General features: G+C 42.1%; 56 protein-coding genes and 2 pseudogenes (1 of these 58 running past the window's edge). 33 read left to right on the top strand and 25 right to left on the bottom strand.

All coding sequences use genetic code 11. The features are described from left to right. From ICL16_RS35355 to ICL16_RS35325, 7 genes are all read right to left on the bottom strand, one after another. Positions 1–112 carry the beginning of a HEAT repeat domain-containing protein gene (locus ICL16_RS35355; protein ID WP_190836252.1) on the bottom strand. Its footprint begins 500 nt before the window's first position, so only the first 112 of its 612 coding nucleotides appear in the window; its start codon is at positions 110–112; the stop codon falls past the left edge of the window. A gap of 4 nt (positions 113–116) precedes the next feature. Next, positions 117–947: a HEAT repeat domain-containing protein gene (locus tag ICL16_RS35350; protein WP_190836251.1), complete on the bottom strand. Its 831-nt coding sequence runs from the start codon at positions 945–947 to the stop codon at positions 117–119. A 12-nt stretch (positions 948–959) separates the two neighbouring features. Beyond that, complete coding sequence (locus ICL16_RS35345; protein WP_190836250.1) at positions 960–1,235, bottom strand: phycobilisome linker polypeptide; 276 nt, start codon at positions 1,233–1,235, stop codon at positions 960–962. A 94-nt stretch (positions 1,236–1,329) separates the two neighbouring features. Then, positions 1,330–2,190 carry a phycobilisome linker polypeptide gene (locus ICL16_RS35340; RefSeq protein ID WP_190836249.1) on the bottom strand — a complete coding sequence of 287 codons (861 nt, stop codon included), beginning with the start codon at positions 2,188–2,190 and terminating at the stop codon, positions 1,330–1,332. A 162-nt stretch (positions 2,191–2,352) separates the two neighbouring features. Further along, positions 2,353–2,841 carry a phycocyanin subunit alpha gene (gene cpcA, locus ICL16_RS35335; RefSeq protein WP_190836248.1) on the bottom strand — a complete coding sequence of 163 codons (489 nt, stop codon included), beginning with the start codon at positions 2,839–2,841 and terminating at the stop codon, positions 2,353–2,355. Between the two features lie 70 nt (positions 2,842–2,911). After that, complete coding sequence (locus ICL16_RS35330; protein WP_190836247.1) at positions 2,912–3,430, bottom strand: phycocyanin subunit beta; 519 nt, start codon at positions 3,428–3,430, stop codon at positions 2,912–2,914. A gap of 598 nt (positions 3,431–4,028) precedes the next feature. Beyond that, a complete protein-coding gene (locus ICL16_RS35325; protein ID WP_190836246.1) occupies positions 4,029–4,970 on the bottom strand; it encodes an RluA family pseudouridine synthase in 942 nt (313 codons plus the stop codon). A 273-nt stretch (positions 4,971–5,243) separates the two neighbouring features. Here ICL16_RS35325 and ICL16_RS35320 point away from each other — a divergent pair, with 273 nt between their 5' ends. Further along, the gene (locus ICL16_RS35320) at positions 5,244–11,141 is read left to right on the top strand and encodes an AAA family ATPase (RefSeq protein WP_190836245.1); all 5,898 of its coding nucleotides are present in this window, start codon (positions 5,244–5,246) and stop codon (positions 11,139–11,141) included. 22 nt (positions 11,142–11,163) lie between these two features. Here the strand turns inward: ICL16_RS35320 and ICL16_RS35315 are convergent, their stop codons facing one another. Then, positions 11,164–11,901, bottom strand: a complete 738-nt coding sequence (locus tag ICL16_RS35315) for a Uma2 family endonuclease (protein WP_190836244.1) — start codon at positions 11,899–11,901, stop codon at positions 11,164–11,166. Between the two features lie 68 nt (positions 11,902–11,969). Continuing rightward, entirely contained in the window at positions 11,970–13,142 is a 1,173-nt protein-coding gene (locus ICL16_RS35310; protein ID WP_190836243.1) for an amidohydrolase family protein, read from the bottom strand. A gap of 146 nt (positions 13,143–13,288) precedes the next feature. On the opposite strand from ICL16_RS35310, the gene ICL16_RS35305 reads away from it, so the two are divergent. Next, positions 13,289–13,477 (top strand): hypothetical protein, encoded by a 189-nt coding sequence (locus ICL16_RS35305; protein ID WP_190836242.1) that lies wholly within the window; start codon positions 13,289–13,291, stop codon positions 13,475–13,477. Then, on the top strand, positions 13,478–13,714 hold the full coding sequence (locus tag ICL16_RS47895) for a GNAT family N-acetyltransferase (protein WP_190836241.1): 237 nt from the start codon (positions 13,478–13,480) through the stop codon (positions 13,712–13,714). It begins immediately after the preceding gene. On the opposite strand, the gene ICL16_RS35295 is transcribed toward ICL16_RS47895, so the two are convergent. Beyond that, on the bottom strand, positions 13,623–13,916 hold the full coding sequence (locus ICL16_RS35295) for a Type 1 glutamine amidotransferase-like domain-containing protein (RefSeq protein WP_190836240.1): 294 nt from the start codon (positions 13,914–13,916) through the stop codon (positions 13,623–13,625). The two genes, ICL16_RS47895 and ICL16_RS35295, sit on opposite strands and share 92 nt — an antisense overlap. A 10-nt stretch (positions 13,917–13,926) precedes the next feature. Next, a complete protein-coding gene (locus ICL16_RS35290) occupies positions 13,927–14,706 on the bottom strand; it encodes a hypothetical protein (RefSeq protein WP_190836239.1) in 780 nt (259 codons plus the stop codon). 1,242 nt (positions 14,707–15,948) lie between these two features. Here ICL16_RS35290 and ICL16_RS35285 point away from each other — a divergent pair. The 3 genes and pseudogenes from ICL16_RS35285 to ICL16_RS47890 form a co-directional block, all read left to right on the top strand. Further along, complete coding sequence (locus tag ICL16_RS35285; RefSeq protein ID WP_190836238.1) at positions 15,949–16,680, top strand: class I SAM-dependent methyltransferase; 732 nt, start codon at positions 15,949–15,951, stop codon at positions 16,678–16,680. Positions 16,681–17,096: 416 nt separating this feature from the next. Next, positions 17,097–18,017 carry a glycine betaine ABC transporter substrate-binding protein gene (locus ICL16_RS35280; protein WP_190836237.1) on the top strand — a complete coding sequence of 307 codons (921 nt, stop codon included), beginning with the start codon at positions 17,097–17,099 and terminating at the stop codon, positions 18,015–18,017. Positions 18,018–18,148: 131 nt separating this feature from the next. Further along, positions 18,149–18,538 (top strand): annotated as a pseudogene (locus ICL16_RS47890) (transposase); the annotation flags it as partial. A 32-nt stretch (positions 18,539–18,570) separates the two neighbouring features. Here ICL16_RS47890 and ICL16_RS35270 read toward each other — a convergent pair. Next, on the bottom strand, positions 18,571–18,678 hold the full coding sequence (locus ICL16_RS35270; protein WP_190836236.1) for an element excision factor XisI family protein: 108 nt from the start codon (positions 18,676–18,678) through the stop codon (positions 18,571–18,573). A 147-nt stretch (positions 18,679–18,825) separates the two neighbouring features. Between ICL16_RS35270 and ICL16_RS35265 the strand changes: the two genes are divergently transcribed. The 13 genes from ICL16_RS35265 (at position 18,826) to ICL16_RS35205 (ending at position 32,808) form a co-directional block, all read left to right on the top strand. Continuing rightward, positions 18,826–20,205: a hypothetical protein gene (locus tag ICL16_RS35265; protein ID WP_190836235.1), complete on the top strand. Its 1,380-nt coding sequence runs from the start codon at positions 18,826–18,828 to the stop codon at positions 20,203–20,205. 145 nt (positions 20,206–20,350) lie between these two features. Then, the gene (locus ICL16_RS35260) at positions 20,351–21,400 is read left to right on the top strand and encodes a glycosyltransferase family 9 protein (RefSeq protein WP_190836234.1); all 1,050 of its coding nucleotides are present in this window, start codon (positions 20,351–20,353) and stop codon (positions 21,398–21,400) included. Next, positions 21,390–21,890, top strand: coding sequence for a glycosyltransferase family 9 protein (locus ICL16_RS35255; RefSeq protein WP_238361097.1), 501 nt, complete (start codon positions 21,390–21,392; stop codon positions 21,888–21,890). Before ICL16_RS35260 ends, ICL16_RS35255 begins: the two co-directional genes overlap by 11 nt. A 198-nt stretch (positions 21,891–22,088) precedes the next feature. After that, a complete protein-coding gene (locus tag ICL16_RS35250; protein ID WP_190836233.1) occupies positions 22,089–23,102 on the top strand; it encodes a glycosyltransferase in 1,014 nt (337 codons plus the stop codon). Then, positions 23,099–25,072, top strand: coding sequence for a glycosyltransferase (locus ICL16_RS35245; protein ID WP_190836232.1), 1,974 nt, complete (start codon positions 23,099–23,101; stop codon positions 25,070–25,072). The genes ICL16_RS35250 and ICL16_RS35245 overlap by 4 nt, the downstream gene beginning before the upstream one ends. Positions 25,073–25,076: 4 nt before the next feature. After that, positions 25,077–25,802 (top strand): SDR family oxidoreductase, encoded by a 726-nt coding sequence (locus tag ICL16_RS35240; protein ID WP_190836231.1) that lies wholly within the window; start codon positions 25,077–25,079, stop codon positions 25,800–25,802. Then, positions 25,793–26,395: a D-glycero-alpha-D-manno-heptose-1,7-bisphosphate 7-phosphatase gene (locus tag ICL16_RS35235; protein ID WP_202895881.1), complete on the top strand. Its 603-nt coding sequence runs from the start codon at positions 25,793–25,795 to the stop codon at positions 26,393–26,395. The genes ICL16_RS35240 and ICL16_RS35235 overlap by 10 nt, the downstream gene beginning before the upstream one ends. 15 nt (positions 26,396–26,410) lie before the next feature. Beyond that, a complete protein-coding gene (rfaE2, locus tag ICL16_RS35230) occupies positions 26,411–27,949 on the top strand; it encodes a D-glycero-beta-D-manno-heptose 1-phosphate adenylyltransferase (RefSeq protein WP_190836230.1) in 1,539 nt (512 codons plus the stop codon). A 73-nt stretch (positions 27,950–28,022) separates the two neighbouring features. Next, on the top strand, positions 28,023–28,736 hold the full coding sequence (locus tag ICL16_RS35225) for an FkbM family methyltransferase (protein WP_190836229.1): 714 nt from the start codon (positions 28,023–28,025) through the stop codon (positions 28,734–28,736). After that, positions 28,733–29,887: a lipopolysaccharide heptosyltransferase II gene (gene waaF / locus ICL16_RS35220; protein ID WP_190836228.1), complete on the top strand. Its 1,155-nt coding sequence runs from the start codon at positions 28,733–28,735 to the stop codon at positions 29,885–29,887. Before ICL16_RS35225 ends, waaF begins: the two co-directional genes overlap by 4 nt. A gap of 2 nt (positions 29,888–29,889) precedes the next feature. After that, the gene (locus ICL16_RS35215) at positions 29,890–30,693 is read left to right on the top strand and encodes a glycosyltransferase family 2 protein (protein ID WP_190836227.1); all 804 of its coding nucleotides are present in this window, start codon (positions 29,890–29,892) and stop codon (positions 30,691–30,693) included. A gap of 50 nt (positions 30,694–30,743) precedes the next feature. Further along, positions 30,744–31,781, top strand: a complete 1,038-nt coding sequence (locus ICL16_RS35210) for a glycosyltransferase family 9 protein (protein WP_190836226.1) — start codon at positions 30,744–30,746, stop codon at positions 31,779–31,781. Next, the gene (locus ICL16_RS35205; RefSeq protein WP_190836225.1) at positions 31,750–32,808 is read left to right on the top strand and encodes a glycosyltransferase family 9 protein; all 1,059 of its coding nucleotides are present in this window, start codon (positions 31,750–31,752) and stop codon (positions 32,806–32,808) included. The genes ICL16_RS35210 and ICL16_RS35205 overlap by 32 nt, the downstream gene beginning before the upstream one ends. Before the next feature lie 4 nt (positions 32,809–32,812). Here ICL16_RS35205 and ICL16_RS35200 read toward each other — a convergent pair whose 3' ends face one another. From ICL16_RS35200 to ICL16_RS35185, 4 genes are all read right to left on the bottom strand, one after another. Further along, positions 32,813–33,106, bottom strand: coding sequence for a 4a-hydroxytetrahydrobiopterin dehydratase (locus tag ICL16_RS35200; protein ID WP_190836224.1), 294 nt, complete (start codon positions 33,104–33,106; stop codon positions 32,813–32,815). A 118-nt stretch (positions 33,107–33,224) separates the two neighbouring features. After that, positions 33,225–33,923, bottom strand: coding sequence for a 3-oxoacyl-ACP reductase FabG (gene fabG, locus ICL16_RS35195; RefSeq protein WP_190836264.1), 699 nt, complete (start codon positions 33,921–33,923; stop codon positions 33,225–33,227). Between the two features lie 125 nt (positions 33,924–34,048). Further along, positions 34,049–34,828: a Coq4 family protein gene (locus tag ICL16_RS35190; RefSeq protein WP_190836223.1), complete on the bottom strand. Its 780-nt coding sequence runs from the start codon at positions 34,826–34,828 to the stop codon at positions 34,049–34,051. A gap of 391 nt (positions 34,829–35,219) precedes the next feature. Next, the gene (locus ICL16_RS35185; RefSeq protein WP_190836222.1) at positions 35,220–35,810 is read right to left on the bottom strand and encodes a Crp/Fnr family transcriptional regulator; all 591 of its coding nucleotides are present in this window, start codon (positions 35,808–35,810) and stop codon (positions 35,220–35,222) included. A gap of 511 nt (positions 35,811–36,321) precedes the next feature. On the opposite strand from ICL16_RS35185, the pseudogene ICL16_RS46365 reads away from it, so the two are divergent. Further along, positions 36,322–36,932: pseudogene (locus tag ICL16_RS46365) on the top strand (IS4/Tn5 family transposase DNA-binding protein); the annotation flags it as partial. A 133-nt stretch (positions 36,933–37,065) separates the two neighbouring features. Beyond that, the gene (locus ICL16_RS35170; protein WP_190836219.1) at positions 37,066–38,280 is read left to right on the top strand and encodes a glycosyltransferase; all 1,215 of its coding nucleotides are present in this window, start codon (positions 37,066–37,068) and stop codon (positions 38,278–38,280) included. A 12-nt stretch (positions 38,281–38,292) separates the two neighbouring features. Here ICL16_RS35170 and ICL16_RS35165 read toward each other — a convergent pair whose 3' ends face one another. Continuing rightward, positions 38,293–39,081 carry an ABC transporter permease gene (locus ICL16_RS35165; RefSeq protein ID WP_190836263.1) on the bottom strand — a complete coding sequence of 263 codons (789 nt, stop codon included), beginning with the start codon at positions 39,079–39,081 and terminating at the stop codon, positions 38,293–38,295. A gap of 80 nt (positions 39,082–39,161) precedes the next feature. Then, a complete protein-coding gene (locus ICL16_RS35160; protein WP_190836218.1) occupies positions 39,162–40,145 on the bottom strand; it encodes an ABC transporter ATP-binding protein in 984 nt (327 codons plus the stop codon). A 490-nt stretch (positions 40,146–40,635) separates the two neighbouring features. On the opposite strand from ICL16_RS35160, the gene ICL16_RS35155 reads away from it, so the two are divergent. Further along, a complete protein-coding gene (locus ICL16_RS35155; protein ID WP_190836217.1) occupies positions 40,636–40,836 on the top strand; it encodes a hypothetical protein in 201 nt (66 codons plus the stop codon). 203 nt (positions 40,837–41,039) lie between these two features. Next, positions 41,040–41,312 (top strand): hypothetical protein, encoded by a 273-nt coding sequence (locus ICL16_RS35150; protein ID WP_190836216.1) that lies wholly within the window; start codon positions 41,040–41,042, stop codon positions 41,310–41,312. Between the two features lie 138 nt (positions 41,313–41,450). Here the strand turns inward: ICL16_RS35150 and ICL16_RS35145 are convergent, their stop codons facing one another. Further along, the gene (locus ICL16_RS35145; RefSeq protein ID WP_190836215.1) at positions 41,451–43,097 is read right to left on the bottom strand and encodes an ABC1 kinase family protein; all 1,647 of its coding nucleotides are present in this window, start codon (positions 43,095–43,097) and stop codon (positions 41,451–41,453) included. Between the two features lie 193 nt (positions 43,098–43,290). After that, the gene (locus tag ICL16_RS35140; protein ID WP_190836214.1) at positions 43,291–44,355 is read right to left on the bottom strand and encodes a mannose-1-phosphate guanylyltransferase; all 1,065 of its coding nucleotides are present in this window, start codon (positions 44,353–44,355) and stop codon (positions 43,291–43,293) included. A gap of 183 nt (positions 44,356–44,538) precedes the next feature. Between ICL16_RS35140 and ICL16_RS35135 the strand changes: the two genes are divergently transcribed. The 3 genes from ICL16_RS35135 to murJ all read left to right on the top strand — a co-directional run bounded on the left by ICL16_RS35135 (position 44,539) and on the right by murJ (position 48,186). Continuing rightward, positions 44,539–45,906: an LCP family protein gene (locus ICL16_RS35135; RefSeq protein WP_202895884.1), complete on the top strand. Its 1,368-nt coding sequence runs from the start codon at positions 44,539–44,541 to the stop codon at positions 45,904–45,906. A gap of 63 nt (positions 45,907–45,969) precedes the next feature. Next, the gene (locus tag ICL16_RS35130; RefSeq protein ID WP_190836212.1) at positions 45,970–46,476 is read left to right on the top strand and encodes a pentapeptide repeat-containing protein; all 507 of its coding nucleotides are present in this window, start codon (positions 45,970–45,972) and stop codon (positions 46,474–46,476) included. Between the two features lie 93 nt (positions 46,477–46,569). Next, on the top strand, positions 46,570–48,186 hold the full coding sequence (murJ, locus tag ICL16_RS35125; RefSeq protein WP_190836211.1) for a murein biosynthesis integral membrane protein MurJ: 1,617 nt from the start codon (positions 46,570–46,572) through the stop codon (positions 48,184–48,186). A 34-nt stretch (positions 48,187–48,220) separates the two neighbouring features. Here murJ and ICL16_RS35120 read toward each other — a convergent pair whose 3' ends face one another. Further along, a complete protein-coding gene (locus tag ICL16_RS35120; RefSeq protein ID WP_190836210.1) occupies positions 48,221–48,586 on the bottom strand; it encodes a substrate-binding domain-containing protein in 366 nt (121 codons plus the stop codon). Positions 48,587–49,037: 451 nt separating this feature from the next. On the opposite strand from ICL16_RS35120, the gene ICL16_RS35115 reads away from it, so the two are divergent. Next, a complete protein-coding gene (locus tag ICL16_RS35115; protein ID WP_190836209.1) occupies positions 49,038–49,346 on the top strand; it encodes a TRADD-N-associated membrane domain-containing protein in 309 nt (102 codons plus the stop codon). A gap of 183 nt (positions 49,347–49,529) precedes the next feature. Here ICL16_RS35115 and ICL16_RS35110 read toward each other — a convergent pair whose 3' ends face one another. From ICL16_RS35110 to ICL16_RS35100, 3 genes are read right to left on the bottom strand one after another with little or no spacing between them, the layout of a single operon-like run. Continuing rightward, positions 49,530–49,778 carry a hypothetical protein gene (locus ICL16_RS35110; RefSeq protein ID WP_190836208.1) on the bottom strand — a complete coding sequence of 83 codons (249 nt, stop codon included), beginning with the start codon at positions 49,776–49,778 and terminating at the stop codon, positions 49,530–49,532. Next, complete coding sequence (locus tag ICL16_RS35105) at positions 49,747–50,079, bottom strand: DUF6972 family protein (protein ID WP_190836207.1); 333 nt, start codon at positions 50,077–50,079, stop codon at positions 49,747–49,749. Before ICL16_RS35105 ends, ICL16_RS35110 begins: the two co-directional genes overlap by 32 nt. A 23-nt stretch (positions 50,080–50,102) precedes the next feature. Continuing rightward, the gene (locus ICL16_RS35100; RefSeq protein ID WP_238361096.1) at positions 50,103–51,458 is read right to left on the bottom strand and encodes a DUF2252 domain-containing protein; all 1,356 of its coding nucleotides are present in this window, start codon (positions 51,456–51,458) and stop codon (positions 50,103–50,105) included. 97 nt (positions 51,459–51,555) lie between these two features. On the opposite strand from ICL16_RS35100, the gene ICL16_RS35095 reads away from it, so the two are divergent. The 3 genes from ICL16_RS35095 to ICL16_RS35085 all read left to right on the top strand — a co-directional run bounded on the left by ICL16_RS35095 (position 51,556) and on the right by ICL16_RS35085 (position 53,370). Continuing rightward, the gene (locus tag ICL16_RS35095) at positions 51,556–51,705 is read left to right on the top strand and encodes a hypothetical protein (RefSeq protein ID WP_190836205.1); all 150 of its coding nucleotides are present in this window, start codon (positions 51,556–51,558) and stop codon (positions 51,703–51,705) included. Further along, positions 51,702–53,006 carry a threonine synthase gene (gene thrC / locus ICL16_RS35090; RefSeq protein ID WP_190836204.1) on the top strand — a complete coding sequence of 435 codons (1,305 nt, stop codon included), beginning with the start codon at positions 51,702–51,704 and terminating at the stop codon, positions 53,004–53,006. Before ICL16_RS35095 ends, thrC begins: the two co-directional genes overlap by 4 nt. A gap of 88 nt (positions 53,007–53,094) precedes the next feature. Further along, positions 53,095–53,370 carry a MoaD/ThiS family protein gene (locus ICL16_RS35085; protein ID WP_190836203.1) on the top strand — a complete coding sequence of 92 codons (276 nt, stop codon included), beginning with the start codon at positions 53,095–53,097 and terminating at the stop codon, positions 53,368–53,370. Positions 53,371–53,515: 145 nt separating this feature from the next. On the opposite strand, the gene ICL16_RS35080 is transcribed toward ICL16_RS35085, so the two are convergent. Beyond that, a complete protein-coding gene (locus ICL16_RS35080) occupies positions 53,516–54,835 on the bottom strand; it encodes an RNA-guided endonuclease InsQ/TnpB family protein (RefSeq protein ID WP_202895883.1) in 1,320 nt (439 codons plus the stop codon). Positions 54,836–55,015: 180 nt separating this feature from the next. Between ICL16_RS35080 and tnpA the strand changes: the two genes are divergently transcribed. The 3 genes from tnpA to ICL16_RS35065 form a co-directional block, all read left to right on the top strand. Continuing rightward, positions 55,016–55,348 (top strand): IS200/IS605 family transposase, encoded by a 333-nt coding sequence (gene tnpA / locus ICL16_RS35075; RefSeq protein ID WP_337907189.1) that lies wholly within the window; start codon positions 55,016–55,018, stop codon positions 55,346–55,348. Between the two features lie 132 nt (positions 55,349–55,480). Beyond that, positions 55,481–55,831, top strand: coding sequence for a hypothetical protein (locus ICL16_RS35070; protein ID WP_190836201.1), 351 nt, complete (start codon positions 55,481–55,483; stop codon positions 55,829–55,831). 302 nt (positions 55,832–56,133) lie between these two features. Then, positions 56,134–57,671 (top strand): two-partner secretion domain-containing protein (locus ICL16_RS35065; RefSeq protein ID WP_190836200.1); only part of this gene is annotated, 1,538 nt, incomplete at its 3' end.

The following is a 57,671-nucleotide window of genomic DNA, read 5'->3' as shown; positions in this document are numbered from 1 at the left end:
TAGGAATTGCCGCTTCATCTAGTGCTGCTGCCAATTTTTCCACCGCTGCTACCATTCGCGCTGGTGCATCTGCGCTATTTACGGCATGAATTAATTGTTGGATTTCAGTCATAGAACTACAACAGCGAATCCATAATTGTCATTACCCGAATGGCGTTATCAGTTAGGTTTGGCAGTGCTTGCTCTTGAAGTTGATCCAAGAGCAAGCCTTTGAGGGCGAATAACTTGAAGCTATTTTCCACTCTAGCATTAGCGATCGCCTCTGCTGCTCCTATATACCCTATTGCACCCAAATCCCCCAAGACAACACGGCGCAATTTCAAGTCGCTGCTGTTCAACATTTTCACTAGACGCTCTGCGTAGGCAGTATCTCGTGTCAGTTGATACATTGCTCTTGCTGCGGCGCACTGCACCCGTGGTAGTGGATGCTCTAAAAAAGGTTTAACTAGCCCAATAGCCTCAGTTGCATTAATTGCTCCTAAGGCTTCTAGTACCGCTTCATATGGTTGGATTAGGTGTGGGCGTCCGGGAACTTGTACCGCATTTGCTACACCTCCATCTAGTAATTGCATTAGTGCAGGTACAGCGGAGGAAGCGCGGAGCAATTCCAGAGACTGAGCTGCTGCCTCTCGTACATAGAAGTCGGAACATTCCAAGCACTTGATTAAGCCTGGTATGGCTTTAGCGTTGCCCAATTTTCCCAGTGCTCTTGCGGCATTACGGCGCAGGGGATAGCCGCCCATTTCTGTTCTGTCGGCTTCATCTTCTAACGCTGCAATTAGTGCATCTACAGCATCTGGGGAACTGACGCGGAACTTACCCAACCACCAAGCGGCATAATAGCGGAGACTTAAATCTGAGGAACGCAGGTTTTTGATCGCATCACTGGGTGTTAGTTGCGGCGCATCTGCTAATGCAGAATCTTCTTCTGCAATCGGTTCTGTCATTGCGCGGTAACGTTAGTTCTGCTGGTGAGATTCGCTATCTGGTTTAAGTGCTGATTCAGCTGTCAAAGGCTCAATTTTGACAATTCTACCACCCAGACGGGTAATCCGCTGCATTTCTTCGTTCATCCGGCTATATGGCACCGTAACATACACGCTACCACTGTTGCGAATTTCGTAGTTATTCTTGTCTGTTTCTTCGTTTTGCCGCAAGCCTACGACTTCGTAACGAAACATCCGGCTGCTTGCACTAGAAATGCCACCTGTTCCAACTGTGGTTTGACCGAACATCCTTTTCTCCTTTAATATTAGTTACTAAATTATTGTTAATGGTTAATTGTTAATTGCTATCAACCATTAACCATTAACAATTAACCATTCCCTATTATGCTGGTGTAATGCTGACGATCTTGCCGCCTTGGCGCTGAATTTGTTGTAGCTTGTCTGAAAGACGCTCATAGGGTACAAATACAGCAGTGCTGCTGCGACGGACTTTGGGGTAGCCAGGGCTGAGAAGTCCGGTTGCTTCAATGCGATAAACGCGATCGCCGATTCCCACTGCATTGCCCAGATTCTTCTGCGGTGCTACATCACTAGATGCACGGAAATTCCAGTTTTGGTTGCTACCAGAAGGTCCTACGATTGTGTTCGCTGTATTCGTTGCCAACTCGCGTGCCAAACGTGGATTTTTCCCTTCTACCTGAGCGCGATCGCTATTCGCGTAACCCCTGTATAAGCGGAACATTCGGTTAAAGCCTGCTGTTTTCTGTCCTGGTTGAGTTTCAAAACCGCGATAGTAGGGTACTATATTATCACCGAAGTTCTGTTGGTATTCTACAGAATCTATGTAAGAGTCAATTTCGGTATCATACCCTTGGTTATGATACAAGTCATTGTGGTAGCTTACCTCTGACTCATCGTAAGGAGCGCGACCTAACAAATGCTTGTAGTTGAGTTCAATAAACCGGGTTTGGAAATTGTTGTAGAAAAACTTGTTTTTGTAAAGTTCTGATTTAGCAACGCTGCGTACAAACTCCCGCACCGTTAGATTTCCATCCCGCAAAAGTGATTCTGCACTTGTGAGGCGTTCCGATGCCATCAAATAGTCATTACCTAAGAGTTGCCGATAAACAGCGCGAATTACCGCTTCTACTTCTTCTTTGCTGCCGTTAGTGCGCAGTTCCACTCTTGGTGACTCGCTAAAAGCCTCTGTTCCCAGCCTAGATGCTGCTGCTGTAATCGCCATGAATATTTCTCCCTATTTATTTGCACTACGTAGGCTGCTTTCCACAACGTGCTTTGATAAATATTTCTTATCTATTTCCGAGATAAAACGATGCCCGGAACGAGATTCAACTGCTAAATGATTTCATCCAGCACTTGCATCCCTCTCCGGGCAATACGCCATCTAGCTTAGAGCGTTGATTGCGTAATCAAGGTAGGTGTTGGCTTCGTTACCAGCTTGTCCTGTTACACCGTGGTTTTGTTTGATGTACTTTAAAGCTTCAACGTACCAGCTGTTAGACAATTCAAAGGAGCGGTTGATTTCATCCAAACCTGCAATCAGGTACTCGTCCATTGGACCTGTGCCACCAGCTACCAAGCAGTAGGTTACCATGCGCAGGTAGTGACCAATGTCACGAGCGCACTTGGACTTACCACGAGAATCAGCAGCGTACTGAGGTCCCTGCATTTGAGTGGTGTAGGGGAACTTTTGGTACACAGCTTGAGCAGCACCGTCAATCAAACGCTGAGCGTTTTGAGTCAAAGCACGAGCAGCTTCCATGCTAGCAGCAGCGCGCTCGAAGCGACCGTTAACTGCTTGTAGTTCGGTGTTGCTTAAAAAACGTCCTTGGGTATCAGCAGCTGCAATTGCTTCGGTAATTGGTGTTTTCATTTTTTACAATCTCCTTGTTTTTATTAACTTTTTACCGAGTTATCGGTTATGCGTGCTCTGTTTGTGTTAATTAAGCAACTGCTGCTGCTGCGCGATCAAAGTAGCTAGCAACTTCAGACATCAATTGGCTGCAATCGCCTTTGGTGATATTGTTAGGATCGTTAGCAAGTCTGATTGCAGCGTCCTTCATCTTCTGAACGCCTTTTGCTACTGAAGAACCAGGAGTACCCAAAGCTTGGTAGGTTTCACGCAAGCCGTTCAAGCAACGGTCATCAAGAACGCTAGCATCACCTGCCATAACAGCGTAGGTAACATAGCGCAGGATGATTTCCATGTCGCGGAGGCAAGCTGCCATGCGACGGTTGGTGTAAGCGTTACCACCAGGAGCAATTAGATTGGGTTCTTCTTCAAACAAAGAGCGAGCAGCGTCGGTAACGATGGAGGAAGCATTGCTGGTGATGCGGTTAACGGTATCCAGGCGCTTGTTGCCGTCCTGTACCATTCTGGTCAAAGCATCCAGTTGCTCGGTGGAAAGAAACTCACCTCTGGAGTCAGCTTGAGAAACCACCTTTGCAAATGCGTCTAACATGGACTCTATCTCCTAATTCCTTAGTTGAGTGCTGTCTTGATTAAAACTAGTTATGTTTTATCATTTTGGAACGGTCTAAAAACAGACTCCGTATAAAACTGTTTCTCAACTCGTTTCATATTTCCTTGTTAACACATGAACAAGAAATTATGAGAAGTTGGAGTGATTTTATGAGAAACTGGCAAACTTTACGAATTGATTGCCTTGTTTAACTTTTGTCTGTTAATTAACCCCTCCAGATTATGTTTATACAACGCTATTGGGGCATTATTTGTTACAAATTATGAAGAAATGAGAGCTACCAATAAGAAAAGCCCCAAATCCTTAACATATAAGGGGTTTACGTGAGAAAAGGCTGATTTTTCCTTAACACTACTTAACAAGTATGCCATCAATAACGCAATTTATGGAGTTTTAGATTGTCTTAAGATTTGTCCAAACTCAAAAACCACAACATATTTAGGTTACACCTTGCATCTACAACACAGGCAGATTTGTAAAGATTATTGAAGAAATAACGGAAAAATACTTCTGCCAGTTTTTGAAATTTGTTTTCGTATCCCCCCTGCCCCCATCATTGCGCCAAGGCGATGGCAATCTAAGGCACAACTGGGATGGCAGCTCGTTTGCGGAGAACTTCTAACAGAGTTGTGAATGTTTGGGGAGGCGGGGAAGTCACCTCAATCCACTGTTTTGAAACGGGATGTAGCAACTTGAGTACATGAGCGTGGAGTGCTTGCCCAGGTAAATTTACCCCTACTGAACGACCAGAACCATAAATAGGATCGCCGACAATGGGATGATTAATTTGGGTGCTGTGAACGCGAATTTGATGAGTACGTCCTGTTTCTAGCTGAAAGTGCATTAATGTGTAGTTACCCAAACGTTCTTTAACTTGCCAATGAGTAACAGCATCTCTTCCGCCTTTTTCCACAGGAACAATAGCCATTTTTTTACGGTCAACTGGATGACGACCAATGGGTAAGTTAATAGTACCGCTTTCTGTTTTGGGTGCGCCGTAGACAATTCCTAAGTATTCTCTTCTTGCAGTTTTAGCTTTAAGTTGAGCTTGCAAATGTTGATGAGCAAGTTCTGTTTTGGCGATCGCGATTGCTCCTGTTGTATCTTTATCTAATCTATGGACAATTCCCGGACGTTGTACTCCCCCAATTCCTGGTAAGTTAGGGCAATGAGCTAAGATAGCATTAACCAATGTACCATCGTGATGACCTGGTGCAGGATGAACGACTAACCCAGCAGGTTTGTTAAGAATTAGTAGGGAGTCGTCTTCGTAGAGGATGTCTAGGGGGATGTTTTCTGGTTGGAGTTTTAGAGGTTCGGCTTCTGGTATTTGTAGGGCGATGCGATCGCCTGCTTTAACGCTAATCTTCTTCGATGTACAAACTTTGCCGTTGAGTTGGAGGTTCCCCTGTTCGATTAACTGCTGAATACGTGATCGCGATAACTCTGGTAAATTTTCCGAAAGGTAGCGGTCTAACCGATTAGTATTATTTTCTATTTTTAGATTAATTTCTTTCACAGTTTACACAGATAAATTTCTCTTGATCGTTTTTGAGTAAGTAGTTTTATTAATTTTAACGAAGAGGCAAAGTCTCAGACCAATTCTCTAAAATCCAGCAACAGATTCAGATCCCATAACCCTGATCTAGACTGGGTTTCTCAGTTGAAATTACGAATTACGAATTACGAATTGGTATAAGACGGGCTACTCCCAAATCATAGCTGTAAATTTTCTTACGAAACTGGGTACTCTAAGAAAGAGATTTAAGGCAGTTTACTTTGAGGATTGGCAATGACGAGCGTCACTATTGATTTACCAGGTTATCGCACCACAAATCAGTTATATGCCGGGACGCGCACACTAGTGTATCAAGCCATTCGCCAAGCTGACCAGTATCCGGTCGTCCTCAAACTGCTGCGGGATGAATACCCAACTTTTGGAGAATTAGTCAGATTTCGCAACCAGTACGTAATTGCTCAAAATTTGGCAGTTAATGGTGTAGTCAAAATATTGGCACTGGAGCAGTATCGTCAGGGCTATGTTTTGGTGATGGAGGATGTGGGCGGCATTTCCTTGTCGAATTATATCAAACAACTAGCAGCAGAGACTGAGCGCCCAATCCCCCTGAGTATCTCAGACTTTGTGATCATCGCAGTGCAACTGGCACAGACACTTTCAGATCTGCATCGCCACCGGGTAATTCACAAAGATCTTAAACCTGCCAATATTTTGATTCAGCCGCAAACAAAACACGTAAAGCTAATTGACTTCAGCATTTCCTCATTGTTACCTAAAGAAACCCAAGAAATCCACAATCCTAATTTTCTTGAAGGCACTCTTGCCTATCTGTCGCCGGAACAAACCGGAAGGATGAACCGAGGGATTGACTACCGCAGCGATTTTTATTCCTTAGGTGTGACATTCTATGAACTGTTGACGGGGCAACTGCCGTTTGTAGCAGATGATCCGATGGAATTAATGCATTGTCACATTGCTAGGTTAGCATTGCCAGTAGCTCAAGTAAACCCATTAGTACCTCCCATACTCTCAGAGATCGTTGCCAAGCTCATGGCGAAGAACGCGGAGGATCGCTATCAGAATGCCTTGGGACTAAAATATGATTTGGAGTGTTGTCAGTCAGCATGGCAGGAAACAGGGACAATTGCCCAGTTTCCATTGGCACAGCAGGATGTGTGCGATCGCTTCAATATTCCCGAACAGCTTTACGGGCGTGAAGTAGAAGTACAAAAGTTGTTAGCAGCATTTGAGCGCGTCAGTGAAGGCACAACAGAACTGATGCTGGTGGGTGGTTTTTCTGGCATTGGTAAAACTGCGATAGTTAACGAAGTCCACAAGCCCATTGTGCGGCAGAGGGGCTACTTCATCAAAGGCAAGTTCGATCAGTTCAATCGCAACATGCCTCTATCTGCCTTTGTGCAAGCGTTGCGGGATTTGATGGCACAATTGCTCACTCAAGCTGATGCTCAATTGATGCAGTGGAAAACTGATATCATGGTAGCCTTGGGGGAAAATGCCCAGGTAATTATTGAAGTAATTCCTGAGTTGGAGCAGATTGTCGGAGAACAACCCCCAGTACCAGAACTTACAGGCTCTGCCGCTCAAAATCGTTTTAATCTACTGTTCCAAAAGTTCATTCAGGTGTTCACCACACCAATGCATCCGTTAGTGATATTCTTAGATGATTTACAGTGGGCGGATTCGGCTTCATTAAATCTGATGCAGGTGTTGATGAGCAATTTAGGAGTAGGGTATTTACTACTAATTGGCGCCTATCGTGATAACGAGGTTTCACCAGTTCATCCATTGATGTTGATGCTAGAAGAACTTAAGAAACTCTCTGCCACAGTGAACATCATAACTCTGACTTCCCTGAGTCCATCAAGTTTAAATGCCCTGATTGCTGATACGCTTAAATGTGCAAAACCAGTTGCAAAACCCCTCACCGACTTGATTCATCAAAAAACGAAAGGGAATCCCTTTTTTAGTACGCAGTTTCTTAAGGCGCTGCATGAAGATGGATGGATTGAGTTTGATGCTCAAGCTGGACATTGGCAGTGTGACATCACACAAGTGCGATCGCTTTCTTTAACCGATGATGTAGTGGAATTCATGGCACTTCAACTGCAGAAATTGCCAGTTGCTACTCAGAATGTCCTAAAGCTAGCGGCGTGCATTGGCAACCAGTTTGATTTAGCAACTCTAGCGATTGTTTCTGAACAAATGGAGATGAAAACAGCAGCAGTTTTGTGGAAAGCTTTGCAAGAAGGTATGGTGATTCCTCAAAGTCATGTGTATAAGTTTTATCAGCAACAAATCACTGAACAGCAAACTACACCCATTGCTTCCTACAAGTTTTTGCACGATCGCGTTCAACAAGCTGCTTACTCTTTAATTCCTGAAACTCAGAAAAAAGCCACTCACCTAAAAATTGGACAATTACTGCTACAAAATAAATCGCCCGAAGAGATTGAAACCAGTATTTTTGATATTGTGAATCAATTGAATGCGGGCATCAACCTTATTACTCAACCATTGGAAAAAAATAAACTAGCTCAACTCAATTTAATTGCCGGAAAGAAAGCAAAAGTTTCTACTGCTTATAAAGCAGCTGTTAAATACTTCACAATAGGTCTAGAATTACTATCTGATAATAATTTGCTTAACTATAATCTTACTTTGAAATTACATCGTGAATGTGCAGAGTGCGAATATTTAATTGGCAATTTTGAGCGGGCTGAGAAACTGTTTGAATTTGCCTTGAATAAGACCCAAGATAAGTTTGATCTGGCAGAAATTTATGGCATTCAAATGTACTTGAAAATGACTCAAGGTGAAAATATTGCAGCTGCCATTGAAGCTGGACTAAAAGGTTTGAGCATCATGGGGATGAACTTACCAGTCATTTCTCAAGCTCAGCAGGCTGCCATCGAAACTGAACTTCAAAAATTGCAGGTTAATCTTGAAGGGTTTCGTCCGGCAGATTTATTCAATCTACCTGAAATGACAGATCCAGTTAAAAAGGTCTGTATGAGTCTTTTAGCTGATCTTTGGGCATCAGCTTACATGGAAGGAAATTCTGATCTCAGTTACCTGGTTCCCCTATTGATGATCAATTTATCTTTAAAATATGGTAACGCAGAAAGTTCTGGTTTTGCTTACTGCCTTTATGGTATGAGTCTGGCAAATCAAGGTAATTACCAAACTGCTTACGAATTCGGTAAACTAGGGCTAAAACTTGATTTTCACTTTAATAGCACTCAATTCATACCTAAAACTAATAATATATTTGCACACACCATTAATCCCTATAATCAGCATTTAAAAACAAATTTACCTATTTCTTATAAATCATTTCAAATCTCACAAGAAACTGGAAATATAGTGTTTGGTGTTTGGGCAGTTTCATTTATTATTTGGGCAATGTTAATTCAAGGTAGGTACTTAGCCGATATATATGCAGAAACAGAAAAATATCTGACCTACGTACAGCAGTCTAACGATGTAAATATGATCTATGCATTTACTTTACAACAGCAGTTTTTATTACACCTACAAGGTATTAATAAAACCACAGATTTATTGTACGATAAAAACAATCAAAATGACCAGAATGTCCCCTATATAGAAATTTGGCGACAAAAGCATAACTTTGAGCATGGAATTAACTGGTACTTTTTTCTCAAACTACAGCTAGCTTATCTTTATGGTCGTTATTCAGATGCAGTTAAAGCCGCAGAAGATGCAGAGGAAACGCTAGCAGCAAACTCTGGATTTTTTCCAATTATTCAGTATTACTTCTATTATCCACTGAGTCTAGCAGCGCTCTATCCTTCTGCTACATTAGAACAGAAAAAACAGTATTGGGAAGTTCTACAACAGCATCAGCAAATGATGAAAAATTGGGCAGATAATTGCCCGGAAAATTTTTTACATCGATATCTGTTGCTATCTGCTGAAATGGCACAAATTTCTGGTAAGCGCATGGAGGCGATCGACCTCTACGATCGCGCCGTCGCCCTTGCCAAGGAACACGAATACGTTAACGAAGAAGCCCTTAGCAATGAACTGGCAGCTAAGTTCTATCTGAACTGGGGTAAACAAAAAGTTGCCGCTGGCTACTTGCAGGAAGCTTATTACGGCTATGCCCGATGGGGAGCATTAGCTAAAATTGCCGATTTGGAAACTCGCTACCCCCAGTTGCTCCAGCCGATCTTGAAACAACCCAAATCTAGCTTCAATCCCCTCGAAACCCTCGCTACCTTTACCCATCCTTCAAGCCTTAGCTTGTCTTCAATTTCTAGTACCAGCTTTACTGATGTATTCGATTTTACAAGCATACTAAAAGCTGCCCAAGCCATTTCCAGCACTATCCAGCTAGAAGAACTCATCCGCAACCTGACGCAGATTATTTTGGAAAATTCTGGAGCAGAAACCTGTGTACTATTGCTGCCGAGGTTTGATCAATGGGAAATCAGCGCTGTCACTAGGCTCGAATCGGTCAGTGAGTCGTTTATCACCCAAGAGTACACCATACCCCTCGACGGCGCAAGTTTGGTTCCAGTGCGGCTGATTCAGTACGTTAAAAGGACACAAAAAACAGTCATAATTGACGATGGCAAAATAGACATTCCTGAAGTGATAGGTGAATACATGCTATTGCACCAGCCCCAAAGCGTATTATGTATGCCCATACTCAATCAAAGCAGTTTGGTGGGAGTGTTGTATTTAGAACATCGCTTCACAAAGGGGGTTTTCAGTCGCGATCGCCTTTTAGTCACTAGCTTTCTGTGTACTCAAGCCGCCATTTCTCTTGAAAATGCTCGTCTTTATCAAGAGTCACAAATTTACGCTCAGCAGTTGAAACAATCCCTAACAGAACTGCAAGCATCCCAACAAAGACTACAGTTATTGATTCAACAAACTCCACTAGCAGTAATCGAGTGGGATATCAATTTCAATGTCGTTCACTGGAACCCTGCGGCAGAAAGAATCTTTGGCTACACGACAGAAGAAGCTTTGGGTCGTCACTTCCAGTTCCTAGTTCCTGAAAGTATTCAAGAACATATTGCTCAAGTCTCAATCAAAATTATATTGGAGCAAGGCGGCAACTACAATATCAACGAAAATGTGACGAAAGATGGCAAAACTATCATTTGCTTATGGTATAATAACGCGCTAGTGAATGCGGATGGCGAGTTAATTGGGGTTGCTTCACTGGCAGATGATATTACAGAACGCAAGCAGGCTGAAATTCAGTTGCATCAAAAAGCAGAGGAACTAGAAAATGCTTTGCAACAATTGCAACAAACTCAACTACAGCTGATTCAAAGTGAGAAGATGTCAGCCTTAGGAAATCTGGTCGCCGGGGTGGCACACGAGATTAATAATCCTGTGGGCTTCATTTCTGGTAACTTGAATGAAGCTCAGCAAACTGTTAGAGACTTAGTGGAACATCTAAACTTGTATCGCACTCAAGCATCACCAGCCGACATTGCTAACCATGCTGAAGAAATTGATGTAGACTATCTTATGTGTGACCTGCCAAAGATGATTGACTCTATGAAACTGGGGTGCGATCGGATCAACAGTATCAGTACCAGCCTCCGCACTTTTTCCCGAGCCGATCTCAATCATCAAGTCAGTGCAAATATTCATGAGGGTATCGATAGTACCATTTTGATTCTCAAACATCGCCTTAAAGCTTCGGAATCTCGACCTGCAATTGAAGTTGTCACTGATTACGGGAATATCCCTTCCATGGAATGCTTCCCCGGACAACTAAATCAGGTATTTATGAATATTCTTGCTAACGCTATTGATGCTTTGGAAGAATCAAATACTGGACGCAGCTTTAGAGAGATTCAAGCTCAGCCCAACCGGATTACAATTAAAACTGAACTTTCAAATGATTGTTCGCGAGATGGTACCGAATGCCAGTCCGTCCTTATCCGCATTCAAGACAATGGAATTGGCATGGCTGCTGAGGTGAAACAGAAAATTTTCGATCATCTGTTTACCACTAAAGGCGTAGGTAAAGGCACAGGATTGGGATTGGCGATCGCCCGTCAAATTGTGGTGGAACAACATGGAGGGACAATAGAGGTTAACTCCACCATAGGCGAGGGGACTGAGTTTGTGATTGCGCTCCCAGTTAAAGCTAACCTTTAAAGTTTTTACAGCAATTGTGGGTTCATAGTTCGTCCGGATTAATACCCCGCTGTCGAAGTAAGGCGCGCAGAGCTTGCAACTGCTCTTGGGCTTGTTGTACGCGAAGTCGTTCTTGCTCTACTTCTACTTGAGCTTGTTGTGCGCGAAGTCGTTCTTGCTCTGCTTCTGCTTGAGCTTGTTCTACTGCTTGAGCTAGTTCTTCATAAGTAACAAACGGCTGTCCATCGGGACGATAAATTTCTAGTTTACCATTGGAAACCTCAAAGCGTGTGACCAAGCGAGGACTTACCCAACCTTCTATTTGCTCTATTTCTACTAATTCGTCACCAGATTTTAACCAACCTGCCAATTCATTTGTATCTGGGTCGTACAAGTAATATTCTTCCACACCATGGCGCTCATAAAACTTATATTTAGCAATCATTTCTTTAGGTGTATTACCGGGAGAGAGAATTTCAAACACCACTTGTGGCGGAATGTTATCTTCTTTCCATTGTAGGTAAGAACCTCTGTCTCCTTTTGGTCTGCCAAATACTATCATAACATCAGGCGCTCGGCGCTTATTGTTATTGCCTTCAATGGGATACCACAATAAGTCTCCTGCAACGAACACGTTAGGGTTATTGGCATACAGTAGATCAAAATTCTTTTTGACAAAAACAATTAACTCAAATTGTATGGTGTTATCTGCCATTGGCTGTCCGTCGCTTTCGGGGTATATTATGTCTTTTTGGGTTGGTGATGGTACTTGAGTGACCATTTTTGTTAGTCCTTTTGTGTAAGTGGTGTTATTAATTTTAACGAACTGCCAAGACACAGGATATCGCTTTAAATATTCGCACGACGGCGCAGGGTGGCTAGTGAATCTCTGGCTTCTCGGATTAATTGCTCAACGTTTAACGCCGTAAGCTGACCGTTCCGTTTTAAAATGCCGACACTTTGAATCGCTTTCATAATGGCAAACATATCCGCCTTACCCGCCAATGCTGTCGTGTCTACCCCTAAGCTAACCAGTACGCCAGCCGCAAGAAGCTCCCCAATCGTAGGAAAGCCGAATCCACCACGCATCTCTGTAAAGGGTGTTAGGCTAACCGATGTACCACTGTTTACCAATTGCTCAACTTCAGCACGAGTCACCACTGTTGCATGGATGTTTTGCACGTCTTTTCCCAGCAATCCTTGTTTTGACATCAGTTGAATTTCCCCTGCTTCACTAGGCGAAGAATTGGCGTGAACCGTGATCGGAAGTTCCATTTTACGTGCCATTTCCCAATCGCGACGGTACGTCTTATAGACAGAAACCTCACGCGGGGCAAATCCAAGTGACAGTAAATTATTTTTAGAGTCTGTAATCCATTCGCGTTGTAAACTGGCAATACTGCCAAAGTGAGTGGCTTCTTCTGACGGCTGACCTTGATAGTAGCCATCAGAGAAACGGGCGCGAATGCCCGCGTTTGTTAGCGCACGCATAGCCGCTTGTGCGTAATCCAGGGTGCGAACATTGTGATTAAAGTCGTGTACTGTAGTGATTCCTGAAAATAGTGCTTCAGCCGTAGCAAACCGCACTGCTTGATACATATCCTCTGGTGTATACGCTTTGCCCAGAAGCTTGGAGATGGGAAAGTAACCGCGCTCTTTTGTGTCGCCGGACAAACTACGTAACAAGGAAGTCCACAGATGCCAGTGAGTATCAATCAAACCCGGTAAGACAATCATGTTTCGTCCTTCAATATTCTCCGCCATTGGAGCAACCAACTTAGTTCCAACGGCAACGATTTCGCCGTTACGCACATGCACGTCACCATTCGCCAAGTCTCCGAGTGCCGAATCCATCGTCATTACGTAAGCATTCCGCACCACGAACTCGCCGCAACCGGGCAAACGTCCCGCTGATTGTGTGCCGATCGCTGGGGCTGCTAATATCCCTGTCATGCCAAGCGATCCCAGTGCCGTCGCTCCTCTCAAAAACTCACGTCTGTTAATTCTGCTTCGTTCTTTCATCGGTCGCCTGCTGCCTCATTCAGTACAAATGCTGTTTTCATTCCAGTGTGAAACCCAGAGGCAGCTAGTTTCTTGCAAATTCTTCTAATTTTCGCCTTTGTTCTCACTGATTTTTCAGAAATCCTTTGGGCGTTACCCCTATCGCCATGAGTGAATTTAAAATTATTTGTGAGCACAATTCAAGTCCTTCTAGTTTGAAGTTTCTGCAACAGAAAATTTCTGAATATAACTTTTCCAAGGTGGGTCAGTATAAGTACGAACCATTAACGATTTTTCTACGCGACCAAGATAACCAAATTGTCGGTGGTATTGATGGGATAATTGGTCTAGGATAGTTGCATATAGCTAGTTTATGGGTTACAGATAATATTCGTGGTACTGGCTATGGTACGAAATTGATCACTACAATAGAGCAACAAGCCATATCCAGAGCTTGCCATAGTGCTTATGTTTTTACATATGACTTTCAAGCGCATAGACTCAAGTGGCATTTGCAGTTTGCTTACAGCAACTGTTTTCTACAATCATTTGGTCTGATATTGCATGAACACCTGCGCTCGTACCACCAATGACGAAACCTGGCTCTTGATATCGTTGATACAAAAGCTGTTCGAGTTCGGTATCTTTCAGTTTTCTACAGACGCCCTCGTGTACTCCACCAGTCAAAAATACTCCAGTTGACGATGGAAGAATGTAAAAATTATTATTCGAGGAGATAGCGCCTATGCTAGGGAAGATATGATAACTTCCCACAAAAGATATAAAGTGGAGCATAGCAGTATCCTCATATCTTCAAGTAAGCCGCAGCTACAATACTCATTCTTTTGTCTTCACCAGCTATAACTTCATGCAAAAGGGGCTTAATGTCAAGAGCAGGAATTCCCCCAAAATACTCCTGAAACTGAAAGCCTGTATAAATGAGTATTTCTCCAATATCAAGAGTTAATGGTTGAGGGGTAGCACTATTGCTTGGTTGAATTCTTAACCCTGATGCAGGTCCAACAATATTTTGGATAAAGCCTTTGTCTCGATGTATACCTAGCATCACCTTATCTCGATAATATGTAGATCCAACCTGAAGAATAAGGGATGGCACCTTGTTGGGTTGTAAATAGATAATTAAGTTTTCCAGAAGTGGTTTAAGGATATGGCGATCTATAAAGCCAGCTATCTCATAGCCTTGTTCATGAGGTAATTCATCAAAGTTATCTTTCCAGCTTGGCTCTAATCCATTCTCAGGAATAAAGAAGTTATCACGTTCATTGGAATAGAAATTTCGAGAGTGATAGTACTCAAGTGGGAACTTTTTGCCTTCATATTCATCCTGATATATGTCTTTAGGCCAATAGCCACAACGATATCCCGATACTCTTAGATCTTTAGGTTGATCTGATTTGAACAAAAGTCTTTCTTGGGTTGGTCGCTCAAAAAACTTCCTCATTGCTTTGTGGAAGAAGACTATATTTTGGTGAAACCTCTCCAGTTCACTTGATTCCAAGGTTGTGTCAAGACAATCCTGTCTCAGGATAAAGTAGCCTTGCTTAACAAATTGCTGAAAGTTCATGCTGCTCACACTCTATTACTTGCTGACACTACAAGATTGAACATTGAGATCGATTTCAATCTTACATACAAGATATACCGTCTCCCACTTGATCGCTTTTAGGGTAAAGTTCCTGGGCAATTGCACAACTTGTACGACTAATAAAAATAGCTAGTATAATGAATAATACTAAGCAAAAAGTTGCAAAAAACCATCCTAATTGTACATTTAAAATAAAGTCTTGAAGTTTAAAATAAATATCTGAAATAAGTGGCACATATAAAAGTATTTTGGAATGAGCAAGGAGATTTAGTGCAGTATGCACTTCCTTGCCCTGATTTGTCACAAACTGTAAAAACTGAAGTTTAGACTAAAAGTCGGTAGTCACTCCCATAACAGTTCAAATGTACTAAAAGAGGGAACTTGAGTACAGGTATAAAAAAGCGAAGAGGAGTCTGTGGTTGTTGCATGCAACCAGGCAACGTTCGCTCTTCAGTATTGAGGATGGTCGAGCGCGATCGCGTGGGAGGATCGCGCTCTGGGCTGTTTTGCCATCTACTGTTGAGGTGGAAAAGAATATAGTCAAAACTCCAGTTAGACTAAACTCTAGATGTAAAGGAAAAAAGGGGGTCTGATTGAATACAGTCACCCTTTTGGCAGAAGCTGAAAGAATAACTACAAACTTTCACCTGCCAATATGAAACTAGCCAAACTCCAAGAATTACGCCCGTGCAGTATACGGGCATTTAGGCAAAGCCCATGATGCCACCTTTGAGCTAACCGATGCTATATTGCTAACCCGTAACGCATACAGTTTGGCAGATCTATCCCTGTCTCCGGTTTTTCGACGCAAATGGCCCAGCAATTGAGAGCGTTACAAGATAGCAGACTACAACGACAGAAATTGATGCAGTTGTATATCAAACAGATGCCAACACAAGGACGTCCCTTGTTAGCAGTTGACCAGTTCGTAAAAGGGACTGGGGACTGGGGATTGGGGATTGGGGATTGGGTAATAAAGCGCGAAAAATTATGGTGTTCGGTATTACCCTGACAAATTTTGCAGCATTTCCCCAGTACCCAGTACCAAGTACCACTACAGGCGTGCGCCCATTCATCCCACACCAACGTAGACGGGCAGGTGTGGGCAATAAGACCGCGACTTGGTATTAACAAGCGACGTTTTGTCAACTTACTTTTGGTAGTTGTTCAAGTTTAGTTTCATGGCGTACTCTCGGGTTTACTAGCAGTAAGGTTTTTATCATGCAATATAATGCACCTGAACGGAAAACATCTGAAGAAGAACGTTTCCACGATGACTATTATTCTTATTTTGAGTCGCCTGAAAACATTTCTCGGTATACACCAACAGCTAGTTTTCTAGATAACGCTTTTAAAAAAGAGCCGTTTTCTCTATTGGATTTAGGATGCGGTAACGCAGCTTTATGCAAATATTTACCTGACCGATGTAAATACCTGGGAGTTGATCACTCTGAATCTGCTATTGAATACTGTTTAAAACTTTACCCAAATAGAAAGTTTGTTGCAAAAGATCTAAATATTTTCTTGGGTGAAATTGCTGCTCAGAATAAAAAATTTGATACAGTTGTTATGGCAGGGCTACTATTTCACAGCGTTGATAAAGAAACCCTAGAGCAAAAAGATGATCAAGAAATTATTGAGTTCTGCCTAAATAAAATACTAAGTGATAAAGGATATCTCGTCATCATCGTACCTTTTTGCTATGGTGACCATCCGTCTCACACTCTGTTTGTTCGCGCAGAGGTTCTGCAAAAATTAGTAGAAAAAATGCTAAAAATTGCTAAAGCAAAAATTGTTCACGAGAATATATCTCTACAAATTGGCTTGCATGAAAGGGTTCGACAGCAGAAGGCGACACCTGACTGGTTTGTTTTCGATAGCCATGCAGATTATTCGAGTATATTTGTGGGAACATATATGGCAAGTTGGACATTTATAGCCTCGCCAAATTAAGAGGATGTTTGAAAAGTCGCAATTGAGTAAAAAAGCTATCAGGGCGTAAGCTGTTAATTAAGTAAAGACAACAGCACCACGCTCGATACCATGAGTAAATCATACTCCACCAACCTCACCCAAGAGCTTTTGTGTACTGATGGAACCCTTAATTCCAGCAACAAAAGCTGGTGCTCGTCCGAGAGAAGTAGATGTTTGGGAGATTCTCAACGCTATTTTTTACGTTCTGTGTGAAGGGTAGATGCTGGTTTTGACGGCAACCCATTTATGCATTGGGTGATGGATTTTTGTCAATGCGTAAATCCTAACACTCACCTGAGCAGTACTGACTCCTCCGAGCTAACAATTCATCTATATAATTCTTCTCCTTTGCCCCTTCCCCCCTCCACCCTCCTGCTCCCTGCTCCCTCTTACCGATGAAGAAATTTTTAACTTTTTGCTTTTTAACTTTTGCGTTAGTTGTGCTATTTACTAGCTGTAAGTATACATCAGATAGTAGCAGTGGTGGTGATATTGTGGTTGCTTCCAAAGGTTTTACTGAACAAGATATTTTAAGCGAACTATTGGCACAACAGATCGAACAAGTAACTTATTTAAAAGTTAATCGCCGTCGCTTTACTAGCGCATTAATCACTCATCAAGCGCTCGCTAGTGGCAAAATTGATAGTTATATTGAGTATACAGGCACAGCTTTTACTGTTATACTAAAACAAAAAGTAATTAACGATGCAAAGATAGTCTATGCAAGGGTCAAACAAGGTTATGCAAAAAAATTCAATTTAGAAGTGATGAAACCGTTGGGCTTTGAAAATACTTATGCCATGGTCATACGCGGTGAAGATGCAAAGCGTTACAATATCCAAACTCTTTCCGACGCGGCTAAGTATGCTTCTAAGTGGCGTGGCGGTTTCAACTACGAATTTATGGAAAGAGAAGATGGTTTTCCTGGATTGGCTAAAACTTACGGGTTACATTTTGGTCAATCTCCTCGCACTATGGAGTCGGGACTAATATACCGCGCACTCCTGCAAAAGGAGGTAGACTTGATAAATGGTAACTCCACAGACGGGCAAATTTCTCGCTTGGGTTTGGCTGTGCTAAAGGATAATTTGCACTATTTTCCACCATACGAAGCAACGCCGATTGTACGTAAAGAAACTTTGAAAAAATATCCAAAATTAAAGCAAGCGATCGCCCAACTTATCGGACAGATTTCAGCAGACGAAATGCAACAACTTAATTCTTTAGTTGAAGGCGAGTTACGTGATGTAAAAGATGTTGTACGCGAGTTTCGCCTTGCGAAGGGTTTAGCTGTCAGGGCAAACGCATTAAAATGAGCAAAGATCAGCCTTGAAAAAAATATGTATATATGCAGGCAAAAGCTGGGAAGTAATTTAACCTGAGTTCTGGATAAGGAAAGGGACAGGTAGTAAGCTGAAAAGAACATGATGATTCAGCAACCTGCCCTATGTTTAGTTTAGAAGCTTTGTTTTGCGATGTAGATGATTTCTGTATAGCGTTTGAACCACAATGGCGCAATTCGCTATTAAATCACAGAGGAATAAAACGTATTCGTGCGAAAAGTCTATGTTTGAGTGAAATAATGACAATACTGATTGCTTTTCATTAAAATCATTACCGCAATTTCAAGCATTTTTATTTGGAGCACGTGAAACAGCAATGGAATAGTGCTTTTCCCGCACTCCCTTCATATCAAAGTTTTATTGAATGGATACCATCAACAATAATACCTTTGTGTGTCTATTTGAAGCATTGTTTTGGGCAATGTACGGGTATTAGTTTTATTGATTCAACTTGCCTAAAAGTCTGCCATAATCTTCGCATTTCTCAGCATCGAGCGGCGTGCCGAAGAATGAAATAGCCCTGGTATTACCCAACTGCAAACCCATCAAATTGCCGCATAAATGGTGAGTGATAAGCTAGTACAATATCTTGATTAGGCACACCTTGCGACACTAAATCATTTGCAACTCCCACTTCTGTACCTCGGCATTTGGGTCAAATACAATATTGTATACATTTCAATTGGAGAGTGAGATCAAGAGTAGTTCGCTTTCACTAGTGGCAAGAAACATTTGATAGATTGGATGTGTCTCTTTTTCTACATTCTTCAAAAACTCACCGATGTCTGAATCTGCCCAAGGTATTCCAGGGATACCCGATCTAACGCACCCTGCTGAACTGCTCCAATTTGGAAACCAAATACTTAAGGCTTCATTGTTGATAGTGCTGCTGGTGATAGCTTTGGGAGTTGTGATCGCTCTATTAAATTTTTCCCTCCGTCGCCATCAGCCAGAGCAAAAGGTGATAGTTGGCGAATGGGCAGTTCATTACTCACAATTACTGAGGGGATTGCAGCATTTAACCCTAGTATTAGTTCTGCTGGTGGGCGGATTTTTTCTATGTTCAACTTTGAGCAATCGGTATCACCACTGGGAACAGGCTAAGGTAGCTCAAGTCGCACAGAGTGTTGCTGGTGACAAGCTAGAACAACCTGCACCTCAAGTGCGCTACGTTGTTAAAGAACCCTATACATACACCACTCAAATAAATGGTAAGCTAGTTAAATACACTGGCAGGCGAGATATAAACCGCTACCTAACATTAGCAGGTTCGCTGATTCAAGTACAACTCGACCAAAGTACCGATGTTCAAGGTCGCAGCGCGGTTTATCGTGTTGATTACACTGCTGACTACAAAATTGTTAATACACTTCAAAATATCGACAATTTCTTCTTTTCTGCACCGCCGCCTAACGGCTACACGCTACTTTCTAGTTACAAAGTAGAGCGCTCAGGTGCTAGCATAGCAAAAATACCGGATGACTATAACTTTGGATTTCGCCTGCAACCAGGGCAAGAAACCACCTTGCGAGTTTCCTACAAAGCTCAAGGAGGACCGCGTTGGGTTTATAGCACTTCAGGACAGTTGCTCTCTAACTTCCGCCTAACGGCAATTGCTAACTTTCCCAATGCCGATTTTGCCAGTGGTATTATACCTAATGAGATTAAAAGTAACAAACAAAGCACCCAATTTACTTGGGTATTTAACGATAATGTTTCTGTGAAAAACCCATTTGGAGTGTTCACCAATACGAATCCGATTCAGAACACAGGTATCCTTCCCCGTCTACTATTGCTAGCACCAGCTTTATTTCTGTGGTGGATATTATTACTGTATTTATCGCTACCAATAAGTTTTAAGAATGTGGCGATCGCAGGTGCTATCTTCTTTGCCTGTCTGTTGACTTTAACTTATCTTAGCCGCGTCATGAGTCCTCATCTAGCTTGGATTGCCATTTCTTTCATATTACTATCTTTAGCATGGGGGTTAGGAAAAAATCAGAGTACATCTCTAGCTGCGATCATCTGTACTATTACTGGGGCTGTACTGCCAGTTTTTGGATTATTAATCCCAATAAGTGGACTTACCCTCAGCCTCGCGGGTCTTCTTTCCGCTGTTTGGCTAGCAGTTCGTCATTTGTATAATTTATACAGAGTATAGTAACTGCTGAGAGCAAAAGAATAAAAACTTTTTGTGCATTTGCACAATTGCAATTGGTAAAAGGAAAAAATTATTTGTGCAAATGCCCAATGAACTAGAGGTAGGTACTCAGTAATCTTAAGACAGTCGCCTTGAGGTTAAATGTGTGGTCGAAAGAAAACTACTCACAGAGCTACCAATAGCTCGCATAGCCATAGTGCGATCGCTTCCCGGATTGGGCGATTTACTTTGTGCTGTACCAGCTTGGCGGGCATTAAGAGCAGCTTTTCCTCAAGCTCAAATCACCTTAATTGGTATGCCTTGGGCGCGTTCTTTTGTGGAACGCTTCAACCACTACCTTGATGAATTTTTAGAATTTCCTGGATATCCAGGGATACCTGAAATCTCACCACCCCACAAACTACCTGAGTTTTTGACTAGTGTCCAGCAGCAACGCTTTGACTTAGCATTGCAAATGCACGGCAGTGGCATCGTCAGCAATACCTTTACCACAATGCTCGGTGCTTCTGTCAATGCTGGTTTTTATCTACCCGGTAATTACGAACCTGATCCAGATTACTTCTTACCATACCCAACCAACGAACCAGAAGTATGGCGTCACTTGCGCCTGATTGAATATTTGGGAATTCCACTTCAAGGCGACGAATTAGAATTTCCCTTAACACTAGAGGACTTTTCGTCATTGCAAAATATTGATGAAGCAAGCAGTCTACGAAAAGGCGAGTATGTATGCGTACATCCTGGTGCAAGTGTACCAGAAAAATGTTGGTCGGTAGAAAAGTTTGCGGCGATCGCTGATGCAATTGCTGAACGTGGTTTTCAAATTGTGCTTACTGGCACAGCACCAGAAGCAAATTTAACGCAAACGCTTGCTGCTATGATGCGCACAAAGCCAATTAATTTGGCGGGACGTACTAGCTTAGGTGCAATGGCTGCCCTTTTAAGTAGTACTGCATTACTAGTTTGTAATGATACCGGAGTTTCACATTTAGCGGCTGCTTTACGGGTTAAGAGTATTGTCATTTTTACTAATTCTGAGTTACATCGTTGGGCACCCCTAAATCGCGATCTTCATCGGGTTTTGTGTTCTGATTCTGTTGTAATCGGAACCGCAGAGGCGCGGAGGACGCAGAGAGAAATGGTAATGGCTCATGTGGAAGAACTACTGACCAAGGAGGTAGTTAATGTTACATGATGATTGGCAAGGTGTGGGCGGGGTGTTGGTTATGCAGTTGGGTAGTCAGGAGGATTTATGGTTGACAATTCCAGCACTAAAAAGATTGCGCCAGTTGCTTCCCAATGCTGCTATTACGTTGATGGTTTCTGCGGATGGCAACCAAATAGATTTACAGATGCCTTGGGTAGATGAGGTGTTGGTGTATGAAGGTGCTGGAAAAATTTTTGTCAATGCTGAGTGTGAGTTAGCTTTGATTTCTCAGCTTCGTCAATGTGCTTTTGATGCGGCTGTAATTTTTTCTAACGCTAAAGAGTCACCCTACCCCCTAGCTTATATGTGCTATTTGGCTGGAATTCCTATACGGATCGGTCAATCACAAGAGTTCGGCGGTGGTGTACTTTCGCATTGGGTGAAGCCACTTGCACAAACGCATTCAGCAGATCAATACCTTTCATTAGTAGAGTCAGCGTTTGAAAACAGTAAATCTGCTCAAACATCCTGTGTATAAAACGGGGATAAACACAAATAAGTAAGTAGGTAAAATTAAACTCTACGTTCGTAGTAAGCGCTTTAGCGCTCAAGGCGTGGGTTACAAGGGCTGAAGCCCTTACTACTAACTTTCATTTATTTACGCCTACCTACTTAAATCTACTTTATCTGCGTGCATCTGTGTGCATCTGCGGTTCAAAAATAAATCATATCAAACATGCGACCATTACGTATTCTTACTTGGCACATTCACGGTAGCTATCTCTACTATTTAACTCAGAGCCACCATCAATTTTATCTTCCGGTCAAACCAGGACTACCGGAAGGTTATGGTGGTCGTATAGGTAGCTTTTCTTGGTCAGATAATGTTTATGATGTTCCCGCCCAAGAAGTCAAAAATCTTGAGTTTGACTGTATTTTGTTTCAGTCACGCAAGAATTACCTTGAAGATCAATACGAGATTCTTTCCGAGTCACAGCGACGACTACCGCGTATTTATTTAGAACACGATCCACCAAGGGAACATCCCACCGACACGCGCCATGTTGTTGATGATCCGTCGGTGCTGCTGGTTCATGTGACACACTTTAATCAATTGATGTGGGATAGTAATCGCACCCCGACTTGTGTAATTGAACATGGTGTAGTTGTTGATGATGTTCGCTACACAGGTGAACTAGAACGGGGACTAGTGGTGGTTAATGGTTTGCGATCGCGTGGGCGTCGTTTAGGTGTAGATGTATTTGAACGTGTTCGACAACAAATTCCTCTAGATTTAGTCGGTATGCATGCTGAAAAACTTGGTGGAATAGGTGAAATCCCGCATCATCAATTACCAGCATTTGCCTCACGTTATCGCTTTTTCTTCAATCCCATCCGCTATACCAGTTTAGGACTTGCTGTCTGTGAAGCGATGATGGTAGGATTACCAATTATTGGACTGGCAACTACAGAAATGGTTACGGTAGTGGAAAACGGCATTTCTGGTTATGTAAATACTGATATTGAAAAGCTTATTTTCCATATGCGCGAACTTTTAGACTATCCCGCGCAAGCACAAAAACTTAGTCAAGGTGCGCTATTAACAGCAAAAAAACGCTTTAATATCCAAAGATTTACTCAAGATTGGGACGAAGCGTTTAAATCCGTTACTGACATTCAAAATTTAGGTACAGACGTTCAATACTCAGGTACAGACGTTCCACCGGAACGTCTCTACAGCACTTTATGAAAAACATTGCCTTAATTAGTGAACACGCTTCACCGCTTGGCACTTTTGGCGGTGCAGATAGTGGCGGACAAAATGTTTATGTAGGACAGCTAGCTAAACATCTAGCGGCTTTAGGTTACAAAGTTGATGTTTTTACTCGGCGGGATAACGATGAATTGCCAGAAATAATTGATTGGATGGATGGCGTTCGCATTGTTAACGTCCCTGCCGGTCCTCCTATATACGTGCGCAAAGAAGACATGTTGCCGTATATGGAAGATTTTACAGCATATGTACTACGTTTTTGTCAATCCCCTTCTTCTAATTCTTGTGGGACGGGCAGGATGCCCGTCCATCAACAAGCACAGTACGATTTAATCCACGCTAATTTCTGGATGTCAGCATTAGTGGCAGCGGATATAAAACGGCTACTGGGTATTCCTTTTGTGGTTACGTTTCATGCTCTCGGTCGTGTGCGTCGCTTTTGGCATGGCAAGGCAGATGAATTTCCTGATGAGCGATTTACGATTGAAGACCGTATTGTTACAGAAGCTGACCATATTATTGCTGAATGTCCCCAGGATGAGGAAGATTTACTAGGTCTTTACCACGCTAAAAAAGAGAAAATTACGATTATTCCCTGTGGTTTTGATGGGGCTGAGTTTTGGCAAGTTAAGCAAAGTACCGCACGCAAAATGCTTGGTTTGCCACCTAATGAGCCGCTCATCCTACAGTTAGGACGTTTAGTGCCACGTAAAGGTATTGATAGTGTGATTCGTGGCTTTGGGCGTTTGCTCCAAGACTATCACATTCCAGCAAAACTTTTAATTGTCGGTGGTGAATCAGAAGAACCAGACCCGAAGCTTACACCAGAAATCAGTCGTTTGCAAGCTATTGCTTCTCAAGAAGGGGTAGATTCCCAGGTAAAATTTATTGGTCGGCGCTGTCGGGAGTTACTGAAATATTATTACAGTGCGGCTGATGTGTTTGTCACGACGCCCTGGTATGAACCGTTTGGAATTACGCCTTTGGAGGCGATGGCTTGTGGAACTCCTGTAATTGGTTCTAATGTCGGTGGAATTAAATTTACTGTCAAAGATGGTGAAACTGGGTATCTTGTACCACCAAACGATCCAAATGCAGTCGCCGCAAAAATTGCCCATCTCTACCAAAATCCCCAACTCCGTGAAGTCTTTAGTCGTCAAGCAATACAACGCACCAAAAACTTTTTTACCTGGAAACAAGTTACCAGTGCTGTTGCTCAACTCTACGAAAAAGTATTGAACGAAACCACACAAACAGACAATTTCTCACCAACTCACAAACTCACAAACTCACAAACTCTCTCTTCCCTCAGCATTATCGATCAAAACTTCACAGCAGCAATTACGGCGTTGGAAGAATCGCGAAAAATAGCACCAGCAATAATGGAAGCAGCAAAGACAATTAGCAGTTGCTTTGCTCTATCGGGTAAGGTGCTTGTTTGTGGTAATGGTGGTAGTGCCGCAGATGCTCAACACTTTGCCGCAGAATTTGTTGGCAAATTTCGCCAATCAAAACGGGCGGGGCTTCCAGTAATAGCTTTAACAGCAGACACAGCTTTTTTGAGTGCTTGGGCGAATGATGTTGGCTATGAGTACGTTTTTTCCCGACAAGTAGAAACATTTGCCGAACCAGGAGATTTGTTACTAGGTATTAGTACGAGTGGACGATCGCGCAATGTGATTGAAGCGTTCAAAACTGCCCGCAAAAACTACATCAAAACTATTGCCTTACTTGGTGGCGATGGTGGAGAATTGCGATCGCTAGCAGATTTAGCAGTAGTTGTTCCGACAACTGATACCCAACGCATTCAAGAAGTACAACATTTTATACTGCATCTTTTGTGTGAATTGGTTGAGATGGGAATGGAGAAGAGCGAATTGTTAATGGTTAATAAAGCTAATAACCATCAACCATCAACAATTAACAACTTTATTTTCCTGGAGTGAAATTATGGCAGAACTCAAAGGCACGGTAGTATTAGTTACAGGTGGAGGACGCGGACTAGGTGAAGCTGTCTGTCACACTTTATCTTCAGCAGGTGCTAGCATTGTTGTCGCTGAAATACGAGAAGACTTAGCCCATAAGGTAAGTGGGGAAATTCAAGCTAATGGCTTTCCCGCCATGCCTTTAGTGCTAGATGTTACTAATGAAGAGCAAGCAGAAACTGCGATCAATAAGATTGTTTCTGAGTATGGACGCTTGGATGCTTTAATTAATAATGCAGGTACAGATGTAACTCTTTCCATAGAAGAGCTATCAATTCAAGATTGGGATCGAATTTTGGCTGTTAACTTACGCGCTCCCTTTATCTTGTCAAAATTCGCTTTACCTGTAATGAAACAACAAAGAAGCGGTCACATTATTAATATTACCTCTACCGCAGCAAAACGTGCCTGGGCAAATGCTTCGGCTTATCATGCTAGCAAGTGGGGACTGTTAGGTTTCAGTCATGCCTTACATGTAGAAGCGCGTCCTTATAATGTCAAAGTTACAGCTTTAGTTGCAGGTGGGATGCAAACCCCATTTCTACTCGACAGATTTCCCGATATTGATGTGAGCAAGTTACAAGACCCTAAGAACGTAGCAGCAACTATTCGCTTTTTGCTATCAACACCTGAAGGAACAGTCATTCCAGAAATGATGGTACTACCAATGGGTGAAAGTTCATGGCCCTAATGAGAGCGGTATTTTTAGATAAGGACGGAACTTTAATTGAGAACGTGCCGTACAATGTTGACATACAACATATTAAGCTGACGCAAGGTGCAATTGAGGGATTGCGCCTGCTGGAGAAAGCTGGGTACAAGTTAATTGTGATTACTAACCAATCGGGTGTGGCTCGTGGTTATTTTCCAGAGTCGGCTCTGCTAGCAGTGGAGAATCACTTGCGTCAAGTATTGGCAGATGAAGGAATTTCTTTAACTGATTTTTACTACTGTCCTCATCACCCTAAAGGTATCATGGCAGAATTGGCAATAACTTGTGATTGTCGCAAACCTGCACCAGGGATGCTTTTGCGTGCAGCTTGCCAACATAATATTGATTTGGAAAATTCTTGGTTTATTGGCGATATCCTAAATGATGTGGAAGCAGGACGCCGTGCAGGGTGTAAAACAATTTTAATCGATAATGGTAATGAGACTGAGTGGCAACTATCTGCCTTAAGAACCCCAGATTACACGGTTAGCGATCTTGCAGCAGCAGCACAAGCGATCATTTCTACAAAAATATTTCCTAGAGACGTTCCGCCGGAACGTCTGTACCAATAAATTAGGAGGATATCAGTGAAATCTGAATTGGCACTGCTAGATACTATTGCTAATCTGAAAGTTATTGTCATCGGTGAGGCGATGCTTGATGGCTACATATCTGGTAAAAGCGATCGCCTTTGCCCAGAAGCCCCAGTGCCAGTTGTGACAGTCAACAATCGTTTGTATGTCCCCGGTGGTGCAGCTAATACCGCCCTCAATGTCCAAAGTCTCGGTGGCAATGTAAAATTTCTGTCAGTTATTGGAGATGACTGGGAGGGTTCTCAATTACGACAAGCGCTTTTAGATCGTGGGGTTTCCACAGAATACATCCTTTCGCAACCAGATCGACAGACGCTCACTAAGCAACGGGTGATGGCTGCAGGACAAATATTGGTAAGATTTGACTCTGGCACTACAGATCCAATAGGCGATCGCACAGAGCAATTGCTAATTGACAAACTGAAGCTTCTATTTTCTGAATGTGATGCGGTAATTGTCTCAGATTACGCCTATGGTATCTTGACAAAAAATGTAATTAATGAATTAGCGCAACTCCAGCATAGCAATCCCCGCGTCTTAGTTGTTGACTCAAAAAACCTTACCGCCTATAGTCACCTGGGCGCTACTGCAGTCAAACCTAACTATGAGCAAGTTGTGCAGTTGATCCCCAACCCCTCCTTGCCCAACCCCTCCTTGCCCCCCCTTCATAAGGGGGGGTTGAGCAACCCCCTCATGCCCCCCCTTCATAAGGGGGGGTTGGGGGGGTTTCGTGCAAACCAAATCGCACCTTACGGAGAAAAGCTACTGGATATTACAGGTGCGAAAATTGCTGCTGTCACCTTGGATGCTGAAGGAGCAATAATCTTTGAACGCTCACGCTCACCGCACCGTACCTATGCCCAACCGACAATCCAATCGCGCACCACAGGTGCAGGAGATACATTCACCAGCGCCCTAACCCTTGCCCTAGCTGCGGGTGCGACAACAGCACTAGCAGCCGATTTCGCCGCTGCTGCCGCTGCTGTAGTTGTAGCAAAAGACGGTACTACCGCTTGTTCAACTGAAGAACTACGACAGTTTCTCTCTCCCTCTCAAAAATACATCCCCAACTGCAACGAACTTGTCTCCCGTATCACCGCCTACCGCAATGCTCAACAGAAAATAGTCTTCACCAACGGTTGTTTTGATATCCTTCACCCTGGGCACGTCTGGTATCTTCAACAAGCCAAAGCATTAGGAGATATTTTGATCATCGGTGTTAATTCAGACGACAGTATCCGCCGAATCAAAGGATCAACTCGCCCGATTAACCCCTTAGAGGATCGTCTTCAAGTACTCGAAGGACTAGGTTGTGTTAACCATCTCGTTGCTTTTGACGAAGACACTCCATGCAACCTAATTAGTTTAATTTGCCCCGATATTTATGTCAAAGGTGGTGATTACACCAGAGAAACTTTACCAGAAGCACCTTTAGTAGAACAATTTGGCGGTGTAGTTGAAATTTTACCATTTGTGGAAAACCGTTCTACCACCCGCATAATTGAGCGCATCAACAAGTTAAATCTCTTGTAAAAGGGATTGAGGACTGGAGATTGGGGACTGGAGATTGGGTAGTATAATGAGGAACTAATTATTTTTTTAAGTAATGACCAAAATATTAAATATAATAAAACTTATAGAATGCGCTGTAATGATGATGTTTTTTGGTTTAAAGAATAAGTACTTTAGACTTAACAATAAAAATTATCAATACAAGAGATTTCATTCCCAATTTGGAGAAGATAGATATATTGTTAAAAACATAGAAATACCACACAAAGGAGTATTTGTTGATATCGGCGCAGGACACCCAATTTATCTTTCAAATACTTACTTTTTTGAAAAAAATGAATGGCAAGGAGTTTGTATTGACGCTGATATTAATCAGGTAAAAGTTTTAAAAGGAGAAAGAGCAAACGTAGAATGGGCAGCAATTGCTGCTGAAGAAGGAAAAATAAAATTTTTGCCTGCTTTTGTTCCTGAATTGTCAACTACTATGGAAAAGGATGAATATGGAAGACTAATTAAATTTCAATTTAAAGATGCTGTAAATGTGCCATCATTTAAGCTAGAAACTATATTGGAAAAATATAATATTGGAATTATAGACATCTTAGACATAGATGTTGAAGGAACTGAATTAGAAGTATGGAAAACATTTGATTACGCAAAGCATAAGCCCAAAATTGTAATTATTGAATATTACTCATTAGGTTTAGCTGATAATTCAGCTAAAATAAAAGATTTTTTTGCCAACCTACCCTATCAACTTGTTCATACCACTTGTGCAAATTTCATTTTCGTTAATAACGACAGATGACTAACTGGAACTCTGCTGAAAATATCTTGTGTATTAGACTCGACACGATTGGTGACGTGTTGATGACTACACCAGCAATCCGTGCCTTAAAGGTATCACATCCTCGCCGTCGGATTACGCTGCTAACATCTTCTGCTGGTGCAACCACTGCTTCTTTAGTACCAGAAGTTGATGAAGTAATTGTCTATGATGCTCCTTGGCTTAAGGCAACTGCCCCCCGTCTAAATAGCCGAACTGAATATGAAATGGCTGAGCATCTACGCAGTCTCAAATTTGATGGTGCGGTGATTTTTACTGTTTACAGTCAAAATCCTTTACCATCAGCATTTCTTTGCTATTTGGCAGATATTCCCCTACGCCTAGCTCATTGCCATGAAAACCCTTACCAACTACTGTCAGACTGGGTAAAAGATCCTGAGCCAGAAAGTTGTATGCGTCATGAAGTGCGTCGTCAACTGGATTTGGTTGCCACTATTGGTTGTCATATAAATGACGAAAGAATGTTTTTGCATGTTTCAGAAAAAGCTTTATTCTTCGTTGAGGATATTTTAGAAAAATTCATAGACAAAAAGCGTCCTTGGGTGGTGATTCATCCTGGTGCAACTGCTTCTTCACGACGCTACCCTCCTGAACTATTTGCGATCGCATCTCGTCATCTAATATCAGAAAAGGGTATCCAAGTTATCTTCAGTGGTACTGAACCAGAACGAGAACTAGTTACCGACATTCAATCGGCAATAGGTGTTGCAACTAATTCCCTAGTAGGATGCCTCAACCTTGAACAATTGGCGGCACTTTTGCAACTTTCTCCCTTATTAATTTCTAATAATACAGGTCCGGTTCACATCGCTGCCGCCGTTGGTACACCAGTTGTGGATTTATACGCTCTTACTAACCCTCAGCACACTCCTTGGGGTGTTCCCAATCGTGTACTATTCCATGATGTCCCCTGTAAATACTGTTACAAGAGTATTTGCCCAGAAGGACATCACAACTGTCTACGCCTTGTTACTCCAGAATCTGTTGTAGATGCCGCTTGTGAACTACTGAGTATTTCTTCTCGTTCTCAGTCTCTGGCTCCTCGTTCCCAGGCTCTGCCTGGGAATGCCTACTCTGAGGCTCAGCCTCATCCTCATTCCCAAATGGTTTAGAGATGAACACAGAGCTAGATATCCTGATTCCTACCTATCGTCGCCCAGCAGCTTTGGCTGTCACGTTGACAAGCCTGATAGCTCAAACTTATCGTAACTTTCGCATTGTGATTTCCGATCAAACCGAAGACACAAACCCAGTGGAGAGTGGCGAAGTAAAAGCTGTATTGCGTGTGCTTCGCGCTCACAATCATGAGGTAGAAGTCCACAAACACTTGCCTCGTCTAGGAATTGCAGAACAACGGCAATTTTTACTCGATCAAGCAACAGCTCCCTATGCCCTTTTCCTTGATGACGATTTGATTCTAGAACCCTACGTGGTTGAACAAATGCTTGCCGCAATTAAGGAGGAAAGTTGTGGTTTTGTCGGAAGTGCAGTTATCGGACTCAGCTTTATTAATGATGTTCGTCCCCACGAGCAGAAAATTGAGTTTTGGGATGATTCTGTTCAACCGGAGATTGTTAAACCTGATACACCTGAGTGGGAACGCTGGCGTTTGCATAACGCTGCTAATCTTTATCATGTCGAGCAAAGCCTTGGTTTAACTCCAAGTCAGCGGCGCAAATACCGTGTTGCTTGGGTTGGTGGTTGTGTAATTTATAATACTGAAAAGTTACGCGGCATCGGTGGCTATTCTTTCTGGCAACAACTTCCACCCGAACATTGTGGTGAGGATGTTTTGGTACAACTACGGTTGATGAAATTATATGGAGGATGTGCAGTAATTCCATCAGGAGTCTATCACCAAGAGTTACCAACCACAATTATCGATCGCAGCGTACCAGCTGATAAATACGTCGGCTAATGGTTAATGGCTGACAACAATTAGCTATTAGCAATTAATAACTTTGTAATATGCAGAAAATTTTATTTGTTGAGCTATTAGGTGGAATTGGTGATGTTTTAATCGCGTTAAGTGCAATTCATGCGTTAGCGCGATCGCATCCAGAATCTGAACTTACAGTCTTAACTTTTTCACCAGGAGGGGAACTGTTAGAAACAGATCCACTAATTAAGCGGGTTGTCTATGCTAAATCTGGTAAGGCAAAACAATCAGTAGTTGAGTTACTATCACACGAACGCTTTGATTTGATTGTGTCGGATACGAATTACGACGATATTGATGTTGAAATCCAAACAAGAAACCCGGTTTTTTCAAAAAACCGGGTTTCTACAAGAGTAGTAACGAATTTGTGGCGACAACCGCCAGCGAATGAACTGGTAGGCGATCGCTTTGTCAAAATCTTACTAGCAGAAGGTTTAATTAGTCTTGATGTGATTAAACCCGCACAACTTCACCTCACTGTTGCGGAACTTGAGCAAGCGCAAAAGCTATTTAATCATGCGCGTCGTCCCTTGGTATTTTTATGTCCAGATGCCGGGATGGCAATTAAGCGTTGGTCTAATGTAAAATTTATTACTTTGGGTAAAAGTTTACTTTCTCGTTGGGGTGCTACTGTAGTTGTTCCTGTTGGTTCTGATGCAAAGCAAGTGGAAAGTATTGCTTCTGGGATTAGTGATGAGGTGCAGATTTTGCCGCGTGGAAAGTTGCGGGATTTGGCTGCAGCTTTGGCTTGCGCTGATTTGGTCGTTGGTGCTGATACTGGTCCTGTGAGGATTGCAGCCGCTGTGGATGTACCTACTATAACTTTGTTTGGTCCTTCTTGGCACGGGCGTTATGGTCAAGGAGCGCCGCATGTGAATTTGCAGGGGTATCCGGATTGTGCTGAGCGTAATATCAGTAATTTTACGGAACAGCGGTGTTGGTATGGTGGGGTGTGTCCTTTGGATAAGGGTTGGGATAGTTGTTTGGATGGGATTTCGGTTGATGAGGTGTTGGGTGTTGTGGAGGGGTTTTTGAATGCACAATGTTTTGGTAATGCGGTTGGATAATATTGGTGATGTGATTATGACGAGTCCGGCTTTACGGGCGATTAAGGAAAATTTGCCTGACTGTCGTTTGACGTTGATGGCAAGTCCGGGTGGGGCTCATGCTGCGGAGTTATTACCTTGGGTAGATGCTGTTATACCTTTGCGTGTGCTATGGCAGGATTTGGGGAGGTTGGATTTTGATCCAGGGCGGGAGTGGGATTTGGTAAGGGTTTTGCAGGATGGTAAGTTTGATGCGGCGTTTATTTTCACTAGTTTTAGTCAGAGTCCCCATCCACCAGGGTTTTTATGTTATTTGGCTGGTATTCCATTACGGGTGGGTGAGTCTAAGGAAGTGGGATGCGGGGTGTTGACGCAAGAGGTTCCGGCTGCACCGGATGAGATTCATCAGGTGCAGCGTAATTTACGGTTGATTGAAGCTGTTGGGTTTGAGGTAAGCTCGCGCAGTCTCTGTATTCAAATATCTGAAGTTGCACAACTTGAAGCTTTGTCTGTGTTGTTGGGGAGTGCGCCCAAGCGCAACTACGAACCTAATTTTGAATTTCCTCCGTATATTTTGCTGAATCCCTGGACGAGTTGTCAATCGCGTAATTATGACTCTTTTAGGTTTGCTTACGCAGCTTGTCAGTTGGCGGAAACTACCGGAATGTTGGTGGTTGTGACTGGTGTGGAGAAAGATCGTTCTAAAAGTTCATCTTTACTTACAATATTAGGTGAGTATGGAATTGACTTGATTGGTAAAACAACTTTACCGCAACTAGCTGCACTTATTGCCAATGCTAAATTAGTGCTAACTAACAATACTTCGACGATGCATATAGCTGATGCTACCCGCACACCTACAGTTGTGATGTTTGCCGGAACTGAACTAGAGTGTCAGTGGGAACCACGTAACGGTACTTCCCGCTTGCTTCGTCGCCCTACCCCATGTAGTCCATGCTATGCTTTTGAGTGTCCTTACCAATTAGAATGTCTGGATATACCACCAGAGGAAGTAGTAGCCGCAGGGCTGGAGTTGCTAGCTAACTAATAACTTATGACTGCGCTAGCTCATTCATTTTGTGAGCCAGATGTATATCGTTCATCGTAATTCCACCTGCGTCGTGAGTTATCAAATCCACTGATAATTGGTTGTATACGTTGCACCACTCTGGATGATGTCCCATTGTTTCTGCAACTAGTGCCACACTGGTCATAAATCCAAAGGCTTTTACAAAGGATGGGAACTGAAACTGACGATGGAGTTTTCCTCGCTCAATACTCCAACCTTTCAGTTCAAGCAAAGCCATATCAAGTTCACTCGTTGATAAAACGGGTAAGTTGCTCATAGTCTGACTTTAGGTAATCAAAAGGTGAAATTATAAAAATATCTCTTGTCTTGATGCTGTCTATTACACGAATGCCAATTCTAGTTTTGGATAATCCCATTAGTGTAAAGAATTGAGTTTAAATATTGCCATACACAGGAACAACTGCTCCCCTCATATCAAGAGCGGCTTCTGAAGCTAAAAAACAGATTACCTGTGCTAGAGAATCGGGTTTAACCCACTTTGAGGCATTCTCTGTATTCATTGCATCTCGATTGGTGGGAGTATCGATCACACTAGGTAAAACGATATTAGCAGTGATGTTTGCCCCTTTCGTTTCATCAGCGATCGCCTGGGTCAACGCAATTAATCCAGCTTTGGCGGCACAATAGGCTGCTAACTGTCCCCCTGGTTGTACGGCTCCCCGCGAACCTACTGTCACAATTCGTCCATAGCCGTATTGAAACATCCTTCTTAAACTGTGCTTCAACACCAGGAAAGCAAGATTCAAATTCAGTTCTAGATCAGCTTTCCACTTTTCATAAGGATATTCATGGGTTTTTCCCATCGAAAAACCACCAACTAGATGAATCAAAACATCTACCCGTTCCATCTCGTTGACTAAATTTTCCACAGCCGATTCATCTGATAAATTAGCTCTAACAAATCGAATACGGTCTAAATCGGTTACAGGGAGAACACTTTTTAATCGCTCAACGTTTCGTGCGTTAGTATAAGGAATTGTCACTGAGGTAGGTTTCTGCGCGAGAACATTAGGCGTAACACCAAGTCCTAATCCACCCGTTCCACCAGTAACTAAAACGTGATTATCTTTCAGAAATGCGGAAATTGTATTGCTCATTGAATCCTCCAAGCATCAAATCTTTAATTAAGGACACGCTTGATTATTATGCGTGTCCGCTATATCTGCAAGAGTCCCAACTTCAGCTAATTACTGTTACTTCAAACACTAACAAGTTGAGGTTCTTGGGAAATCGAGGGCAATTCAATTGCATCTCGTAAATGGGGACGGCTATACCAACTCCAATGTCCTTTGGTAACAGGCACAATATTTAACTCTGCACGCCATTCAGTTAAAGGTCGCTCTAGCCCTTCTTCAAACTTCACTGGGAGCAGTGGTTGTGCTTGCCGAGCAATTTTTACACCTTGAGAAATCAGGTCAAAATCGTATTCCAGAGCTATATCGATACCTTGGCGTTGATGCTTGTCAGAGAGGAAACTTAATAGTAATGCCACAATGTCAATAAAGGCAAAGCCAGGATAACCAATCTGACCCACAGTTACAGAAATTACACCTAATTCGCCATAGTCATCAAAACTAAAACCTGTCAAAATATGATGCAAGTCGTGGGTTTTCCGAACGCGATGAATGATGTAATCAATATCAGATTTAATCTCGCGTTTGCGATAAAAATCTGGTTGATAATTCAGCGCACTTAGAACTTTTGCATAAGTCCATCCTAGAGAATCTTTCGGCATTTGCAACAAGGCATCTAAATCAAATTCTTTTCCCATATAACGTTCTTCTAGCATTTGTGCAGAAGCTGGGTGTTGACGCACAGCTTGCAAACATTTTTGCATTTTTTCACTATCACTTAGTGCATCTTCAATATCGAAAACATTTTCTGTGTCAGTGAGTCCGCCAACCACCATATCGACTAGTGTCAAGAGTTGATTGACGTTTTCTGAAGTTGCTAATTCGCTGATATATTTGAAACCCATGATGTCTATCTCCTTGCGTTTGCTTGTCTTTGGTTGATAGTTTCATCTTAGTTTGCCTAATTAAGGTAAATCTAGAGGCTTTTCTTGATATAAATCAAATTTGACAAATATCAAAAATAGCAGTTCTTCAAAATAATGTTGAATTTTGAAGCCTTGAAGAAGGCGGATGGCAGAAGGGACGATTGGATAGGGATTCAAACCCCAACCAATCGAAGACACTGTACGGACAGTGGAGTCTTAGACCGGATTGAGCAAGGCACAAGGGCTTTCTTGAGAATTAGTTAGAAAGTTTACGCAGTTGCCATCTGCCTCCAGCATGGCTACCTTCTTTAATTGAATTCAAATTTTTATTTTTTAAATAATTACTGATACTTTTACTGATATATTAGAATTAGTTTCGTAACCGTTGACGATGACGATATTTAGCGCGAATCCGGCTTAGTGTTTCTTGAGTTACACCTAAATACGATGCTAAATGTCCTAACTTGACTCGATTGAGAATATCTGCATGTTGTTGCAGTAAATGAGCGTAACGCTCTGATGCTGTTTGAGATTGAAGTGAAAAGAAATGCTCTTCTAATTGAATATAATAACTTTCGATGGATAACCGACCCAGCCTATTCCATACTGAATCTTTGTTATAAAGATATTGTAGACTGTCATAACTAATCGTTACTAATTTGCAGTCAGACATTAAAACAATACTTTCTTTACTGGGTTTTCTAGAAATAAAGCTATAAAAAGAATTAATAAAATCACCCTCAAATCTAAAACCGGAAGTTATTTCTTTATCATCTTGGTGATAATAATATCTAACTGCGCCTTCAACAAGAAAATGTAGGTGATTGCAGATATGTCCTTGTTCCAGTAATATTGAATCTTTGGGAAGTTCTTGTGGTGTTGTCACTCTTTTAAGATCTTCGCGCTGCTGTTCACTAAGTACAACAAGCTGATCTAGCGCTTGAAACATTTTTTCGTACATTTTTGGGCTGATTGTATTAATATATAAGGATTTGCAATTATTCTCCCTTTTTCCTGTATTTTTGCAAACTAAGAGTAAATCCTGTAGTGTCTACTTTTAATAGCCCGACTGAGCAGCAGCTATGTTCAACCAAGGCTCTCAAAAGGCTTTGAGAGCCTTGCTTTCATATCCAGAGAAAGCATTTTTGTATGTTGGGATAGTTGCTACTATACTTTTCGGAATTCTTGATTATTTATACAGAAGAGTTCAACCTTTACTACCACTCATACTCTAGTTCTCCTCGCTCGATTTTGTCAAGTACAATGACTTGAAGACAGTAATACCATTTCTCCAAAAGCTGGCTACAAAAGATCCCTTCTTGCCCCCCTTTTAAGCTATCCATTAGTCACATCTTTCTTAACAAAACTAAAAAAGACTTAAAACAATACGGAAAGCATTGATAGGTATAGTTTTGGGAGAAAAAAGGAGTTGTGGGTGAGGGGAGAAGATGCAAAAGTAGGCAGAGTTAGAATTGCAACAAGCAGACTTAGGGGATGCACGAAGAAACAAGCGGTTAATACGCATTGTTGAGAACTTAGCATCCCAGCCATCAACTAGCGTACCGCTTTTCGTGTGGAAACATGGCGGCAACAAGTGCCGCCTATGATTTTTGGAGTTCACCATACTTCCAGGCGGATGATATCCGGCAAGCCCATGTGATCAGTACTATTGAAAGAATCAAATCTCATGAGATAGTACTGGCAATTCAAGACACGACAAACATAGATTTAACAAACCATCCAGCCACAAGTGGAGTGGGTTACCTTGACAGCGCGGAAATTATCGGGATTAAAAGTACATTCAACGTTTGTGAACACAATTGATGGAGTGCCATTAGGAATTATTGACCAACAGGTATGGGCAATCTTATCCAGAAAATTTAGGGATAGCGAAAAAACGTCCGCAAAGGGAAACCCAAGAAAAGGAAAGGAGGGCGTTGGTTAGACTCGGTTAATGCAACACAACAGTTGATCCCGAAAGAAAATACGGTGGTCACGATGGGCGATTCCGAAGCGGATATATTCGATTTATTTAGTTAGCGAGCGAACAGAAAATTCACATCTACTGATTCGTGGAACCCACAAGTGCTATAAATGTAAATAAAATGACATTTATAGCACCTGTTATCCTTGTGCCAGATAGCTAATCTAGCTATACCAAAGATCTCGGCAAGTTCAGTTTGAGAAAGTCCCTAGAAAATCACTTAGTATTATTAATGTCTAATACTATTGCCTTTATTGCTGGTACTTACAAACCTGAACGTTGTGGTGTTGCTCATTACACTGCCCGTCTGCGGGATAATCTAAATCAGCAGAACATTGAGTCTATTGTTCTTACTACCCATACAGCCGCAGCAGAAGTAAATGACAAAAGCGTTAGGGGGGTAGTACAAGATTGGCGATTTGCTGATTTAATGTCTTTGGTGCAAGCGGTACATGGAACAAAGGCTGACATTTTACACATCCAACATGCAGCCGGAACTTATGGATTTGAGCGAGCTATCTTTTTGTTACCCCTACTCCTCAAAGCCACGGGGTATCGCCAACCGATTGTTACGACTGTGCATGAGTACGGTTGGTGGGAATGGCAACCTAAAGGTATTCCACCCCAAGTTATAGAATGGTTGAAGATGTGGGGACAACAGCGTGGTTGGTGGGATAGAGAAGATGGCTTTTTACTAACTTTAAGTGATGCGTTAATTACAACAAATGCTGAGGCAGAAGAAGTAATTTATCAACGTTTACCACAACTAAGTAATCGAGTGTTGCGTATCCCCATCGCCGCAAATGTTGATGTTGCAACTATTGACAAAACTACAGCAAGACAGCAATTGCGTCAAAGGTGCAAGTTTGCTCAAGATACCACAGTCATCGTTTTTTTTGGCTTTCTCCATCCAGTTAAAGGGATAGAAACTCTTTTAAGCGCATTCAAACAAGTGCTGATAACTCATCCACAAGCGCGATTATTACTTGTTGGTGGTGTGGAAAGTTTAGCTTTACGGGGAGAAGAAGCAAAACTTTACTGGGAAAAACTTCATGCTTTTGTTGCAGAACTAGATTTGAGCGAAATGGTGCATTTGACAGGCTATGTAGATGCTGAAACCGCTTCCAAATATCTTTCTGGTTCTGATATTGGAGTTCTACCTTTCAACCACGGATTAACTATGAAAAGTGGTTCACTTTTGACTTTGTTAGCGCATGGTTTACCAGTTGTTGGCACTTCTCACAACACTCCTTTACCAGAGAAACATCCAGTGCAACTAGTACCCCCTCGTAATATTAATGCATTGGCGGATGCACTTTGTCAATTGCTGAATCAACCTGATAAATGTAATTATTTATGTGATGCAGGTCGTGCTTTTATTCATAATTTTAGTTGGTCGAATATTGCGCGATCGCACATCCAAATTTACGAAAAATTCTGGTCATAACTACACACAACACTACGCGCCCATACCAGAATAATGCTTCAACCCCCGTCGCCATAGTATGCGGTTTAAACCTAAAAATATCAATATCCAACCCACTATTGACAAAAATCCCCTTGCTACATCTACAGGTAACCCCACCAAAAGACTAGCGGGAAAATTAACCAAATAGGGAAACGGTGTAAACAGCAATACCTCACGCACAGGTGCAGGAAAAACCTCTAAAGGAGCAATTACTCCTGACAAAAATAAGTAAAATAAGTACCAGAAATTTTCTAAAGCACTAGCTCGTTCCGTCCAAAAAGCAAACATAGCTAAGGTGTACTGAATCACAAACCGCAAAATAAAAGCTAGTACTACCGCCAAAATAAACAGCAAAAAGTTCCCTAAACTTGGCAACCAAAAAGCTTGGGGATAAAGTAGAAAAAACAATAATACTAATAGCAGTGTAAACGCTATTCGAGCAGCCTTTTCCGAAACATGGGATACTATATGATGCCATGCTGGATCGAGAGGTTGTAACAAAAGAGGTGAAAGCCTACCTTCCACTACCTGCCTTTCAAACTCCCAAATTACCCAAACAACTGTGAATTGCCTCACTATAAAAACTGCCAGAAAGTAACGAGCAAAATCCACTGGTGTCAACCCAAACTTTCCACCTTGTGCCGCTTGTATCCAAACTCCCATGAGAATAATTGGCAATGAATTAGACAAAACCCATAAAATTAGTTCTGCCCGATACTCAACCATGTAGGCGTAATAAACAGAAAGCAAAGTTAGCGCTTTTCTTAAAATTCGTTTCATCATATGGTTAATCGTAGAGACGCCCCGGCGGGGCGTCTGTACAGCAATTAGTTTACCCCGGCGGGGCGTCTGTACAGCAATTAGTTTACAACGCCCGCTTGGAAAACGCGCCCAATCACTTCTTCCACTGGCGGTTCAGTTACAGTTAAATCTACTACTTCTAAATCAGTTAATATCCGCGATACTATGCGGGTGAGTGTTTCTTGCTGTACCATAAAACAGGCAAAGCGCCCATCTAGCTGGCGTAAATCACCGTACAACATAAGTTTCTCTTTGGGTAGAGTTTGAGCTAACTCCAAACGAACTTCTCGATAAGGTGCAAATCTGTCCAGCAAACCATCCAGGCTGCCATCATACATCAACTTTCCTTGATGAATTAATAGCACTCGTTTACACAAAGCTGTAATATCAGCCATGTAGTGACTAGTCAATAGCACTGTCGCCTGATATTTTTGGTTGTACTCACGCAAGAAATCTCGCACCCCCACTTGGGCATTCACATCTAATCCTAGCGTCGGTTCATCCAGAAACAGCACAGAGGGACGGTGTAAAAGTGCTGCTAACAGTTCCGCTTTCATCCGTTCACCTAAGGACAGCTTTCGCACGGGTTGGGTAAGTTTACCTTGTAGCGATAGCATCTCCGTTAATTCCCCTAGACGATGACGGAACTCTTTGTCAGAGATATTGTAAACAGCGGCGTTAATTTTTAACGAATCTAATGCTGGTAAGTCCCACAGCAGTTGTTGTTTTTGTCCCATTACCAAGGTAATTTTTTGTAAAAAAGGCTCTTGGCGGCGAAATGGAACGTGTCCTGCTACTTTAACTGTACCACTAGAAGGATGGATTAGTCCTGTGAGCATTTTTAGTGTTGTGGTTTTCCCAGCACCATTTGGTCCTAAAAACCCAACTACTTCACCTGCGGTAATTTCAAATGAAACATCTTGAACTGCTTTTATTTGGCGGTAGGTGCGGCGAAAAAAGTGGGTGATTGTCGCCAAAGCACCCGGTTCTTTGACTGCTACTGGGTAAACTTTGCTCAGGTTTTGAGCCTCAATGATAGCCATAGGTGTTTTTTGCGGTGATGCACAACCAAAGATGAGATTTGGGGGGAATTCTTATTTTATTACTTAGAACCACGGTTGAACACAGATGGATACAGATAAATACTCATAAATGTATCATCCCATAGAGAGAAGACAAATCAAATTTTATTTTTATTTTTACGATTACTACCTTAACTTTTATAGTCGTAGCTGTTTTAAATGTCCTTTTACTATCAGATACATTTTAAACTTACTTATTTAATTTTTCTACTATTAAATAATATTTTTCAAGTAGTTTTCATAAGAAGAAATTTATGTATTTATACTTAATCTTGTTATGTTAAAAGCTTCAAACCATTGAAAAACATGTAACGAGAGAACTTGTTGAAAAGAATTGATATATAAGTATTAGAAATTAATTGAATAAGAAACTTGTTTAAGTACAGTGTTATCTTATTGATGGGTGTGAAAACACCAAAAATAAAAGTAGTTTCAGGGAAATTCAGAGCAAATGATAGCAACTACCACAACAAATCAAATTTTTGACACTAAATCTGCTTTATGGGAAGAGTTGAGTGATGCACAGGCACAATCCGCATCTGGTGGTCTTGCTGCAATATTTGGATCTGGTGGAGTAACATTCTCATTACAGGGTTTGCCCTCCGGTAATTCACCCGTCCGAATACCAGTTACCTCACAACCAACCCGTTAGTTTTTCCCAATCATAAATCGAATTATAATCATTTTAACAACTGCATTTTCTGGCGATTTTTTACTCTTGCTAGAAGATATTTGTTGATTATAGCAGTCCTAAATGATTTGTAAACACAAGTATTTATCTTCTTCTTCTGTCCGAGACGCTGCGCGTTCGCCGAGCGTCAAAAGCAAAAATAGTTTAAAGGGAATGCAAAGCAAATGCTAAAAACTACCGCAACCAATTCACTTCGTAAAGCTGAGTCTACCCTGTGGGAAGATTTAAGTGATGCAGAGGCACAATCCTTATCTGGTGGACTGACTTCAACAGTAAGTGGTGGAATAGTTTTATTCTCATTACAATCGTTGCCGCCTACAATTAGTAGTACATCTAATAACCAAATCACAACCACTACCACCAGCACTATCACACCATCAGTACAAGCAACCTTGGTGTTAACTCCAACTCCAAGTTTAACAATTAGATTAGGTTAAAATATTAGCCTGACGAATAAATTTAATTTTGTCGAACTACTTACTAGTACCAAGAACTCAAATCACCTAAAGCGGATTGCATAAATCTTTCAGTCAGCTTTAGCTGACTTGAGCTCTTAGCCCTTACATAAGTCAAGGCTAGCGTAAACGTCCAGAGCGTAAGGTACTAATAATCAACCATAGCCCCAACAAACTAGCAGTAGCAAATAGCACATTGCTCAAAAATGATAATTGTGCCGTCCGAGCGTTGCTAGAGATAATCGCTGCGCCCATGATCAGTGAACCAACTAAAATGCTAAATGAAAGTCGGTTGGCAGCATCATCCATGGTGCGACGCAAACCGTCTAAACCTCGCACTGATAAATTCCATTGTAAGGTTTCTGAGGTCACTCGATCTAAGAGTAACTCAATTTGACGGGGAGATTGTAAGGACAGACTTTTGAGATCCAAGGCTGTTCTGAGGAGCGATCGCACTGGATGATCCCCGAATAACTGCTTGCGGAATAAGTCTGTAAGTAATGGTTGAATTTCGTCAATAAAGTTAAGTTCTGGGTTGAATCCACGCGCTAACCCTTCTAAATTAGCTAGGGTTTTAGCATACAACCCCATGTTGCTAGGTAGCCGAATTTTATTATTGCGGGCTATTTGGAGAACTTCATATATTATCTGACTAAAGTTAATTTCCTCTAAGTTTAAATTGTGATACTTCCGTAGCATTCTGTCATAATCGCTTTCTAGGCGAGACAAAATTACTGGTTCAGTAGAATCGGCTAACTGTAATGTTAATTGAGCGCACCGTTGCGCATCTAGATCAACAATTGCTAACAACATTTGTGTTAGTATCTGCTGCGTGCGGGGATCAAGTCTTCCCACCATGCCACAGTCTAACAAAGCAACACGACCATCTCTAAGGTAAAATAAATTCCCAGGATGGGGATCGGCGTGAAAGAAGCCATCAATATATAATTGTTGAAAGAAAGCGCGGAATAGCAAAGTGGTAATTGCTTTACGCTCTTGCACAGGATCTTTGCCGTTTTTGTCGCTGCTAAAGTTTGCCGATAGTATGGGTACTCCGTCCAACCACTCCATTACCATTAATTTTGATGTGGTTAAATCCCAGTTAATTTCCGCAACTACTAATTGTGTGGGATCAAACCAGCGACTAGTGGATAAATTACGTCGTAACTGGTCGGTGTGTGTTGCTTCTCGTGTAAAATCTAGTTCTGCTTCCAGCGCTTTAGTAAATTCTTCAGCGATGGATTTGATTTCGTAGTTTTGACCAAATTCGGTACGGGCAACTAAGTCAGCAATACCATGAATTAAGGCGATGTCTTGGGCGACGGTGATGTCAATTCCCGGACGTTGTACTTTGAGGGCAACTTCTCTACCATCTGCAAGTGTAGCTCGGTGTGTTTGAGCTATGGAGCCTGCGGCAACTGCGATGGGATTGATGGTGGTGAAGGTTTCTTCTAGAGGGCGTTTGAGTTGTTTACGTATAATTACTTCGACTTCAGTCCAGGAAACTGGTGGTACTTCGTCTTGCAGTGTTGATAGTTCTTCTATGTAGGCAGCGTTAAGTAAGTCTGGACGGGTAGACATGAGTTGACCTAGTTTGACGTAAACTGGGCCTAAATCTACCAGGATGTTTTTGAGGACGGCTGGTGGGGGAAGTTGGGGTTCGTCTGCTTTACCCACGGTGATTAGCCGTCGCATGTAGTCCCACCCGTTGCGCAGTAGGACTTCGATGATTTCTCTTTGACGTGGAACAGTTTGGGTGAGAAACATGGTTTTTTATGAACCGCTGAGGCGCAGAGAGCGCAGAGAAAGAGGGAAGAGTGATTAGAAAAGTAACTGACTGCTAAGTTATAGTGCAAAAAGTGTCTTTTTGACTTCTGTCATGAGTTTTAACTTGAACAAGGGTTTGATGCCCCCCTGCCCCCCTTATTAAGGGGGGGGGTGGGGATCAACTCACCCTTTTTTACAGCAGTTCTTTGAATCGGGAATCGCTTTGTAAGGTTTTGAGGACTTGTTTGATTTCTTGGGTTCGGTCTTTTTTGGCGATTAGGGTGACGTTGCGATCGCGTACAATCACTATGTCTTCTAAGCCGATGGTAACTATTACGTCGTCAGGGTTAGTTGAGTAAATAATTCCTCCTTGTGTATCTAATCCTACATGTGTTGCTAGTTCTACGTTGGGGGTATGGTCTTTTTTGAGCAGGCGCTCGATCGCGTTCCAATCTCCCAAGTCGTCCCAGCCAAATTCTACTGGTAAGACGTATGCTATGTTGGTTTTTTCCATTAAGGCATAGTCTATACTTTTCTTAGGTAGCTCATGGTAAATGTCAGGACCGTGTTTTTCTATCGGTTCAATAATTTCTGGCGCATGGGTGTGTAGTTCCTTGAGAACAACACCTGCTCTAAAAATAAACATACCGCTATTCCAGCTATAGCGCCCCGTTGAGAGAAAAGTTTCTGCCGTTTTACGGTCTGGCTTTTCAGTAAAGCGGTTGACGTGATAAGCTGGCAAGTCATAAAATATACCAATACTTTCGCCTTGTTCTATGTACCCGTAACCAGTTGAAGGAAATGTGGGCTTGATTCCCAATGTCACAATTGCTTCCTTTTTGGCTGCTAATTCAGTAGCTGCACTTAATGTATGTGCAAATACCTCTTGGTGTGCAATCCAGTGATCGGCGGGGAAAAAACCAATGAGGGCTTCTTCTCCATAACGGTTTTTAATTTCTAAACTTGCCCAAGCGACTGCAGCGGCAGTGTCCCTTCCTTGGGACTCAACTAGTAAATTTTGAGATGGTAGTTCTGGTAATTGTTCAATCACTCCTTGGGCTATCTGGCTAGAAGTGATTACCCACAAGTTTTCCCAACCGTGAGCAAGTGGGAGCAGTCGGTCAGCAGTTGCTTGCAGGAGACTTCGAGAACTACCATCAAGACAGAGAAATTGCTTGGGTCTAGATAAGCGACTTAAGGGCCAGAAGCGCTCTCCTTTACCACCAGCGAGAATTACGGGGAACAAGGATCTAGTCATTTTGTCATAAAAACTTACTGAGGAACACTACAAGTGTACTGTGACCTTTTCCACTGGCAAGATTTGTGGCTTAGATTAACATACGTTTAGGGAGTGGTGAGTGGGGAGATATTTGTGGTGAAACACGTAGAACACATAGAAAATCAGGGCACATCTCAAGATGTAGAACATTTGGATGCGGAAATGTCAGCAGAACATTTTCCTTCAGATGTTATTAGTAATGTCAGAACATCTACAAGTTCAATTCCTAGCCAGCTTTACTACAGGTTAGGGTTGACGATCCCGCGCTGGTTATTTTGGATACTCACTATTGTGGTGGGAACTACTTTATCGGGTTTACTGGTATCAACTTTGGCTCTGTGGACGCCGTTATGGAGTGATATAGATCGAACAGATGACGAATTGGATACAAGTGCAAAAGATGCACAAAATACACCACTGCCTAAAGATGTCTGGAGCAACATTTCTCAGTATCATCTGACACGTCCAATGAATATTTTAATTATGGGAATTGAACCAGTCCCTGGTAGCGTTGATGGTTCGGCAGAAAGTTATGCCGGACACAGCGATACTACACTGCTGCTTCGACCTAATCCCACTGATAAATCGCTCCGGGTACTGTCGATCCCCAAAGATACCATGATTACAATTCCCGAAAAGGGGTTAAATAAGGTATCTCAAGCTAATGCTCAAGGTGGCCCGGTTTTAGCAGCACGGGTAGTAAGTCGTACTCTTAACAATGCTCCTATTGATCGCTATATCCGTATTTCTACTAGTGGCTTGCGTCAGCTCATAGATCTGTTGGGAGGAGTTGAAGTCTATGTTCCTCAACCAATTATATTTAAAGACAACTCAGGGCAGCAGGTTAATTTAGTTAAGGGTTGGCAAACTCTTAACGGCGAACAAGCAGAAGTTTTTGTGCGATTCCGCGAACCAGCAATGGGCGATTTGCGTAGAGTGCAGCGACAGCAAGCACTGTTAGCCGCTTTACGTAATCGTCTCAATAGTCCCACTGTTATACCCAGGTTGCCACAAATAGTTCGTGTGATGCGCAAGTATTTGGACACTAACTTGAAGTTAGAAGAAATGATGGCACTGGTCAACTTTAGCTTGAACCTGGAGCGAGATAATTTTCAAATGACGATTTTACCAGGAGTTTTTAGTAGATTAAGTCAAGATCCCAATAGCTATTGGTTGGATTTGACTGGACGAGTTGATTTGCTCAGTGACTATGCTGGTGCGGGGATCGCTGGAATGCAAAGAATTGTTAAACCATTAACTAGTCTGAAAATTGCTGTTCAGAATGCTTCCACAAAACCGGAACTCACTGAAAAAGTTGTTCAGTCTCTCAAACAAAAAGGTTTTATCAATGTTTATGCTGTGCAAACTTCACCTGATCCCCAAAGAGAAACTAGAATAGTAGCACAAAAAGGCGATCGCCTTGCTGCACTAGAAATGCAAAAAATCTTAGGCTTGGGTGAAGTTCAGGTTGCTGCCTTCGGGGATCTACAATCTGATCTTACCATTCGGATTGGTAAAGATTGGAAGTAGCTCATGGCTAATGGCTAATCGCAATTAACAATTAGCCATTAGCAATTAACAAATAATAAAGTTATGAAAAAATTTATACTACGGTTGCTGAGTTTGATTGTAATTTTGGCACTTGCTTGTTTGTGGATATTGCTTAATCCCAATCCCGCTGTTGCTCAAGAAAAAACTATCAACTATAGCAATACAAATTTAGAAAATCGCGACTTTTCAGGTGCTGATTTAGTCGGGGCAACTTTTGTCGCTGCTGAAATGCGCTCAGCAAATTTTCAAGGTGCTAATTTAACTAACGCAATTCTCACCAAGGGAGTTTTGCTCAAAGCTAACTTAGAAGGTGCAAATTTGACAGGTGCTTTAGTTGATCGTGTAACTTTAGATAGTGCAAACCTCAAAAATGCCATCTTTACAGAAGCAAATTTAATACGTAGCCGCTTCTATAATGCCATAATTACAGGTGCAGATTTTACCGATGCTTTAATCGATCGCTACCAAGTATCATTATTGTGCGATCGTGCCGATGGTGTAAATCCCGTCACAGGCGTCTCCACACGCGACAGTTTAGGATGTCGGTAGAGACGCGATTAATCGCGTCTCTACATTTTTCCAAAATTTACCTGACAAACACCTCAATTTCCGGTTAAATGTTGTCAGACATCGCCATCTGATATGACACAACAAAAACCTTCTCGAAGCCTAGCCGGAATTGCGGGAATTGTCGCCGCTGCTACCTTAATTAGTAAAATCGTTGGTTTAGTGCGGCAGCAAGTTCAAGCTGCTGCTTTTGGTTTGGGTGCTGCTGCTGATGCTTTTAACTTCGCCTACACCATCCCAGGTTTCCTGCTCATATTGTTAGGTGGCATTAACGGACCATTTTACAGTGCTGTTGTCAGCGTCTTAGCTAAACGCAAAAAAGAAGAAGCAGCTCCTTTAGTAGAAACAATTACAACGCTGATTGGTGGAATACTCCTAATCGTCACAATTTTTCTAGTCATCTTTGCTCCTTACATCATTGACTTATTTGCACCTGGTTTAAAAGTGCCAGAAAAACAGTTAATTAGAGAAATTGCGATCCAACAACTCCAAATTATGGCACCAATGGCAGTTTTCTCTGGACTAATTGGTATTGGTTTTGGAGTTCTCAATGCTGCTAATCAATTCTGGCTACCTTCCATCAGTCCTTTGTTTTCCAGTGTTACAGTTATTATTGGTTTAGGTATCCTCTATTTGCAACTAGGTAGCAAGATTAGCACTCCTGAATACGCAATGCTGGGCGGAGCAGTTTTAGCAGGTGGCTACCTAGCGGGAGCAGTTTTGCAATGGATAGTACAGGTAATTGCTCAAACAAAAGCAGGTTTTGGTAGATTGCGACTGCGATTTGATTTTAATCAACCAGGGGTGAGGGATGTGATGAAAATTATGCTACCAGCCACCTTTTCTTCTGGAATGTTGCAAATCAACCTTTACACCGATTTGTTTTTTGCTTCTTTGATTCCGGTTACAGGAGTTGCTGCTGCTTTGGCTAATGCTTCGTTACTGGTGCAGACTCCCTTGGGGATTATTTCCAACGTGATTTTGGTTCCCCTATTACCAATATTTTCCCGACTTGCTGCTCCAGAAAATTGGCAAGAGTTAAAGTTTCGCATTCGCCAAGGACTTTTGCTTTCCGCTTTTACTATGCTACCGTTGGGTGCATTGATGATTACTCTTGCTGTACCAATTGTTCGTGTAGTTTATGAGCGTGGTGCTTTTAAGGTAACAGATTCAGCATTAGTTGCTTCTCTGTTAGTTGCTAACGGGATTGGGATGTTTGTCTATTTAGGGCGTGATGTTTTGGTGCGGGTGTTTTATGCCTTGGGTGATGGCGAGACACCTTTTCGCATCAGTATGATTAATATCTTCCTCAACGCTGTGTTGGATTACTTTTTAATTAAACCTTTTGGCGCTCCTGGCTTGGTGTTGGCAACTGTATTAGTAAATTTTAGTTCAGTATTAATGCTGTTATTTTTATTAAATCGTAAGTTAAATGGATTACCGTTAAAAGAGTGGATGTTGCCAATTTTAGGTTTAGCTGCTGCTAGTACTGTAGCTGGTACCGTCAGTTTTGCTACTCTCAAAGGTTTAGTCTGGCTTTTAGGACCTGATGGTTTGCTGATTCAGTTGTTAGAATTGTCTGTGGCTGGAATACTTAGCTTGTTGGTTTTTGGTGCGATCGCTGCATCAATGAGATTACCAGAAGTAGATGCTTTTGTCTCTCGTTTGCGACAGCGATTTTTGCCAAAATAGCTCATACTTTTTCGCACAGCTTTTGGCTTGATCACTATTTAGGGCTAAGTTTCCGAATAGGTGCAAAACCAGCTTGCTCTATTAGTTTTTGACCCTCAATGCTTAAGAGCAAGTTAGCATAAGCAGTACCAGCTTGTTCATCTAGACCACCGTCTTTTTTAATGATCACATATAGCTTCCGAGTAATTGGGTAAGAACCATCGGCAAAAGCCTGTTGATTCACTTGATTCATGTTTTTATTGCTGAAGGGAGGTATAAAAGGTTTGTCAGAATTATAAGCCAGCAGGAGAGATTTTATTGGTAGAGTCCTATGGATAACAACTTCTGAAGCTGTGGCATAACCAATTCCACCAGGAGTTTCGGCAACCCTTCTTAAAGACTCTGTTGTGTTTTTTACCACTTGAAAAGGACCGAAGTTCTTTTCACCTACCTATTTGAATTATGAACCGCCAAGACGCCAAGAGCGCCAAGAGGAGAAATACTTGTGTTTGCAAATCATTTAGGACTGCTATAGTGCTATAATTATGGTAAATATACTTATATAGTGTAAAAATTATCTGACTGTACGGGAAAATATTTTACCTATAATTATTAGCATAAAAATAACTAGTGGAAATATTTGTGCGCCTTTTTGCACAAAATCAGAATTAAATGCTATTTGTGCTTATATGACAGCGATACTTCTTCCCTTGTTTCCTCTTTAGTTAGCTGTTTAATTTAGATAGTTTTTTTACTCAAAATATCTCAAATTTGAGTAAGTGTGAGTTTTACTACTCAAACCACATATTCTCGGAAATTCAAGGTTAGAACTTAGATAAGCGCTTCAAACCTAGTTTTTTCAGGGAATGGTAATGAACAAACTACTCAAAACTAACACGACCACACAGAACTCAAGCAAGACTATTGCAACACAGTGGTACGAAGAACGCTCTAGACAAGCGAGAACAAGTTTTAATATAGCGATCGCTTTAGCAACAGCTACTGTCATCTTTGGTATTACAGCTGCTGTGTCAGTTTGCACGAAGAACGTACCAATTGCTACTGCAACAGCAGTCGTGGGGCTTACCTCCGGAGTTGCTAGCAAACGCTTGTTTCAGATATACGACAATACAAACAAAAAACTGGATGATGTCGCCAAGGAGCTATTGGATGATCAATAAATATGCTGACACAGTAACAAAAGTAGATTAATTTAAAAAAGTCAAATTGTTTCACCTAACTGGGTGAAACAATTTGACTTCTTGGAATGATCTAAAATATTTGAAATAAAATTTTGCTAAAAAATAGCTTCCAGTTGGAGAGATAAATTACACTTATGTACTAACCAAGTATAGAAAGATTCCTTAAGCTACCATTTTATCAGTAAGTCGTCCTTCGACTCGCTCATACTCATCTTCAAGTAACCAGAGTTTTGCCTCTTCATAAGTATCGCTGGAAAAAACCACTTGATAATTCTGAGTTGGATCGTAAATACAGATCCTACCATCCGCATCGCTTAGTAAAATTAGAACATAAGGAGGCGAGGCAGTCGGGTCTACCCACAACTCTGTAAACTCCCAATTATCTGCTAGGTTTTGTGCGGGGGATGACATGGTACTTGTTTCCTTTGACTTTCATTTCGGCGTAATAAAGTAGAATTCTGCTGCCATTGACACTGACACGATATCCAACGGGTTCGACAAAGTATAACCCATAACGTTCGTGTCCGCGAACGACTCCTGTGAACTCCCCTTTTTCTATGATTGCTTGAGTAACTACTTTTATTGTGGCTTCATCATTAAATACATGAGCGCTACCTTCTTTTTGAAGTAGCTGCTCCATTTGGGGAGTATTTGGTAAATGTTTGGCAACGTGTTTGGTGTCGAGAGTTAACTCGCGGTCAATTAGGCTCATTACCTGAGGAAGTAATCATTGAATTATACATTTTCCTCGATTACTTGAATACGCCCAGATTTTACCGCAGCTACAAGTGCTTGATGATCGCGCTCAGTTTGATCGGCATAGGCAACAGCAAAGTTGGCGATCGCTCGATCAAAACTATCACTTTTACCCATATAACCAGATATCATTACTGGATCACCAGAACGAGCATGAGCACGAGCTAGCGCCCACCCACATAATCCTGAGTAGCCAATTAACTCAGAAGCAGACAAATCTTCTATGTCAACAGCAACTTTCATATCCCGCAATTGTCGAACATAGAAATCATGCCCACGTTCACTTCTTGTCCAACCAAGGAAGATATCGCTAGCTGCTTGCATCAAACGTTGACCTGCAACTACGCGCTGACCATGATTTTGATATATACTTTTATTTATATAAGGTTCAAATACAGAATTGTTTGCCTCTTTCATTTGTAAGAATAAAGGTTCATTATCCTCTGCCATCAGCAGTGCGACAAAGCAGCGCGTACCTACACTCCCAACTCCCACCACCTTAATCGCAATATCCACTAAGCGAAAGCGATCAAGCAGAACATGCAAGTCATCTCTGACAGTTTGAAGATAAAGCTGGTAGACAGACTCTACTTCTTCCTCCAGGAGATCGTCTGGTGGTAAGTGATACATTAACGGTGGGTTTTCAGTTATCCGCCACTTTCCGTGCACCACTTCAGTTAATTTTGGCAATGCTTGGGCAGAAGTGCGTGTTAAAGCTTTTGCCACATAATCGACTCGTTGACGGTTATTGACATCAGGGACTAAATTATGCAGCGCCCTAGCATCAATGCGCGAGTACCATACATCCATAGCACCCATCTGAGCGTACTTAGCCATGTGTTCTCGATAAGAACAGACAGCGGTACGCGCTGCTTTCTCACAGTTCTTCGCAGAAAGGTTGATATGCCGCCCTGCAACAACTACGCTAGTTGCTAAACGTTTAATATCCCACTCCCAAGGAGCAGGCAGGGTTTCGTCAAAATCGTTTACGTCAAAGACGAGGTTTCGTTCTGGTGTAGCGTACCCACCGAAGTTCAATAGATGACAATCACCACAAGCTTGGACTTGAATTCCTGTGGTAGGAGTTGTTCCCAAGTCAGCTGCCATGACAATCGCTGCTCCACGCAGGAAGGTGAAGGGTGACTTGAGCATCCTTCCATATCGCAGTGGTACTAAATTGGGCAGTCTTCCCTGACTTGATTTCTCTAGTAAGGTGATCGGATCGAGGCGCTCTGCTGGGGGATTCCATTCGCCGTGGGATGAGCGCGGTACACCTTCACGCAACGCCTTCCCTGCTGCGTATCTATCAGTTGGCGATCGGTATCTTTCACTCAAAGATAAGATATTGTATTTAAATTTTGGCTTAACAAGCATTCTACATTTCTCCGCATCAAAATGCAAGACCTTATGTCGTTAGGACATCACTAACTACATGATCAAACAGCTGCATTCTGGATGCGATGCAAATATTTATTTTGCTACAGACAATCCCGATAAAATTTATCGGGATTGTTTGACGGGTATTTTTGCTCGTGCTACTATCAGGCAAAAGTTGACGGAAATACGGGGAGTAGTTTTATGACTCAGGCGACAACAACCAAAACCCAAGCAAACACTGGCTCGTTTACAGCACTAAAGTGTAAGGAGTGTGGCGCGGAATATGAACTTAAAGCCAGCCATGTTTGTGAATTATGCTTTGGACCGTTGGAAGTTAAGTATGACTACAACGCTTTACGTCTTACTGTCACCCGTGAAACAATTCAAGCAGGACCAAATTCAATTTGGCGCTACCGTCCTTTTTTACCTGTTGTCACTGACAATGTAATTGATGTGGGAACAGGGATGACTCCTTTGGTTCGCTCCCATCGTTTGGCACGTCGCCTGGGTTTAAACAAGCTCTACATTAAAAATGATGCGGTGAATATGCCCACTCTTAGTTTTAAAGATAGGGTGGTGTCAGTTGCACTTTCTCGTGCGCGAGAATTGGGTTTTTCTACTGTTTCTTGTGCTAGTACTGGTAATTTAGCAAATTCCACAGCTGCGATCGCCGCTCATGCTGGTTTGGATTGTTGTGTTTTCATCCCTGCTGATTTGGAAGCGGGTAAAATATTGGGTAGCTTGATCTACAGTCCCACCCTGATGGCGGTGAAAGGCAATTACGATCAAGTCAATCGCCTCTGTTCTGAAGTAGCTAATACACATGGTTGGGGTTTTGTCAATATTAATTTGCGCCCTTACTACTCAGAAGGTTCCAAGACTTTGGGTTTTGAAGTTGTAGAACAACTAGGTTGGGAACTACCAGACCACATTGTTGCACCTCTGGCATCAGGTTCACTATTTACAAAAATTTACAAAGGGTTTCAAGAATTTACAGAAGTCGGTTTGGTGGAAGGTAAGAACGTCAGATTTAGTGGCGCACAAGCAGAAGGTTGCTCTCCCATTGCGGCAGCATTTAAAGAAGAGCGCGACTTTATCAAGCCAGTGAAACCAAATACAATAGCTAAATCGATTGCGATCGGCAACCCAGCAGATGGGATCTACGCTGTAGAAATAGCCAAGAAAACAGGTGGTGCGATCGAATCAGTCACCGATGCGGAAATTATTGATGGCATCAAGCTGCTAGCGGAAACCGAAGGCATCTTTACCGAAACAGCAGGTGGTACAACCATTGCCGTATTGAAAAAATTGGTAGAAGCTGGCAAGATTGATCCAGATGAAACCACTGTGGTATACATCACCGGGAATGGTTTGAAAACTCAAGAAGCAGTACAAGGCTATATCGGTGAACCTTTGACAATCGAAGCAAAACTCGATAGCTTTGAACGTGCGCTAGAACGTTCTCGCACCCTAGATCGCCTAGAATGGCAACAAGTCCTCGTTTAAATATAAGTAAATGGTTAATCGTTAGCAGAAAAATCAACACCTAACAATTAACCATTAACAATTAGCAACTAACAATTAGCAACTAACAATGGCTGTAAAAGTATTAGTTCCCACTCCCCTGCAAAAATTTACGAATAACCAAGCTACCTTAGAATGTAGTGGTAGTACGATCGCAGAAATGTTCGAGTCTTTAGAACAAAGTTGTCCGGGAATCAAGTCGCGTTTATGTGATGACGCAGGGCAACCACGACGCTTTTTGAATTTATACGTTAATAGTGAAGACATCCGCTTTTTGGATGGGACAAAAACACCGTTGAAAGATGGTGATGAAGTCAGTATCGTCCCTGCTGTAGCTGGTGGTTGAACGAGTGTCACCCGTTTACGCAGCGTTTGGGCTACAAGGAGTTTCCCTACGTAGGCGACTACGGTTCAAATAGAAGCGCAGCCGCCTAGTACAGAACGGTAGTATAATTTGTTAACCTTTGAACAGTTTATTGACACTCTCAGGTCTAAAGACACTGAGATTCTGCTGACAGAGTAGATTGGAGCAGAGGCTTCTTACTCGAAACGTGCCACAATCTCACTCTCGCTACGGTCGTCAAAGACCGTCTACCCAAGTCACTTAGGTCTATGCCTAAGTTTCCGGCTACTTTTCTTAAAATGTTCGCTGCACCGTTTAAATCGGCATTGACAACTGAACCATTTGCAGTACGGTACAAACCACGTGGAAATCTTTTACCAGATGCTGTCCAACCCTCTGGTTTTTCACCATAAACGGGTAGAGTGTCTCCATCTAAATAGCTTGATTTTGACGTGTAAGATTCCTCAGTTTTTTGGAATCTAATACCATGCAAATCACACAATTGTTTTAATCTATCTTTTAACTTACCTAATGGCATTTGTACGAATTTTTGATTTTGAACTCGTCCAATGTTCGCATTAAGTTTAAATCCTTCATTCCACCCTATTACTAATGTTCCAATGCCATATTTTAAGCAGTGGTCAATAACTAGCTTTGCGGCTTTGTTAACGCCATCACGCATTTGGTGATTACGCTTACGGGTAACACGGTCTAGCCAACTGTCCCAGTATGCTTGGGGTTTACCTTCTTTACGTGTCGCTACTTTTTTGTTCCACAACTGATTCATTGCTTTCATTGCGCGAGCATCAATTAACAAGGAATTACCCAAAGTATCAACACATGAGGCTAGATTATCTGCTGTTCCTAAGTCAATAGATAAAGCTTGATTAACGTCTAACTCGTGCTTTTGTGGTGCTACTTCGTAAGACATCTCAACATAAAAAACTCCATTCTTAGGAAGAATCGTAAATTCTTTCACCTTGGAATAATCAAGATTTAAAGGCATTGGGAGGAAAAATTCAGATATTCCAAACCATCTTCTAATTGTCAATCCTAAAGAAAATCTAAGTTGCCCATTAACAATAGTTGGTTTTTGCGCTCCTGAATTAGGGTAAGCAACTTTATATAGTTTTGACCCCGTTAGATAATTTGGTACTTGTGGCTTAAAGTGCAACTGACCTTGAAAGAATAAAATTCGCAATTCTTTAAAGGATTTGAACGCTTGTGTTACTGACATTAATGTCTGCTGCATCGGCGTTGATGGCATCGATTGAGCAACTAATGTTTTTGCAACAGTTGGCTCAAAAGCTATATCATACTTGCCACTTAGAATCTTTCCTGTTTTGAAAAAAGTCTGACGTGCAAAGTAAACTGCGTTATTGTACAGCTTGCCAGACTGTTGACAGAGATATTCTAATAACGCCTTAGTTTCTAGATCAGGAGTAAGCAAAACTTGCTGTACTCCCATAGTTTTCTTTGTTTTAGCCATTGGTTCGACCATCCATAGCTTTGTTGAAATCTAGATATTAATCGACTACATTAGAGTTGTCAACAGATATAGAGAAAAAGACAAAAAATCATGTTAGTACAGGAAGACTACAAGACCAACAACCACGTCAAATTTTTAGTTAACTACCATTTTGTGTGAATTCCCAAGCGTCGGAAAAAAGTTTTAAAAGGCGAGATAGCGACAAGGACAAGGCAAATTTTTGCAGAGTTAGCCATAGAAAAGGGGTGGGATATTCTTGCGTTGGAAGTTGCTCCTGACCATATTCACCTATTTGTCAGCGTGAAGCCTACGGATACCCCACATCTCATCGTTAAAGCGTTCAAAGGACGTTCTAGTTACTATCTACGTAAAGAGTTTCCTGAGTTACTAAAGTTACCTTCACTGTGGACTAGTAGCTATTTTGTTAGCACTGCTGGAAACGTTAGTAGTGAGGCAATTCGGCGTTATATCGAAGACCCACACCACGGATAAGACAAATACCACGGCGGTTAAAACCGCACGTGTCGCTTCCCTAGAGAGGGCTAAAGCCGCGCTCGTTTCCCGCATACCGAGTATTTCTATGAGGAACTGGGAAAAATCCAAGCAATTAAGGAGGAATAAACAATGGAGGCTGATTATCCAAAGTTAACCTTTAAATACGGGTGGGATGATAGAGATGATGAAGAAACTTCGATGAAAGGGTATAGAAGTGATGGTGTAGTTCAGAGTGCAGAGGGAGAAATGTATCCCGTTTACTTTATTGATCCTATTCGCTTACAGCAAAACTTGGAAGCAGAAGATGAATTGGGATCTGCTTTTTTGGCGGAACCTGGATTAATTATCTTACCCGAAGTTACCCGTGAAGCGATGGAAAATGTGGTTAGACAATTGTGGGAGCAAGGTTACTTTGAGTGTCTTAAACCTTTAAAACCAGAGGCAGAAGAAACTAAAGAAAAAACAAGGGCAATTGCCTAAATAATGTTTATACCTCCTAATATTCTAGGTCTAAGTATGTTAATAAATTTATTGTATGATTAGTACGATTCCATCAAAGGCAAGTATCGTCTGCACGCACAAACTCAAAACCTAAATCCTGGAAATTCTGGAGGATCATTACTAAACACAGATAAGTGGCGGAAAAAGACGATATTTCTCCAAAAGATTTTAATACTAGAATGACTGTTACTCAGCATGAAAATTGGGTATACTATGTGTTCGTAGTGTAACCTTGTGTGACCTTTATTTAGCAAACTGTTGTTCTAGGTGGGGGTGCAATTTTGGGCGGGAAATTATGCTCAGGCTGTTTACTGGTAATAGGTGGTGCGATCGTCTCCGTCGTGTCTTTGAAACTTGTCTCTACAAATTGCGCTCTTGCCCAAATTACCCCGGATAGCACTCTACCCAATAATTCCACCGTTAAACAAGAGGGTAACACCAGAAATATTGAAGGAGGAACCAGAGCAGGTAGCAACTTGTTCCACAGCTTTAGGGAATTTTCCGTTCCTACTGGTAGCGAGGTACACTTTAGCAATGCTACGGACATTCAGAACATCATCAGCAGGGTAACGGGTGGGTCAATTTCTAACATTGATGGGATAATCCGCGCTAATGGTACAGCTAACCTATTTCTGATTAACCCAAATGGGATTATTTTTGGCGAAAATGCCAGCTTGAATGTTGGTGGTTCGTTTGTTGCAACGACTGCGAATGCGATCGGGTTTGGCAATCAAGGTTTTTTCAATGCAACGAATCCGAATACTCCTTCGGTGCTAACGGTAAATCCTTCAGCTTTTTTCTTCAATCAAATTGCGGCTGCGCCGATTCAAAACAACTCAGTAGCACCAGCAGGATTAGAGCCAGGAGGCTTTCGGGCATTTGGTCTACGTGTTCCTGATGGTAAAAGTTTACTGCTTGTAGGTGGCAATATCAACATGGATGGCGGTGAACTGAATGCTTATGGTGGTCGAGTTGAGTTGGGAGGATTGGCAACAAGAGGAACTGTCGGGCTTCTTTTAGATGGCGATAATTTGAGCTTGAGCTTTCCTGCTGATAGTACGCGAGCAGATATATCTCTTGTTAATGACGCTCGTGTATATGTAGAAGCTGCTGGTGGCGGTAGTATTGCAGTCAACGCCCAGAATCTAGATATTTCGGGAAGAAGTGTCCTCAGCGCTGGTATTAGGCGAGGATTGGGGTCATTTGGCGCTGTTGCGGGGGATATTGCGCTTAATGCTATAGGGGAAATAAAAATTGTAGGAAGTGGTGTCTTCAATATTGTGCAATCACAAGCAGATGGCAATACTGGTAAAATTGACATCACAGCAACATCACTGCGCCTTTCTGATGGCTCTCTACTTCAAGCCAGCACCAGTGGACAAGGGGATGCAGGTAGTGTAATAATTGATGCGAGGGGCAATGTATCTTTTAATAACGGCTTTGCTCTCAGTACAGTACAACGGACAGGAAAAGGTAAGGGCGGGGACATCCGCATTAGCGCTGAGAGTTTGTATGTGACCAATGGCGCTCAACTTCAAGCCAGTACCAGTGGGCAAGGAGATGCAGGCAGTGTGATAATTGATGCGAGGGGCAATGTCTCTTTTGATGGTACTTCTAGCGATGGTAGATTTACCAGCGCTGCTTTCAGCACAGTACAACAGACAGGAGTAGGTAAGGGCGGTAACGTCCGCATTAGCGCTGAGAGTTTGTATGTGACCAATGGCGCTCAACTTCAAGCCAGCACCAGTGGGCAAGGAGATGCAGGCAGTGTGATAATTGATGCGAGGGGCAATGTCTCTTTTGATGGTACTTCTAGCGA

Source organism: Iningainema tapete BLCC-T55, assembly GCF_014698965.1.
GTDB classification, from domain to species: domain Bacteria; phylum Cyanobacteriota; class Cyanobacteriia; order Cyanobacteriales; family Nostocaceae; genus Iningainema; species Iningainema tapete.
The sequence above is the reverse complement of the archived record's forward strand: the minus strand, read 5'-3'. Positions and strand labels throughout refer to the sequence as shown.

Coding starts and splice junctions, on each gene's coding strand:
- ICL16_RS35350 (WP_190836251.1), bottom strand. CDS start 947: ATGACAGAACCGATTGCAGAAGAAGATTCTGCATTAGCAGATGCGCCG.
- ICL16_RS35345 (WP_190836250.1), bottom strand. CDS start 1,235: ATGTTCGGTCAAACCACAGTTGGAACAGGTGGCATTTCTAGTGCAAGC.
- ICL16_RS35340 (WP_190836249.1), bottom strand. CDS start 2,190: ATGGCGATTACAGCAGCAGCATCTAGGCTGGGAACAGAGGCTTTTAGC.
- cpcA (WP_190836248.1), bottom strand. CDS start 2,841: ATGAAAACACCAATTACCGAAGCAATTGCAGCTGCTGATACCCAAGGA.
- ICL16_RS35330 (WP_190836247.1), bottom strand. CDS start 3,430: ATGTTAGACGCATTTGCAAAGGTGGTTTCTCAAGCTGACTCCAGAGGT.
- ICL16_RS35320 (WP_190836245.1), top strand. CDS start 5,244: ATGACGAGCGTCACTATTGATTTACCAGGTTATCGCACCACAAATCAG.
- ICL16_RS35315 (WP_190836244.1), bottom strand. CDS start 11,901: ATGGTCACTCAAGTACCATCACCAACCCAAAAAGACATAATATACCCC.
- ICL16_RS35310 (WP_190836243.1), bottom strand. CDS start 13,142: ATGAAAGAACGAAGCAGAATTAACAGACGTGAGTTTTTGAGAGGAGCG.
- ICL16_RS35305 (WP_190836242.1), top strand. CDS start 13,289: ATGAGTGAATTTAAAATTATTTGTGAGCACAATTCAAGTCCTTCTAGT.
- ICL16_RS35295 (WP_190836240.1), bottom strand. CDS start 13,916: ATGCTCCACTTTATATCTTTTGTGGGAAGTTATCATATCTTCCCTAGC.
- ICL16_RS35290 (WP_190836239.1), bottom strand. CDS start 14,706: ATGAACTTTCAGCAATTTGTTAAGCAAGGCTACTTTATCCTGAGACAG.
- ICL16_RS35285 (WP_190836238.1), top strand. CDS start 15,949: ATGCAATATAATGCACCTGAACGGAAAACATCTGAAGAAGAACGTTTC.
- ICL16_RS35280 (WP_190836237.1), top strand. CDS start 17,097: ATGAAGAAATTTTTAACTTTTTGCTTTTTAACTTTTGCGTTAGTTGTG.
- ICL16_RS35265 (WP_190836235.1), top strand. CDS start 18,826: ATGTCTGAATCTGCCCAAGGTATTCCAGGGATACCCGATCTAACGCAC.
- ICL16_RS35255 (WP_238361097.1), top strand. CDS start 21,390: ATGTTACATGATGATTGGCAAGGTGTGGGCGGGGTGTTGGTTATGCAG.
- ICL16_RS35250 (WP_190836233.1), top strand. CDS start 22,089: ATGCGACCATTACGTATTCTTACTTGGCACATTCACGGTAGCTATCTC.
- ICL16_RS35245 (WP_190836232.1), top strand. CDS start 23,099: ATGAAAAACATTGCCTTAATTAGTGAACACGCTTCACCGCTTGGCACT.
- ICL16_RS35240 (WP_190836231.1), top strand. CDS start 25,077: ATGGCAGAACTCAAAGGCACGGTAGTATTAGTTACAGGTGGAGGACGC.
- ICL16_RS35235 (WP_202895881.1), top strand. CDS start 25,793: ATGGCCCTAATGAGAGCGGTATTTTTAGATAAGGACGGAACTTTAATT.
- ICL16_RS35225 (WP_190836229.1), top strand. CDS start 28,023: ATGACCAAAATATTAAATATAATAAAACTTATAGAATGCGCTGTAATG.
- waaF (WP_190836228.1), top strand. CDS start 28,733: ATGACTAACTGGAACTCTGCTGAAAATATCTTGTGTATTAGACTCGAC.
- ICL16_RS35215 (WP_190836227.1), top strand. CDS start 29,890: ATGAACACAGAGCTAGATATCCTGATTCCTACCTATCGTCGCCCAGCA.
- ICL16_RS35210 (WP_190836226.1), top strand. CDS start 30,744: ATGCAGAAAATTTTATTTGTTGAGCTATTAGGTGGAATTGGTGATGTT.
- ICL16_RS35205 (WP_190836225.1), top strand. CDS start 31,750: ATGCACAATGTTTTGGTAATGCGGTTGGATAATATTGGTGATGTGATT.
- ICL16_RS35200 (WP_190836224.1), bottom strand. CDS start 33,106: ATGAGCAACTTACCCGTTTTATCAACGAGTGAACTTGATATGGCTTTG.
- ICL16_RS35190 (WP_190836223.1), bottom strand. CDS start 34,828: ATGGGTTTCAAATATATCAGCGAATTAGCAACTTCAGAAAACGTCAAT.
- ICL16_RS35185 (WP_190836222.1), bottom strand. CDS start 35,810: ATGTACGAAAAAATGTTTCAAGCGCTAGATCAGCTTGTTGTACTTAGT.
- ICL16_RS35170 (WP_190836219.1), top strand. CDS start 37,066: ATGTCTAATACTATTGCCTTTATTGCTGGTACTTACAAACCTGAACGT.
- ICL16_RS35165 (WP_190836263.1), bottom strand. CDS start 39,081: ATGAAACGAATTTTAAGAAAAGCGCTAACTTTGCTTTCTGTTTATTAC.
- ICL16_RS35160 (WP_190836218.1), bottom strand. CDS start 40,145: ATGGCTATCATTGAGGCTCAAAACCTGAGCAAAGTTTACCCAGTAGCA.
- ICL16_RS35155 (WP_190836217.1), top strand. CDS start 40,636: ATGATAGCAACTACCACAACAAATCAAATTTTTGACACTAAATCTGCT.
- ICL16_RS35150 (WP_190836216.1), top strand. CDS start 41,040: ATGCTAAAAACTACCGCAACCAATTCACTTCGTAAAGCTGAGTCTACC.
- ICL16_RS35145 (WP_190836215.1), bottom strand. CDS start 43,097: ATGTTTCTCACCCAAACTGTTCCACGTCAAAGAGAAATCATCGAAGTC.
- ICL16_RS35140 (WP_190836214.1), bottom strand. CDS start 44,355: ATGACTAGATCCTTGTTCCCCGTAATTCTCGCTGGTGGTAAAGGAGAG.
- ICL16_RS35135 (WP_202895884.1), top strand. CDS start 44,539: ATGTCAGCAGAACATTTTCCTTCAGATGTTATTAGTAATGTCAGAACA.
- ICL16_RS35130 (WP_190836212.1), top strand. CDS start 45,970: ATGAAAAAATTTATACTACGGTTGCTGAGTTTGATTGTAATTTTGGCA.
- murJ (WP_190836211.1), top strand. CDS start 46,570: ATGACACAACAAAAACCTTCTCGAAGCCTAGCCGGAATTGCGGGAATT.
- ICL16_RS35115 (WP_190836209.1), top strand. CDS start 49,038: ATGAACAAACTACTCAAAACTAACACGACCACACAGAACTCAAGCAAG.
- ICL16_RS35110 (WP_190836208.1), bottom strand. CDS start 49,778: ATGTCATCCCCCGCACAAAACCTAGCAGATAATTGGGAGTTTACAGAG.
- ICL16_RS35105 (WP_190836207.1), bottom strand. CDS start 50,079: ATGAGCCTAATTGACCGCGAGTTAACTCTCGACACCAAACACGTTGCC.
- ICL16_RS35095 (WP_190836205.1), top strand. CDS start 51,556: ATGATCAAACAGCTGCATTCTGGATGCGATGCAAATATTTATTTTGCT.
- thrC (WP_190836204.1), top strand. CDS start 51,702: ATGACTCAGGCGACAACAACCAAAACCCAAGCAAACACTGGCTCGTTT.
- ICL16_RS35085 (WP_190836203.1), top strand. CDS start 53,095: ATGGCTGTAAAAGTATTAGTTCCCACTCCCCTGCAAAAATTTACGAAT.
- ICL16_RS35080 (WP_202895883.1), bottom strand. CDS start 54,835: ATGGGAGTACAGCAAGTTTTGCTTACTCCTGATCTAGAAACTAAGGCG.
- ICL16_RS35070 (WP_190836201.1), top strand. CDS start 55,481: ATGGAGGCTGATTATCCAAAGTTAACCTTTAAATACGGGTGGGATGAT.